Source organism: Pseudomonas sp. P4_B4 (assembly GCF_056402255.1).
This window is the reverse complement of the sequence record NZ_JBFUHS010000012.1, coordinates 113867-162354: the sequence shown is the minus strand read 5'-3', so window position 1 is coordinate 162354 and position 48488 is coordinate 113867. Positions and strand designations below refer to the sequence as shown.

Here is a 48488-nt window from a genome sequence, read left to right as displayed (position 1 = left end):
GGCTTCCATCACGATGGTGCAGGGCTCGAGATTTGCCAGGTGCTGCATGAGCGTTACCCGATTGAATTTTTTTCGGTACAGCTCGTGACCACGATCATCCTGTGCATGTAGATGAAAGGTGTGTTTTCCCAAGTCGATGGCGGCAATAGCTACTTTGTTCATGGCAACGATCTCCGATGAGCCCCCTGCGAAAGCTTAGTGGGCGATCACAGGGGGCAGCGGGGGTAGCCATTTCATTAGGGGAAAGGAGCCAGATTTTAGAGCTGGCTCCATTCTCATCAGCCTTCGAGCTTGCTTTTGAGCAGTTCGTTGACCTGTTGCGGGTTGGCCTTGCCTTTGGAGGCTTTCATGGCCTGACCGACGAAGAAGCCGAACATCTTGCCGCGCTTGGCTTCGTCTGCCGCGCGGTATTGTTCGACCTGCTCGGCGTTGGCCGCGAGCATTTCGTCCAGTACCGCCGAGATGGCGCCGGTATCGGTCACTTGCTTGAGGCCGCGCTTGTCGATGATCTCGTCCGCGCTGCCTTCGCCGTTGGCCATCGCTTCAAACACCACCTTGGCGATCTTGCCGGAGATGGTGTTGTCCTTGATGCGCAACAGCATGCCGCCCAGAAGCTCGGCGGAAACCGGCGACTCTTCAATGTCCAGGCCTTGCTTGTTGAGCAGGCTGCCCAACTCGACCATCACCCAGTTCGCCGCCAGTTTGGCGTCGCCGCCGATGCTCGCGACTTTCTCGAAGTAATCGGCTTGCTCGCGGCTGGTGGCCAGGACGCTGGCGTCATAGACCGACAGACCGAATTGCTCCTGGAAGCGCTCGCGTTTTTGCGGTGGCAATTCCGGCAGGGTGGCGCGCACGTCGTCGAGGAACGAGTTCTCGATGACCACCGGCAGCAGGTCCGGATCGGGGAAGTAACGGTAGTCGTTGGCTTCCTCTTTGCTGCGCATCGGACGGGTTTCGTCCTTGTTCGGATCGTACAGGCGGGTCTGCTGGATCACTTTGCCACCGTCTTCGATCAGCTCGATCTGACGCTGGATTTCGCTGTTGATCGCCTTCTCGATGAAGCGGAACGAGTTGACGTTCTTGATCTCGCAGCGGGTGCCGAACTCGACCTGGCCTTTCGGGCGGATCGACACGTTGCAGTCGCAACGCAGCGAACCTTCGGCCATGTTGCCGTCGCAAATCCCTAAGTAACGTACCAGCGCGTGGATCGCCTTGACGTAGGCCACGGCTTCCTTGGCGCTGCGCATGTCCGGTTCGGAAACGATTTCCAGCAGCGGTGTGCCGGCACGGTTCAGGTCGATGCCGCTGGCGCCGCTGAATTCTTCGTGCAGGCTCTTGCCGGCGTCTTCTTCCAGGTGCGCGCGGGTGATGCCGACACGTTTGACTGTGCCGTCTTCCAGGGCGATGTCCAAGTGGCCCTTGCCGACGATCGGCAATTCCATCTGGCTGATCTGGTAGCCCTTGGGCAGGTCCGGGTAGAAGTAGTTTTTACGCGCGAACACGTTGTGCTGGCCGATCTCGGCGTCAATCGCCAGACCGAACATCACCGCCATGCGCACTGCTTCCTGGTTCAGTACCGGCAGCACGCCGGGCATGCCCAGATCGATCAGGCTGGCCTGGGTGTTCGGCTCGGAACCGAACGTGGTGGAACTACCGGAAAAGATTTTCGACCGGGTGGTGAGCTGGGTGTGAATCTCCAGCCCGATCACGACTTCCCATTGCATGTGTGTCTCCTCAGAAGCCGGTTGGGGTGCGGGTGTGCCAGTCAGTGTTCAACTGGTACTGGTGCGCAACGTTGAGCAAGCGGCCTTCCTGGAAATACGGGGCGAGCAGTTGCACGCCGACCGGCAGACCGTCGACAAAACCTGCTGGCATGGACAAGCCCGGCAGACCCGCGAGGTTGGCGGTGATGGTGTAGACATCTTCCAGGTACGCAGCGACCGGGTCGCTGTTCTTGGCGCCGAGCTTCCAGGCCGGATTCGGCGTGGTTGGGCCGAGGATGATGTCGACCTCATTGAAGGCCGCCATGAAGTCGTTCTTGATCAAGCGACGAATCTTCTGCGCCTTCAGGTAATAGGCATCGTAGTAACCGGCCGACAGCGCGTAGGCACCGACCATGATCCGGCGCTGTACTTCCGGGCCGAAGCCTTCGCCACGGGAGCGCTTGTACAGGTCTTCGAGGTTTTTCGGATCTTCGCAGCGATAGCCGAAGCGCACGCCGTCGAAACGCGACAGGTTGGACGAGGCTTCCGCCGGGGCGATCACGTAGTACGCAGGAATCGCGTGCTGCATGTTCGGCAGGCTGATTTCCTTGATCACGGCGCCGAGCTTTTCCAGCTCCTTGACGCTGTTGTGGATCAGCTCGGCGATGCGCGGGTCGAGACCGGCGCTGAAGTATTCCTTCGGCACGCCGATGCGCAGGCCTTGCAGCGAACCGTTGAGGCTGGCGCTGTAGTCCGGCACGGGCTCATCGATGCTGGTGGAGTCGTTCGGATCGAAGCCTGCCATACCTTGCAACAATATTGCGCAGTCTTCGGCGGTGCGTGCCATCGGGCCGCCCTGGTCGAGGCTGGACGCGTAGGCAATCATGCCCCAGCGCGAAACACGACCGTAGGTCGGTTTCAGGCCGGTGAGGTTGGTCAGGGCCGCAGGTTGACGAATGGAACCGCCAGTGTCGGTACCAGTGGCTGCCGGCAACAGACGAGCGGCAACCGCCGCAGCAGAACCACCGGACGAACCGCCCGGAACGTGTTCCAGGTTCCACGGGTTTTTCACCGCGCCGTAGTAGCTCGACTCGTTGGCCGAACCCATGGCGAATTCGTCCATGTTGGTCTTGCCCAGGGTCACGGCCCCGGCAGCGGCCAGCTTGGCGACGACGGTGGCGTCGTACGGTGCCTTGAAGTTGTCGAGCATCTTCGAGCCGCAGCTGGTGCGAATGCCCTGGGTGCAGAACAGGTCTTTGTGGGCGATCGGCGCGCCGAGCAGGGCGCCGCTCTCACCATTGGCCCTGCGGGCGTCAGCGGCTTTCGCCTGCGTCAGCGCCAGGTCTTCGGTGAGGCTGATGAAACTGTTGAGCTGTGGATCGAGCTGGACGATGCGCGCCAGCAGGACCTTGGTCAGCTCTTCGGAGGAAAACTTTTTATCGGCGAGTCCGCGGGCGATCTCGGCCAGAGTCAATTGATGCATTGCAGGCTCTTTCCCTATTAGTCGATGACTTTCGGAACCAGGTACAGGCCGTTTTCGACCGCTGGTGCGATGGACTGGTAGGCCTCGCGATGATTGGTCTCGGTCACGACGTCTGCGCGCAGGCGCTGGTTGGCTTCCAGTGGGTGGGCCAGCGGTTCGATACCGTCGGTATTGACCGCCTGCATTTCGTCGACCAGCCCGAGAATGCTGTTGAGGGCCGAAGTGATGTGTGGAAGATCGGCATCATTGAGGCCAAGGCAGGCCAGATGAGCGATTTTTTCCACGTCGGAGCGTTCAAGCGCCATTGGGATTCTCCAGTGGAAAACAAAACGGACGGCGTCCGTGTGTTAGATTGTCGGAACACTACCGCACTTCTACGGTCATAAGGCCGCGATTGTGGGGCTTGGTGCACAGAAAAGCGGCCAATTTAACATATTGGCGCCTTGCCCAAAATCCCTGTCGTTGTTAGAGTTTGCCGCACTTTTTTACCCACGCGTTGCCTAGGGTCCCTTTCCCATGTTCAAGAAACTGCGTGGCATGTTTTCCAGCGATCTTTCCATTGACCTGGGCACTGCCAACACCCTTATTTACGTGCGCGAGCGCGGTATCGTCCTGAATGAGCCCTCCGTTGTGGCCATTCGGACACACGGTAACCAGAAAAGTGTCGTTGCTGTCGGCACCGAAGCCAAGCGCATGCTCGGCCGTACGCCGGGCAACATTGCTGCCATTCGTCCGATGAAGGATGGCGTGATCGCTGACTTCAGCGTGTGCGAAAAAATGCTGCAGTATTTTATCAACAAGGTTCACGAAAACAGCTTCCTGCAACCTAGCCCTCGTGTGTTGATCTGCGTTCCATGCAAATCCACCCAGGTTGAGCGTCGTGCAATCCGTGAATCGGCCCTTGGTGCCGGTGCCCGTGAAGTGTTCCTGATCGAAGAGCCAATGGCCGCTGCGATCGGTGCCGGCCTGCCGGTTGAAGAAGCTCGCGGTTCGATGGTCGTGGATATCGGTGGCGGTACCACCGAAATCGCGCTGATCTCCCTGAACGGTGTGGTTTACGCCGAATCCGTGCGCGTTGGCGGCGACCGCTTCGACGAAGCGATCATCACCTACGTGCGTCGCAACTACGGCAGCCTGATCGGTGAATCCACCGCCGAACGCATCAAACAGGAAATCGGTACCGCCTACCCGGGCGGTGAAGTTCGCGAAGTCGACGTTCGTGGCCGTAACCTGGCCGAAGGCGTTCCACGCGCATTCACCCTGAACTCCAACGAAGTGCTGGAAGCTCTGCAAGAGTCCCTGGCAACTATCGTTCAGGCCGTGAAAAGCGCTCTGGAGCAATCGCCTCCGGAACTGGCTTCCGACATCGCCGAGCGCGGTCTGGTACTGACCGGTGGTGGCGCCTTGCTACGTGACCTGGACAAATTGCTGGCCCAGGAAACCGGTTTGCCGGTGATCGTTGCCGAAGACCCGCTGACCTGCGTTGCTCGCGGCGGTGGCCGTGCATTGGAAATGATGGATAAACACACCATGGACCTGCTTTCCAGCGAATAAGTCGCCGGATTGCCTCTATGCTGTTGAGCGCGCAGGCGGCACTTTGCAGTGCTGCCTGTTCGCGTTTATCTTCTGTCAGTCTGCATCCAGGCCGGATTGCTGCCGTATGAATAAACAGAACATTTGCCTGGGAGGAGCGGCTTATTAAACCGCTTTTCACCAAGGGCCCTTCACTGGGCGTGCGCCTGTTGGTGCTGGTCGTGCTATCGGTCGCGCTGATGGTGGTCGATGCCCGCTTCAGTCTGCTCAAGCCTGCACGCAGCCAGATGTCGCTGGTGCTGATGGACGCCTACTGGATCACCGACCTGCCCGGACGACTGTGGGAAGGCGTTGCCAGTCAGTTTGGCAGCCGGACCGAACTCGTCGCCGAAAACGAAAAACTCAAAAGCGAAAACCTGCTGTTGCAGGGGCGCATGCAGAAGCTTGCCTCCCTGACCGAGCAGAATGTTCGGCTGCGCGAGTTGCTCAACTCGTCGGCACTGGTCAATGAAAAGGTCGAAGTGGCCGAGTTGATCGGCATGGACCCCAACCCCTTCACCCATCGCATCATCATCAACAAAGGTGAGCGTGACGGAGTGGTCCTCGGCCAGCCAGTGCTCGATGCCCGTGGCCTGATGGGCCAGGTGGTCGAGTTAATGCCCTACACCTCCCGTGTCTTGCTGCTGACCGATACCACCCACAGTATTCCGGTGCAGGTGAACCGTAACGGTTTGCGGGCGATTGCCAGCGGCACCGGTAACCCGGAACGTCTCGAGTTGCGGCATGTGGCCGATACCGCCGACATCAAGGAAGGCGACTTGCTGGTCAGCTCCGGCCTCGGCCAACGATTCCCGGCCGGTTACCCGGTGGCGACGGTCAAGGAAGTGATTCACGATTCCGGCCAGCCGTTTGCCATTGTCCGCGCCATTCCGACTGCTGCCTTGAACCGTAGCCGTTATCTGCTGCTGGTGTTCAGCGACAACCGGACTGCCGAAGAGCGCGCCAACGACGCCGCACAGGCTCAGGAAAGCCTGGACGCGCAGGGCGGTGGGCCGATCATTCCGGCGACAGTTCCGAAACTGGTCAGCCCCGTGGTCCCTGCCGCACCAGCCGCTGCACCAGTGGCTCCTGCGGCCACTGCGCCAGCCAAGACAACCACCACGCCAGCCAAGCCTGCGGCCACGCATCCTGTGGCGGCTAAACCGCCAGCGGCGCAACCCGCTGCCGCGAAGCCTGCCGCCAAACCGCCAGTCTCCGCGCCGGCCACTCCTGTGGGAAGAGAATAATGGCCGGTGTAAAAGCATCCCGAAACGGCTGGATAGTCTGGCTGACGTTTGCCGTCGGACTGCTGCTGAGCGTTTCGCCTCTGCCGCAATTCATGGAAATCCTGCGCCCGCTGTGGCTGGCCTTGTTGCTGGCATTCTGGGCGTTGAACCTGCCGCAGACCGTCGGGATGGTGACGGCGTTTTGCCTGGGGCTGGCTGAAGACGTGCTCTACGGTACCTTGCTGGGTCAGAATGCCTTGATCCTGACGCTCATCACCTATCTGGTGCTGGCGCTGCAACAACGCCTGCGGATGTTCCCGATGTGGCAGCAGAGCCTGGTGATTCTGGTGATCTTCGGCCTCGCCCAGCTTGTACAACTTTGGCTCAGCGCATTGACCGGCAATCGTCAGCCAACGCTGGCGCTGGTGCTGCCGGCACTGGTCAGTGCATTGCTCTGGCCCTGGATCAGTTTCGGTTTGCGCGGATTGCGTCGACGCTACAAAATCAATTAATTCGCTCAGGCATTAGACAGGGAGAGGTCTTGATGAAACGGTTGTACCTCGCCTCTGGCTCGCCGCGTCGGCGTGAGTTGCTCACGCAGATCGGCGTTCCGTTCTCCGCCGTCAGTGCGGATATCGATGAAACCTCTGTATCCCAAGAGTCCCCATCGGCCTATGTCGAGCGTCTGGCGCGCGGCAAGGCCGAGGCCGGGCGCGGCGGCGTCGTGTCTGACGAACCGTTCTGCGTGCTCGGCGCCGATACCGCCGTGGTGCTCGATGGAAAAATTCTCGGCAAACCGGTTGATCGAGCGGATGCGTGCGCCATGCTGATGATGTTGTCAGGGTGTGAGCATGAGGTCCTGACCGCGATTGCCGTGCTCGATGGCGAACGTTGCGAGTCCCGGGTTGTCACCAGTCGCGTGCGTTTTCGGGATATCAGTCGTGAAGAAGCCGTGGCCTACTGGGCCAGCGGTGAACCACAGGACAAGGCGGGCGGTTATGGCATTCAAGGACTGGGTGCGGTGTTTGTCGCCGGGCTCGATGGAAGTTATTCAGCGGTGGTCGGACTGCCGCTTTGCGAAACCGCGGAACTGCTCGGCCATTTCGGCATACCCTGTTGGCAACCCCGGAACGCGCTTTAAGCGTCTTCCTGAACAGATGCGGCCATAATCGTGAACATGCCTGAACGAGACCCTGCCATGAGTGAAGAGATCCTGATCAACATCACGCCGATGGAGTCGCGCGTGGCGGTGGTCGAAAACGGTGTCCTGCAAGAGGTCCATGTCGAGCGCACACAAAAGCGCGGGATTGTCGGCAACATCTATAAAGGCAAAGTCGTGCGGGTACTGCCGGGCATGCAGGCGGCATTCGTCGATATCGGCCTGGACCGTGCCGCGTTCATTCATGCGTCGGAAATTTCCCTGCGCGAAGGCCCGGCGGTCGAGAGCATCAGTGCACTGGTGCACGAGGGCCAGAGCCTGGTGGTGCAAGTGACCAAGGACCCGATCGGTTCCAAAGGCGCACGCCTGACCACCCAGCTTTCGATTCCTTCGCGTTACCTGGTGTACATGCCGCGCACCGCTCACGTCGGCATTTCCCTGAAGATCGAAGACGAAGCCGAGCGCGAACGCCTCAAGCAAGTGGTCACCGACTGCGTGGCCAAGGAAGGGATCAAGGAGGCCGGCGGTTTCATATTGCGTACGGCAGCCGAAGGCGCCGGCGCCGATGAAATCCTCATGGACATCCGCTACCTGCGCCGGCTCTGGGATCAGATCAGCGCCCAGATCAAAACCATCAGCGCGCCTAGCGTGATCTACGAAGACCTCGGTCTGGCGCTGCGCACCCTGCGTGACCTGGTGAGCCCGAAAATCGAGAAGATCCGCATCGACTCCCGGGAAACCTTCCAGAAAACCACGCAATTCGTCGCCGAGTTGATGCCCGAGATTGCCGACCGTCTGGAGCATTACCCGGGCGAGCGGCCGATTTTCGACCTGTATGGCGTCGAAGACGAAATCCAGAAGGCGCTCGAACGCAAGGTCCCCCTCAAGTCCGGCGGTTATCTGGTGGTCGACCCGGCGGAAGCCATGAGCACCATCGACGTCAACACCGGGGCGTTCGTCGGCCATCGCAACCTCGAAGAAACCATCTTCAAGACCAACCTCGAAGCCGCGACGGCCATCGCCCGTCAATTGCGCCTGCGTAACCTCGGCGGAATCATCATCATCGATTTCATCGACATGGAAGATGAGGAGCACCAACGCCAGGTGTTGCGCACACTCGAAAAGCAACTGGAGCGTGATCACGCCAAGACCAACATCATCGGTATCACCGAACTGGGCCTGGTGCAGATGACCCGCAAGCGCACCCGCGAAAGCCTTGAACAAGTGTTGTGCGAGCCATGCAACGCCTGTCAGGGACGCGGCAAGCTCAAGACCCCGGAAACCGTTTGCTACGAAATCTTCCGCGAAATCCTGCGTGAGGCTCGCGCCTATCAGGCGGAAGGCTATCGTGTATTGGCAAACCAGAAAGTGGTGGACCGCCTGCTCGACGAAGAGTCGGGCAACGTCGCCGAGCTGGAAGGGTTTATCGGGCGCACCATCCGCTTTCAGGTCGAAACCATGTATTCCCAGGAACAATACGACGTGGTGCTGCTCTGAAGCGTATCGTTTTGATTGTTCGAGAATGGCTGGCCTCAGCTTTTTGCAAATTTTTTGCCATGGGGGCCACCTGACATGGACCGTCTGACACGCATTTTGGCCGTACTGACCCGTTGGGGTCTGGGCCTGTGCGCGTTGGTTTTGGTGTTGATGGCGCTCTACGTCAGCCTGGGCCGGGAGCTGACGCCGTTAGTCGCCGAGTACCGTGCCGACATCGAAACCAAAGCCAGCGATGCCTTGGGCATGCCGTTGCAGATCGGTGAGCTGGAAGGCAACTGGAGTGGATTTGCCCCCATACTGATGGCGCACGACGTGACGGTCGGCGAGGGCGCCAATGCCTTGCACCTGGATCAGGTGCGCGCAGTGCCGGACATTTGGGCCAGCCTGCTGGCCCGTCAGGTACGCATTGCTCATCTGCAACTCAGTGGCCTGAAAATCAGCGTCAAGGAGGGCGACGACGGTCAATGGGCGCTGGAAGGTTTGCCGGTGCAACAGGATCAACCAACCGATCCGGAACAGATGCTCAATCGTATGCAGATGATCCAGCAACTGTCGGTACTCGACAGCCAGGTGACTTTGCAGCCGTTTGCACAGTCGCCGCTGACCCTGACCTACGTCGGCCTCAATCTGAAAACCGGGGAGTCGCGGCAGCGGCTCGACGCACGGCTGACGCTGCCTGACGGGCAGCCGGTGGCCATGAGTCTGCGCACCCGCATTCGAGCCAGTCAATGGAGGGATGGTGAAGCCGAGGTCTATCTAAGCCTGCCGCAAAGTGACTGGTCTAAGTGGTTGCCCGAGCGAGTGACCCAAGAGTGGAGTTTCTCTGAGATCAAAGCTGGTGGCGAGCTTTGGCTGACCTGGGGCAAAGGCTCCATGCAAAGCGCTGCGGTGCGCTTGAACGCGCCACAACTCAAGGGTGCCTATGCCGAGCGCAGGCCGGTCCAGATCAATAACCTGGCGCTCAATGGATACTTCCAGCGCAATGCCGAAGGCGTGTCAGTGACTCTCGATTCCCTGGCGATGAACCTCGGCGAGACCCGCTGGGAGACGCATCTGCAGCTCAAGCAACGCGCCGCCACTGATAAAGCCGAAGAGCTCTGGCATCTGCAAGCCGACCGGGTTGATCTCTCTCCACTTACCCCGTTGCTCAACGCCCTGGCGCCGTTGCCAGAAGGTTTTGCCACGGTCGTCGAGCGGCTCAAAGTCACGGGTGGCCTGCGTAACGTGCTGGTCGACTTCCGCCCCAATGCCACCGACGACAGCAAGTTCGGCTTTGCCGCCAACCTCGATCAGGTAGGCTTCGATGCCTATCACGGTGCGCCGGCGGCGCGGAATGTCAGCGGCAGCATCAGCGGTGACCTGGGGCAAGGCGAGTTGCGCATGGACAGCAAGGATTTCATGCTGCACCTGGACCCGATTTTCGCCAAGCCGTGGCAGTACATTCAGGCCAATGCGCGGCTGACCTGGAAACTCGATAAAGAAAGTTTCACCCTGATCGCGCCGTACCTGAAAGTGCTGGGCGAGGAAGGCAAGATTGCCGGCGACTTTCTGATTCGCCTGCATTTCGATCGCACCCAGGAAGACTACATGGACCTGCGGGTCGGCATGGTGGACGGTGACGGTCGCTACACCGCCAAGTACCTGCCGGCAGTCCTCAGCCCGGCGCTGGATGAATGGCTGCGCACGGCGATTCTCAAGGGCGCGGTGGATCAAGGCTTCTTCCAGTATCAAGGGTCGCTCAGCCATGGTGCCGCGGACGTCGATCGCAGCATCAGCCTGTTCTTCAAGGTTCACGATGCCGAACTGGCCTTCCAGCCGGGCTGGCCCCATGTCAGCAAGGTCAGCGGTGATGTGTTTGTCGAGGACAGCGGGGTGCGGATTCTGGCCAGCAAGGGCCAGTTGCTCGACACGCAGGTCAGCGATATCTACGTCAACATTCCCCATGTGCCGGCGGGGCAAAACGTTCATTTGTTCCTCGATGGCGGATTTACCGGCGGTTTGGGCGATGGCCTGAAAATCCTCCAGGAGGCGCCGATCGGCACCGGGGCAACCTTTGCCGGCTGGGAAGGCGAGGGAGACCTGCAAGGCAAGTTGAAGCTGGATATTCCGTTGGCAAAAGGCGAGGAGCCGAAGATCCTCGTCGACTTCAAGACGGCCAAGGCACGCTTGAAGCTGGCCGAACCTGTACTGGAACTGACCCAGCTCAAAGGTGATTTCCGTTTCGACAGTGCCAAAGGCCTGAGCGGGCAGAACATCAGCGCACGGGCGTTCGAAAAGCCGGTCACTGCACAGATTTTTGCCGATGGCCGCCCGGGCAAACTCAATACCCGGGTCACCGCGTCGGGCCAGGTCGAGGTCAAGAAACTGACCGACTGGCTGAAGGTGACCCAGCCTCTGCCGGTGAGCGGCGTGATCCCGTATCAACTGCAACTGACCCTGGACGGTGCAGACAGCCAATTGAGGGTCAATTCCAACCTCAAGGGCGTGGCCGTCGATTTGCCTGCACCGTTCGGCATGACCGCCGATGCCGGACGTGACACGACGTTCCGCATGACCTTGCAGGGCGACGAGCGGCGCTATTGGGTCAACTACGCGGACCTGGCGAGTTTCACGTTTGCGGCCCCGGCCAGCAATTTCGCCGACGGTCGCGGGGACTTGTTCCTCGGTGGCGGCGAGGCCGTGTTGCCTGGCACCAAAGGCCTGCGGGTAAGGGGTGTGCTGTCGGAGCTGGACGTTGGCCCGTGGAAGGATCTGGTGGATAAATACGCCGGGCAGGACCCCGGCGGCAGCGCCAAACAATTACTCAGCGGCGCGGATTTCAAGGTGGGCAAGCTCAGCGGTATCGGTACCACGCTCGATCAGGCCTCGATCCAGCTGGCACGCAAGCCTTCCGCCTGGGCGCTGCAACTCGACAGCCAGCAGATCAAGGGCAGCGCCAGCCTTCCCGATTCGAAGGCCACGCCAATCACGATCAATCTGCAAACCGTGCGCCTGCCCGCACCGGACCCGGCCGTGCTGGCCGATGAAAACTCGCCGGATCCTCTGGCGTCGGTGGACCCGACGAAAATCCCCGCGATGGACATCATCATCAATCAGCTATTCCAGGGCCCGGATCTGGTGGGGGGCTGGTCGCTGAAGATCCGTCCGACGGCCAAGGGCATCGCGTTCAACTCGCTGGACCTGGGCCTCAAGGGCATGCTGTTGGTGGGCAGCGGTGGCTGGGAAGGCGTGCCTGGCGCCAGCAACAGCTGGTACAAGGGCCGTATCAGCGGCAAGAACCTCGCCGACGTGCTCAAGGGCTGGGGGTTTGCGCCGAGCGTCACCAGCCAGGACTTTTATATGGATGTCGATGGCCGCTGGCCCGGCTCGCCGGCCTGGGTGGCGACCAAACGCTTCTCCGGTTCGCTCGATGCGACGCTCAATCAGGGCCAGTTCGTCGAGGTCGAAGGCAGTGCCCAGGCGTTGCGGGTATTTGGTTTGCTTAACTTCAACTCCATCGGCCGGCGCCTGCGCCTGGACTTCTCCGACCTGTTCGGCAAAGGTCTGAGTTATGACCGGGTCAAGGGGCTGCTGGTTGGGACCAATGGGGTGTATGTCACCCGTGAGCCGATCCGGCTGACCGGCCCGTCGAGCACCATCGAACTCGATGGCACCCTGAACATGGTGGCCGATCAGATCGATGCGAAACTGCTGGTGACCTTGCCAGTGACCAATAACTTGCCGATCGCCGCACTGATCGTCGGTGCACCCGCGGTCGGCGGGGCGCTATTCCTGATCGACAAGCTGATCGGTGACCGCGTTTCCCGTTTCGCCAGTGTGAAGTACACCGTCCAGGGGCCGTGGAAAGAACCGAAAATCACCTTCGACAAGGCTTTTTGAGATCCTTTTGAAAAGGCACTCGGCAAGCCTATGGAGTAGCATGGCCGCATACGATTCCAGGAGTGCGCCATGTCTGTAGCGGTGATTCAAATGGTCAGCCAGAGCGATGTGCCGGCCAATCTGGCCCAGGCCCGTCGCTTGCTCGAGCAAGCGGCCGCCGGTGGTGCGCAGCTCGCGGTATTGCCGGAAAACTTCGCAGCCATGGGCCGGCGCGACATTGCCGACATCGGGCGCGCCGAAGCACTGGGCGAAGGCCCGATCCTGCCCTGGTTGAAACAGACCGCACGCGACCTCAAGTTATGGATTGTGGCCGGCACATTGCCGTTGCCGCCGGTGGATCAGCCGACGGCCAAAGTGCATGCCTGTTCGTTGCTGGTCGATGACCAGGGCGAAACGGTGGCGCGCTACGACAAGCTGCACCTGTTCGATGTGGACGTGGCGGACAATCGTGGCCGTTATCGTGAATCCGATGACTATGCTTATGGCAATGGGGTGGTCGTGGCGGACACGCCCGTCGGCCGGGTCGGCCTGACGGTCTGCTATGACCTGCGCTTTCCCGAGCTGTACAGCGAATTGCGCGCGGCCGGCGCGGAACTGATTACCGCCCCTTCGGCCTTCACGGCGGTGACAGGTGCGGCGCATTGGGATGTGCTGATCCGTGCGCGAGCCATCGAGACGCAATGTTACGTGCTCGCGGCTGCCCAGGGCGGGACGCATCCGGGGCCGCGGGAAACCTTTGGCCATGCCGCCATCGTCGACCCGTGGGGGCGTGTGCTGGCGCAACAGGATCAAGGCGAGGCCGTGCTGCTGGCCGAACGCGACAGCAGCGAACAGGCGTCCATCCGGGCGCGGATGCCGGTGTCCAGTCACCGGCGCTTTTTCTCGCAGGGCGCCCAGCGACCTGCATCAGAACGACGAATTTAAGGCGTAAAGCATATGAGCGAGTTGTTGTCCTCAGTCAGTGAACACCTGCTGGCGCCCGGTGGCGTCACGATCGAGAGCCTGCAAGGCGTGCTCGGCGACCTGGCCGGGCCGGGCATCGATGCGGCCGACCTTTATTTCCAGGGGCAGATCTCCGAGTCCTGGGCGCTGGAAGACGGCATCGTCAAGGAAGGCAGCTTCAACCTTGACCAAGGTGTGGGCGTGCGCGCGCAATCGGGTGAAAAAACCGGGTTTGCCTACAGCAATGCCATCACGCTTGAAGCCCTGGGCGCGGCGGCGCGGGCCGCCCGTTCGATTTCCCGGGCCGGGCAGCATGGCACGGTACAGGCATTCACCAGTCAGGATGTCGCGCAGTTGTATGCGCCGGACAATCCCCTGGAAGTGCTGACCCGTGCCGAGAAAGTCGATTTGCTCAAGCGAATCGATGCCGCGACCCGCGCCCTCGACCCTCGCATCCAGCAAGTCACCGTGAGCATGGCCGGTGTCTGGGAGCGGATTCTGGTGGCTTCCACCGATGGCGGTCTGGCGGCGGATGTGCGCCCGCTGGTGCGTTTCAACGTCAGCGTGATCGTTGAGCAGAACGGTCGGCGTGAGCGCGGCGGCCATGGTGGTGGCGGTCGGACCGATTACCGTTACTTCCTCGGCGAAGACCGCGCCATGGGCTATGCCCGTGAAGCGTTGCGCCAGGCGCTGGTCAATCTCGAAGCCATCCCGGCACCGGCCGGTACCTTGCCGGTGGTGCTCGGTTCCGGTTGGTCGGGCGTGCTGTTGCACGAAGCCGTCGGTCATGGTCTGGAGGGCGACTTCAACCGCAAGGGCAGTTCGGCTTACAGCGGGCGCATGGGTGAGATGGTTGCGTCGAAGCTTTGCACCATTGTCGATGACGGCACCCTGGCCGGTCGCCGCGGCTCGTTGAGCGTCGACGACGAAGGCACGCCGACCGAGTGCACCACGCTGATCGAAAACGGCGTGCTCAAAGGCTACATGCAGGACAAGCTCAATGCGCGCCTGATGGGCGTGGCCCGCACCGGTAACGGTCGTCGCGAATCCTACGCGCACCTGCCGATGCCACGCATGACCAACACCTACATGCTCGCCGGTGAAAGCGATCCGGCGGAAATCATCGCCTCGGTGAAACGCGGCATCTACTGCGCCAACCTGGGTGGCGGTCAGGTGGACATCACCAGTGGCAAGTTCGTGTTCTCCACAAGCGAGGCGTACCTGATCGAGGACGGCAAGATCACTGCTCCGGTCAAAGGCGCGACCCTGATCGGCAACGGGCCGGAAGCCATGAGCAAAGTGTCGATGGTCGGTAATGATCTGGCACTGGACAGCGGCGTGGGCACGTGTGGCAAGGATGGGCAGTCGGTGCCGGTGGGTGTCGGCCAGCCAACGCTGAAGATTGATGCGATCACCGTGGGTGGCACGGGTTCGTAAGAAGTGAGGCTGCGGGTGAGCTGCGAGGCAGCTCACCCGATTCGAGAATTAACGCAGACCGCGTTGAGTCTCGTCCAGCTCACGGATGTACTTGAAGATTTTACGGCTGGAAGCAGGAGGCTTGTTTTGCGCAACCTCATGCTGGGCCTGACGGATCAGGGAACGCAATTGCTGGCGGTCCGCGTCCGGGTAGTCGACGACGAATTTTTCCAGAACGGCATCGTCGCCGGCAATCAGACGATCGCGCCAGCGCTCCAGGTTATGGAAGCGTTCGTTGTATTGGCGAGTGGAGGCATCGAGTTGATCGAGCAAAACCAGAATCGCGGCAGTGTCCTGATCGCGCATCAGTTTGCCGATGAACTGAAGGTGCCGTTTACGCGCGATGTTCGCGGTGTGCTTGGGCGCATCGGCCAGAGCCCGACGCATTCCGTCGGTCAAGGGCAGTTTTGCCAGCAAGTCAGGCTTGAGTGTTGTAAGGCGCTCGCCAAGGTCAACCAGAGCATGCAGCTCGCGTTTAACCTGGGATTTGCTTTTTTCTCCCGTATCGAGGGAGTCGTCGTAAGAATCAACCATGGTGGCCGTCCGCAAAGAAACGCCGCCATGATAACCAGTCGGGGGCCGCTTGTCCGGCCCGGTCGCTCGATGACCGTTACCGAAAGCAGAATTTGAGTGGAGAACAGCATGAGTGCAGTTGAAAGCGTCGGCCCACAAGCGTTGCCGGCACTGCAGGAACAAGTCGAGCAGATCATCGCTGAAGCCAAACGCCAGGGCGCCAGTGCCTGTGAAGTGGCAGTGTCCCTGGAGCAGGGCTTGTCGACCACGGTGCGCCAGCGTGAAGTCGAAACCGTTGAATTCAACCGCGATCAGGGTTTCGGCATCACCTTGTACGTTGGCCAGCGCAAAGGCTCCGCCAGCACCTCGGCCAGTGGACCGGAGGCGATTCGCGAAACAGTCGCCGCTGCACTGGCCATCGCCAAGCACACCTCGGAAGACGAAGCCTCGGGCCTTGCGGATGCCGCGCTGATGGCGCGGGATATTCAGGATTTCGACCTGTTCCACCAATGGGACATTACTCCGGAACAAGCCATCGAACAGGCCCTGGCCTGCGAAGCCGCGGCGTTTGCCGCCGACAGCCGGATCAAGAACGCCGACGGCACCACCCTCAGTACCCATCAAGGCTGTCGCGTTTATGGCAATAGCCACGGGTTTATCGGCGGTTACGCATCGACTCGTCACAGCTTGAGCTGCGTGATGATCGCCGAGGCCGATGGCCAGATGCAGCGCGATTACTGGTACGACGTGAACCGCCAGGGCAATCTGCTGGCCGACCCGGTCAGCATCGGCCAGCGCGCTGCGCAACGGGCGGCAAGCCGTCTGGGCGCGCGTCCGGTGCCGACTTGCGAGGTGCCGGTGCTGTTTTCCGCCGAGTTGGCTGGGGGGCTGTTCGGCAGTTTCCTGTCGGCGATTTCCGGCGGCAGCCTGTATCGCAAGTCGTCGTTCCTTGAGGGCACTCTCGGTCAGAAGCTGTTTCCGGAGTGGCTGACCATCGACGAGCGTCCGCATCTGATGCGGGCGTTGGGCAGTGCGGCGTTCGATGGCGATGGCCTGGCAACCTATGCCAAACCGTTCGTCGAAAAAGGCGAGTTGGTGTCGTACATCCTCGGCACCTACTCCGGTCGCAAGCTCGGCATGCCGAGCACCGCCAATGCCGGGGGTGTGCACAACCTGTTCGTCACCCATGGCGATGAAGACCAGGCGGCCTTGCTGCGGCGCATGGGACGCGGGCTGTTGGTTACTGAGTTGATGGGCCAGGGACTGAACATGGTCACCGGCGATTATTCCCGGGGCGCGGCGGGTTACTGGGTCGAGAATGGCGAAATTCAGTTCGCGGTTCAGGAGGTGACCATCGCTGGCAACATGCGCGACATGTTCAAACAGATTGTCGCCGTGGGTAACGATCTTGAGTTGCGTAGCAACATTCGCACAGGTTCGGTGCTGATCGAGCGGATGACGGTGGCGGGTAGCTAAGCCAGGGCCGCTGTACAAAAAGGCGCGCCACCCAATGGGGGCACGCCTTTTTTATTGGCACAAACGCGGTGTATCTGATGCATTGCGATGATAGGGGTTGGGGCCGCTTCGCGCCCCAGCGGGAGCAAGCTCCCTCGCCACAAAATTACCGGGAAAGGATTCTGTAGCGGTTACTCGCCTTCATCGAAAAAGTTGTTGATCAACGCCACCAGCGCATTCAGCGCTTCCTGTTCCTGCTCGCCTTCTGTGCTCAAGTGGATCGTGGTGCCTTTGCCGGCGGCCAGCATCATCATCGCCATGATGCTTTTGCCATCGACCATGGACTCTGGCGTACGACCGGCCCGGATCTGGCACGGGAACTGACCCGCCACCCCAACGAATTTTGCAGAAGCGCGAGCATGCAGGCCCAGCTTGTTGATGATTTCGATTTCCAGAGCAGGCATCGCGGTGTGAATCCTTTAGCTGAGGTCGCGGTGGCGTACCTGGACGTTCTTCAGGGTTTTTTGCAGCGCCTGCCCCAGACGCTCGGTCAGGTACACGGAACGGTGATGTCCGCCAGTGCAGCCAATGGCAATGGTGACGTAGGCGCGGTTGCTGGCGGCAAAACGAGGCAGCCACTTTAGCAGGTATGTGGAAATGTCCTGGAACATCTCTTCGACATCCGGCTGTGCCGCCAGATATTCGGCAACCGGTTGATCGAGCCCGGACTGCTCGCGCAATTCCGGTTTCCAGTAAGGGTTGGGCAGGCAGCGCACATCGAACACCAGGTCGGCGTCCACCGGCATGCCACGCTTGAACCCGAAGGATTCCACCAGGAACGCAGTCCCCGGCTCGGGCTGATTCAACAGACGCAGTTTGATGGCGTCGCGCAGTTGGTACAGGTTCAGGCTGGTGGTGTTGATCTTGAGATCGGCGAGGTCGGCAATCGGCCCGAGCAGGTCGCTCTCGACGCTGATGGCTTCGGCCAGCGAGCGGTTGGCGTTGGTCAGGGGGTGACGTCGGCGGGTTTCCGAGAAGCGCTTGAGCAGGGTTTCTTCGTCGGCGTCCAGGTACAGCACATCGCACTGGATGTGGCGGTTGCGGACCTCTTCGAGCAGGTCGGGGAAGCGTGACAGGTGGCTGGGCAGGTTGCGCGCGTCAATGGAAACGGCGACCAGCGGCTGTAACAGCTCGGTATGAACCAGGGCGCGTTCGGCCAGCTCCGGCAGCAGGCCGGCAGGCAGGTTGTCGATACAGTAGTAGCCGTTGTCCTCAAGAACGTTGAGGGCGGTACTTTTACCTGAGCCGGAACGGCCACTGACGATGATCAAGCGCATGATTACTGACCGTTTTGCTCGTTCAGGACAACCTGATACAGGGCTTCGTTGCTTGCAGCACTACGCAGTTTTTCACGTACTTCCTTGCGGTCGAGCATGCTGGCGATCTGTCGCAGCAGCTCAAGGTGCGCATCGGTGGCGGCTTCCGGGACCAGCAGTACGAACAGCAGGTCAACCGGCGCGCCGTCGATGGCGTCGAAATCGATAGGGGCGTCCAGGTGCATCAATGCACTGATGGGCGAAACGCAGCCCTTGAGACGGCAATGTGGAATAGCGATGCCATTGCCAAAACCGGTGGAGCCGAGTTTTTCACGGGCAATCAGTGCCTCGAAGACATCTTGCATCTCCAGGGCCGGCACTTCGCGGGCGATCAGATTGGCAATTTGTTCGAGGGCTTTCTTTTTACTGCCTCCCGGCACGTTCACCAGGGAACGGCCGGGGGTCAGGATACTTTCAAGTCGGATCATGGGTTGGGAGTGTTAACGACCGGTTGCGCCCTGGAGGAGGCTCTGGGTCTTTTCCTTATGCTTTTTGAGTTGTTTATCCAGCTTGTCGGTGAGTGCGTCGATCGCGGCGTACATATCGGTATGTTCCGCGTTGGCGACCACTTCATTCCCGGGAATATGCAGCGTGGCTTCGATTTTCTGCTTCAGTTTTTCGACGGTCATCGTGACCTGCACATTAGTGATCTTGTCGAAATGTCGCTCCAATCGTTCGAGTTTTTCGCCGATGTAGGTGCGAAGAGGTTCGGTCACTTCCAGTTGGTGTCCACTGATGTTGACTTGCATACAGCTTCTCCTTCGTTGCCAGTGCATAAAGCGGTAGATCAGATGATCTACCACTGGAACGCTGTGGCGTGGCTCTACATCAACCGCTTGCGTTCGCTCGAAGGCGCGATCCCGAGGGATTCGCGGTACTTGGCGACGGTGCGGCGAGCCACCTGAATGCCTTGTGCCTCCAGTAAACCAGCGATCTTGCTGTCACTCAACGGCTTTTTCTGATTTTCCGCGGCAACCAGTTTTTTGATGATCGCCCGGATCGCCGTGGACGAGCATTCGCCGCCTTCGGAGGTGCTTACGTGACTGGAGAAAAAGTACTTCAGTTCATAAATGCCCCGGGGGGTGTGCATGAACTTCTGGGTGGTCACCCGTGAAATCGTCGACTCATGCATGCCGACCGCTTCGGCGATGTCATGCAGGACCAGCGGCTTCATGGCTTCGTCGCCGTACTCCAGAAAGCCGCGTTGATGCTCGACAATCTGGGTGGCAACCTTCATCAGGGTTTCATTGCGGCTTTGCAGGCTCTTGATGAACCAGCGGGCTTCCTGCAACTGATTGCGCATGAAGGTGTTGTCGGCGCTGGTGTCGGCGCGGCGCACGAAACCGGCGTACTGGGCGTTGACCCGCAGCCGTGGCACCGACTCCTGATTCAGCTCCACCAGCCAGCGCTCGTTGTCCTTGCGCACGATAACGTCAGGAACGACGTACTCGGCTTCGGTGGACTCGATCTGCGAGCCCGGGCGCGGGTTGAGGCTCTGGACCAGCTCGATGACCTGGCGCAGTTCATCTTCCTTGAGCTTCATGCGACGCATCAACTGGCTGTAGTCGCGGCTGCCAAGCAGGTCGATGTAATCAGTGACCAGGCGCTTGGCCTCGGCCAGCCAAGGTGTCTTGGCTGGCAACTGACGCAATTGCAGCAGCAGGCATTCACCCAGGTTGCGGGCGCCGATGCCGGCGGGCTCGAATTGCTGGATGCGGTGCAGGACGGCTTCGATTTCGTCCAGTTCGATGTCCAGTTCCGGGTCGAAGGCTTCGAGGATTTCCTCGAGGGTTTCGTCCAGGTAGCCCTGATTGTTGATGCAGTCGATCAGGGTCACGGCGATCAGGCGATCGGTGTCGGACATCGGGGCCAGGTTCAGTTGCCACAGCAAGTGGCTCTGCAGGCTTTCGCCGGCCGAGGTGCGGGTGGTGAAGTCCCACTCGTCATCATCATTGCTGGGCAGGCTGCTGGCGCTGGTCTGGTAAACGTCCTCCCACGCGGTGTCGACGGGGAGTTCGTTGGGGATGCGCTCGTTCCAGTCACCTTCATCGAGGTTATCAACCGTCGGAGCGCTTTCCTGGTAGGAGGGCTCCTGGATTTCAGTGTTGGGCTTTTGTTCGGCGTTGTCGGCCAAGGGGTCGGAATTGTCGAAGTCGTCGCCTTCTTCCTGGCGTTCGAGCATCGGATTGGACTCCAGGGCCTCCTGGATTTCCTGTTGCAGGTCCAGGGTCGACAATTGGAGCAGGCGGATGGCCTGTTGCAGCTGCGGTGTCATCGTCAGCTGCTGGCCCATTCTCAAGACTAGCGATGGTTTCATGGCAGGGGCTTAACACCTTATTCGCCGGCGCACATGCGCCATCCACTACAGGGCGCCGGGGCGCCAATCATAAGCAAATTATATGCCCGAAACTGAAGTGTTTGCCTAGAGCGTTGTAACAATAAAAACCTGCAAAGTTTTGTTGACAGGTTGCTCCGGCTGGCTCCCGAACATCTTTGAAGCGTCGTGTTTGCCTAGAGCGCTGTAACAATAAAAAAGAGTTGATTTTTTATCGAGATAAGCGCTCGTCGACTGCTCTGGCACCTCGGTGTCTTACAGGCGGAATTCGTGGCCCAGGTACACTTCCTTCACCAGGTCGTTAGCCAGGATGGTTTCAGCGTCGCCTTCGGCGATCAGTTGGCCGTCGTTGACGATATAGGCGGTTTCACAGATATCCAGGGTTTCACGGACGTTGTGGTCGGTGATCAGCACGCCAATGCCCTTGGCCTTGAGGTGGTGAATGATTTGCTTGATGTCGCCGACCGAAATCGGGTCCACGCCGGCGAAGGGTTCGTCGAGGAGGATGAATTTCGGGTTGGTGGCCAGGGCGCGGGCGATTTCCACGCGACGGCGCTCGCCACCGGACAGGCTCATGCCGAGGTTGTCGCGGATGTGGCTGATGTGGAATTCCTGCAGCAGGCTTTCCAGCTCCTTGCGACGACCGGCCTTGTCGAGTTCCTTACGGGTCTCGAGGATGGCCATGATGTTGTCGGCCACCGACAGTTTGCGGAAGATCGATGCTTCTTGCGGCAGGTAGCCGATACCGGCCTTTGCGCGGCCATGCATCGGCTGGTGGCTGACGTCCAGGTCATCGATCAGGACGCGGCCCTGCTCGGCCTGTACCAGGCCGACGATCATGTAGAAGCAGGTGGTCTTGCCGGCGCCGTTCGGGCCAAGCAGACCGACAATCTGACCGCTGTCGATGGACAGGCTGACGTCGCGCACGACCTGGCGGCTCTTGTAGCTCTTGGCCAGATGCTGAGCTTTCAGAGTTGCCATTACTGGGCCTTTTGCTCGTCGGTTTTCTTTTTCGGCTGGATCACCATGTCGATGCGCGGACGCGCCTCGGTGATCTTGCTGCCCGTGGCGCGACCGGCGCTGGCGAGCTTCTTGACCGTGTCGTAGACGATTTTTTCGCCCTGGGTGACGTTGTTGTCCTTGTCGACAACTTTGGCCTTGTCGATCAGTACGACGCGGTTTTGCGCGGCGTGATACTGGATCGTTACGCCCCAGCCCTGAACAGGCTTGGTATCGCCAGCTGTTTGCAATTGCTCGAAGTACGCCAGGTTGCCCACCGAGGTCACTACGTCGATGTCGCCGGTCGGGGTGCGGGTGATGGTAACGGTGTTGCCTGTCACCTTCATCGAGCCTTGGGTGATGATCACGTCACCCTTATAGGTAGCAATACCTTGCTTGTCGTCCAGTTGGGCATCGTCGGCCTGAATGCGGATAGGCTGCTGTTGATCTTCCGGCAGAGCCCAGGCGCTCACGCTTCCCAGTGCTGCGCCCAGACTGAGCAAAATCGGGAGGGTTTTAACGAGCCTCATACTGTCCTCTTACGTTCGATAGCAGGTGTATCCTGCTTTCTTTCAAATACGCCTTCATTCCCTTGCCAGTCGATACACCGCCAGCGCCGTCGATTCTAACGTCTTGCTCTGTCTGCGCATATTGCTGCTGCGGGAACACGGTCATGCGGGTGCTGGTGATCAGGGTTTTACGGTTTTTCTCGTCGAAGCGCGTGATGCGCACGTCATCGATCAGTTCGACCTGTGTGCCATCAGGGTTGACCTCGCCGTGCAAGCTCTGGACGTGCCACGGGAATTCAGTGCCGCGGAACACATTCAGGTCGGGGTTGGTCAGCAATGTCACCTCGGTCGCTTTCAGGTGCTCGACCTTGTCGGACACCAGATCATATTGCAGCTTGCCGTCCGGCAGGTACTGCACGCTGTGGGCGTTGATGGCGTAATAGTCGATCATGCTTTCATCGACCGGCGTTACCGGCTTGTCGAGGAAGCGTTCCGGGCTGATGTTCCAGTAGCCAACCGCGGCGAATATCGCCGCGATGCAACTGTACATCAGGGTGTTGCGAAACTTTTTGCTCAGCATAGTGGGCTCACAGGTACGCCGCATTGGCCGCATCGAGGCGGTCCTGGGCGCGCAGGATCAATTCGCAGAATTCGCGAGCGGCACCTTCGCCGCCACGGGCGAGGGTGATGCCGTGAGCGTGTTCACGCACGAAACTGGCAGCATTGGCCACCGCCATGCCCAGGCCGACGCGGCGAATCACCGGCAGGTCCGGCAGGTCATCGCCGAGGTAGGCCACCTGTTCATAGCTCAGGTTGAGTTGGGCCAGCAGTTCGTCGAGTACCACCAGTTTATCCTCGCGACCCTGATAGAGATGCGGGATGCCGAGGTTTTTGGCTCGTCGCTCGACCACCGGAGTCTTGCGGCCACTGATGATGGCGGTCTGCACGCCGGCGGCCATCAGCATCTTGATGCCCTGGCCGTCGAGTGTGTTGAACGTCTTGAATTCGCTGCCGTCTTCGAGGAAGTACAGGCGCCCGTCGGTCAACACGCCGTCGACATCGAACACAGCCAGCTTGATCTGTTTGCCGCGTTGCAGCAGGTCTGCACTCATTACATTACTCCCGCGCGAAGCAAGTCGTGCATGTTCAAGGCGCCGACCGGGCGGTCTTCACGGTCGACCACGACCAGCGCGTTGATTTTATGATCTTCCATGATTTTCAGCGCTTCGGCGGCGAGCATTTCGGCGCGGGCAGTCTTGCCGTGTGCAGTCATGACCTGGTCGATGGTAGCGCTATGGATGTCGATGCTACGGTCCAGCGTGCGACGCAAGTCACCGTCGGTAAAGATCCCGGCCAGCTTTCCATCGGCTTCCAGGACCACGGTCATGCCCAGGCCTTTGCGGGTCATTTCCATTAGTGCGTCCTTCAGCAGGGTGCCGCGCTGTACTTGCGGCAACTCTTGCCCAGCGTGCATGACATTTTCCACTTTCAGCAGCAGGCGTCGGCCCAGGGCGCCGCCGGGATGGGAAAAGGCGAAGTCTTCGGCGGTAAAGCCACGGGCTTCCAGCAGCGCGACGGCCAGGGCGTCGCCCATCACCAGGGCGGCGGTGGTCGACGAGGTGGGTGCCAGGTTCAACGGGCAGGCTTCGTGTTCGACGTGAACATTCAGGTTGACCTCGGCGGCCTTGGCCAGCGCGGAGTCAGGATTGCCGGTCACGCTGATCAACTGAATGCCCAGGCGCTTGATCAGAGGCAGCAGGGTCACGATTTCATTGGTGGAACCGGAATTCGAGAGCGCCAGAATGATGTCGTCGCGGGTAATCATGCCCATGTCACCGTGGCTGGCTTCAGCCGGGTGCACAAAAAATGCCGTGGTGCCGGTGCTGGCCAGGGTCGCGGCAATCTTGTTGCCGATGTGCCCCGACTTGCCCATGCCGACCACGACCACGCGGCCTTTGCTGGCCAGAATCATCTCGCAAGCGCGTACGAAATCTGCGTCGATGTGGGGTAGCAGGCCTTGCACGGCTTCTACCTCGAGGCGGATGGTGCGTTGTGCTGATTGAATCAGGTCGCTGGATTGGCTCATGTCAGAAATCGTATAGCCTGATGAAAAGGCGGCGATTATAGCGGTTATGATCGAATCCCTCACGCTAGTTCGTCGCGCATTGTCATCCGTGTTGCCGGAAACCTTCTAAACGGGGCTTTCAACCTGTCATGCAGTTGAACATGACTCGGCTTTGGCCTTGGGCGTGCAGCCTTTGCAGTGATATAGTTCGCCGCCAGTTCGGCCTGCCCGAGGAGGTATGTGCTTTCGTCAGAAAGCCAGGCGTCCGAGTGAGAGGTTGCATCGCAAGGAGTTTAGATGAGTGCCGATAACGCCTACGCGGTCGAGCTGAAGGGACTGTCCTTCAAGCGCGGTGCGCGCAGCATTTTCAATAATGTCGATATCCGTATCCCGCGCGGCAAGGTCACCGGCATCATGGGGCCTTCCGGGTGTGGCAAGACCACGCTTTTGCGTCTGATGGGCGCCCAGCTGCGGCCCACCAAGGGCGAAGTCTGGGTCAACGGTCAGAACCTGCCAAAACTGTCGCGCAGCGACCTGTTCGATGCGCGCAAGCATATGGGTGTGCTGTTTCAGAGCGGCGCACTGTTTACCGACCTCGATGTCTTCGAGAACGTCGCTTTTCCGCTGCGGGTTCACACGCAGCTGCCGGACGAAATGATCCGCGACATCGTCCTGCTGAAGCTGCAGGCCGTGGGCTTGCGCGGTGCTATCGAACTGATGCCCGACGAGCTTTCCGGCGGCATGAAGCGCCGTGTTGCGCTGGCCCGAGCGATCGCGCTCGATCCACAGATCCTCATGTACGACGAGCCCTTTGTCGGCCAGGACCCCATCGCAATGGGCGTTCTGGTGCGCCTGATTCGTTTGCTCAACGATGCGCTGGGCATCACCAGCATCGTGGTATCCCACGACCTGGCCGAGACCGCGAGCATTGCCGATTATATTTATGTGGTGGGCGATGGTCAGGTATTGGGGCAGGGCACGCCGGACGAGTTGATGAACTCGAATGAACCGCGCATTCGTCAGTTCATGACCGGTGAACCCGACGGCCCGGTTCCGTACCACTTTCCAGCGACGGATTACCGCGCAGATCTTCTGGGGAAGCGCTGATGCGCAGAATTTCATTAGTAGAACGCGTTCGCCGCTTCGGCCAGGCCGGCATCGATGTGTTGGCGGTGTTCGGGCGTTCGAGCTTGTTCCTGTTCCATGCCTTGCTTGGCCGGGGCGGAATCGGTGGCGGTTTCGGGCTGCTGGTCAAGCAGTTGCATTCGGTGGGCGTGATGTCCCTGGTGATCATCGTGGTCTCCGGGGTATTCATCGGCATGGTGCTGGCGCTGCAGGGCTTCAACATTCTTTCCAGCTATGGTTCAGAGCAGGCTGTCGGGCAGATGGTGGCGCTGACGCTGCTGCGTGAACTGGGGCCGGTGGTGACCGCCTTGCTGTTCGCCGGGCGCGCAGGTTCGGCGTTGACCGCCGAAATTGGCAACATGAAGTCCACCGAGCAGTTGTCCAGCCTGGAAATGATCGGGGTCGACCCGCTCAAGTACATCATCGCGCCACGCTTGTGGGCCGGTTTCATTTCCCTGCCGGTGCTGGCGATGATTTTCAGCGTCGTGGGTATCTGGGGCGGCTCGTGGGTAGCTGTCGACTGGCTGGGGGTCTATGAAGGCTCCTACTGGTCGAACATGCAGAACAGCGTGACGTTCACTGACGATGTGCTCAACGGGATCATCAAAAGTATCGTCTTTGCCTTTGTCGTGACCTGGATCGCCGTATTCCAAGGCTATGACTGCGAACCCACTTCCGAGGGGATCAGTCGTGCCACTACCAAGACCGTTGTGTATGCCTCGTTGGCAGTACTCGGCCTGGACTTTATTCTGACCGCCTTGATGTTTGGAGATTTCTGATGCAAAACCGCACCCTGGAAATCGGTGTCGGCCTTTTCTTGCTGGCTGGCATCCTGGCTTTGCTTTTGTTGGCGTTGCGGGTCAGTGGCCTGTCCCCGACTCCGAGCACCGACACGTATAAACTTTACGCCTACTTCGACAATATCGCCGGTTTGACGGTCAGAGCAAAGGTGACCATGGCCGGTGTGACCATCGGCAAGGTCACGGCCATCGATCTGGATCGCGACAGTTTCACCGGCCGGGTGACCATGCAGCTGGAAAAACGCATCGATAATCTGCCGGCGGACTCTACTGCATCTATCCTGACCGCTGGACTGTTGGGCGAGAAGTACATCGGTATCAGCGTGGGCGGGGAAGACACCCTGCTCAAGGATGGTGGAACCATCCATGACACGCAGTCATCGCTGGTGCTCGAAGACCTGATCGGTAAATTCCTGCTCAATACCGTTAGCAAAGAAGCTAAATGAGGAACTGTTAAATGATCTCTATCTTGCGACGTGGCCTTTTGGTATTGCTCGCGGCGCTGCCGCTGCTAGCCAACGCCGTGGCAGCCCCTTCGGCGCACGATCTGGTACAGGACACCACTAATCGGATGCTGGCCGATCTGGCGGCCAATAAAGAAAAGTACAAGCAGGATCCGAAAGACTTTTATGCGGCGCTGAACACCATCGTCGGGCCGGTTGTGGATGCCGAGGGTATTTCCAAGAGCATCATGACGGTCAAATACTCGAAGAAAGCATCCCCGGCGCAGATGAAGACCTTCGAAGAAAACTTCAAGAAGGGTCTGTTCCAGTTCTATGGCAATGCCTTGCTGGAGTACAACAACCAGGGCATCACCGTTGATCCGGCCAAAGACGAGTCGGGCGACCGTACCAGCGTTGGCATGACCGTCAAGGGCAGCAGCGGCGCGATCTATCCAGTGTCCTACACGCTGGAAAAGATCAACGGCGAGTGGAAACTGCGTAACGTCATCATCAACGGCATCAACATCGGCAAGCTGTTCCGCGATCAGTTCGCCGATGCGATGCAGCGCAATGGCAACGACCTGGACAAGACCATCAATGGTTGGGCCGGGGAAGTCGCCAAGGCCAAGGAAGCCACCGACAAGAAACCAGGGCAGTCAACCCAATGAGTGAGTCGGCAGTCCAGATGGACGAAGCGGGCGAGCTGCGACTCAGTGGCGTGCTGGATTACCGCACCGGCCCTGGCCTGCGTGAGCAGGGCAAGGCACTGATCAAGGCCAGCAAGGCTGCGGCGCTGGTGGTCGATTGCTCGGCGGTGACCAAGTCCAGCAGTGTCGGTTTGTCGTTGCTGCTGTGCTTCATCCGCGATGCGCAGGCGGCCGGCAAGGCCCTGAGCATCCGTGGGATGCCGGATGACATGCGTGAAATCGCTCAGGTCAGCGAGATGACCGAGCTGTTGGCGCATCCCTAACCCACATCTATAAAGAAGCCCCCCGTCCGAGTCCTGCTTGGCGGGGTTCGCAGGCGCGGGGCTTTTTTGTATGATGTCCGACCCGCGCGCACAGGGCGCCGATTGAGGTTGAGCATGCAGGCCAACGAAGTTAAGAGCTTTCTTGAAGGAAAGCTGCCCGGAACGAAAGTAGAAGTCGAGGGCGAAGGCTGCAATTTCCAGCTGAACGTGATTAGCGATGAACTGGCGGCATTGAGCCCGGTCAAGCGTCAGCAGCAGGTCTATGCCCATTTGAACCCGTGGATCGTCGATGGCAGCATCCATGCGGTCACTATGAAATTTTTCAGCCGCGCGGCCTGGGCCGAGCGCACCTGAGCCCAAGGGCGTCGAGATTCTTATGGATAAATTGATTATTACCGGTGGCGTTCGTCTTGATGGCGAAATCCGCATCTCCGGGGCAAAGAACTCTGCCCTGCCGATCCTGGCTGCCACCTTGCTGTGCGATGGCCCGGTGACCGTGGCCAACCTGCCGCACCTGCACGACATCACCACCATGATCGAGCTGTTCGGCCGCATGGGAATTGAGCCGGTGATCGACGAGAAACTCTCCGTCGAAATCGACCCGCGCACCATCAAGACCCTGGTCGCACCGTACGAACTGGTTAAAACCATGCGTGCGTCGATTCTGGTACTGGGCCCGATGGTTGCCCGTTTCGGTGAAGCCGAAGTCGCCTTGCCTGGCGGTTGCGCCATCGGTTCGCGTCCGGTTGACCTGCACATCCGTGGCCTGGAAGCCATGGGCGCAGTCATCGACGTCGAAGGCGGCTACATCAAGGCCAAGGCGCCTGAAGGCGGCCTGCGCGGTGCGCACTTCTTCTTCGATACCGTCAGTGTGACCGGTACCGAAAACATCATGATGGCCGCAGCGCTGGCCAAAGGCCGCAGCGTCCTGGCTAACGCCGCGCGCGAGCCTGAAGTGGTCGACCTGGCGAACTTCCTGAACGCCATGGGTGCCAAGGTTTCCGGCGCCGGCACCGACACCATCACCATCGACGGCGTCGAGCGTCTGCACACCACCACTTACAAGGTGATGCCGGACCGTATCGAAACCGGTACCTACCTGGTTGCCGCTGCCGTGACCGGCGGCCGCGTGAAGGTCAAGGACACCGATCCGACCATCCTCGAAGCCGTTCTGGAAAAACTCCGTGAGTCCGGTGCCGAAATCACCTGCGGTGAAGACTGGATCGAGCTGAACATGCACGGTAAGCGGCCGAAAGCCGTCAACGTGCGGACCGCTCCGTACCCGGCGTTCCCGACCGACATGCAGGCCCAGTTCATCTCCCTCAACGCCATTGCCGAAGGCACCGGTGCTGTGATCGAGACGATCTTCGAAAACCGCTTCATGCACGTCTACGAGCTGCACCGCATGGGCGCCAAGATCCAGGTCGAAGGCAACACTGCCATCGTCACCGGCACCGAAAAACTCAAGGGCGCGCCAGTGATGGCGACCGACCTGCGTGCTTCGGCCAGCCTGGTGATCTCGGCCCTGATCGCCGACGGCGACACCCTGATCGATCGCATCTACCACATAGACCGTGGCTACGAGTGCATCGAAGAAAAACTGCAGATGCTGGGCGCCAAGATCCGTCGCGTTCCGGGCTAGTACCTGCTGCATGGGCATAAGGACGTGCCCGTTGATTTGTTGAAGTCGAGCCGTTTTCGGCTCGATGTGTGTCCGGCGCCATTTGCGACCGGGCATGAGTACCTTGATAAGGACTGACGTTTCCCATGTTGACCATCGCACTGTCCAAGGGCCGCATCCTTGACGACACCCTGCCGCTTCTGGCTGAAGCGGGCATCGTGCCGACCGAGAATCCGGACAAGAGCCGCAAGCTGATCATTCCCACGACCCAGGAAGATGTACGCCTGCTGATCGTGCGTGCCACCGATGTGCCGACCTACGTCGAACATGGTGCTGCCGACCTCGGTGTCGCCGGTAAAGATGTGCTGATGGAATATGGCGGCCAGGGTCTGTACGAGCCACTGGACCTGCAAATTGCCCAGTGCAAGTTGATGACGGCCGGCAAGGTCGGTGCGGTCGAGCCCAAGGGTCGTCTGCGCATCGCCACCAAGTTCGTCAACGTTGCCAAGCGTTATTACGCTGAACAGGGTCGTCAGGTCGACATCATCAAGCTGTACGGCTCGATGGAGCTGGCACCGCTGATCGGCCTTGCCGACAAGATCATCGACGTGGTCGACACCGGTAACACGCTGCGGGCCAACGGCCTGGAGCCACAGGATTTCATTGCTGCCATCAGCTCCCGGCTGATCGTCAACAAAGCTTCGATGAAGATGCAGCACGCCCGTATCCAGGCGTTGATTGACACCCTGCGCAAGGCAGTGGAGTCTCGACACCGCGGCTGATTCACCTGCGCGACGTTAAGTCGCGCCCGTCTATCCGCCTCATAGCCAGAATTCTCAGGTGCCCAAGCGGAAACGACTGCTAAGTTAGGGCGCCTGAGTTTTTGCCATTCCTATGAGGTTCTCGCTATGACCGCACCGACTGCAATTCGCCGACTCAACGCTGCTGACCCGGATTTCGCGCATCATCTGGATCATCTGCTGAGCTGGGAAAGTGTGTCTGACGACTCGGTCAATCAGCGGGTGCTGGACATCATCAAGGCCGTGCGTGAGCGTGGTGACGCGGCACTGGTGGACTTTACCCGCCAGTTCGACGGCCTGGATGTGAAATCCATGGCCGACCTGATCCTGCCGCGCGAGCGTCTGGAGCTGGCGCTCACCCGCATCTCCGTGCCTCAGCGTGAAGCCCTGGAAGTTGCCGCCGCTCGTGTGCGCAGCTACCACGAAAAACAGAAGCAGGATTCCTGGAGCTACACCGAGGCCGACGGCACGGTGCTGGGCCAGAAAGTCACGCCGCTGGACCGCGCCGGTCTGTACGTGCCAGGCGGCAAGGCGTCGTACCCGTCGTCGGTGTTGATGAACGCGATTCCGGCCAAGGTCGCCGGCGTCACCGAAGTGGTCATGGTCGTGCCAACCCCGCGCGGTGAAATCAACGAGCTGGTGCTGGCCGCTGCCTGCATCGCCGGTGTCGACCGCGTGTTCACCATCGGTGGCGCTCAAGCCGTTGCCGCATTGGCTTACGGCACCGAAAGCGTGCCGAAGGTCGACAAGGTCGTCGGTCCGGGCAACATCTATGTCGCCACCGCCAAGCGCCACGTGTTTGGCCAGGTCGGTATCGACATGATCGCCGGTCCCTCCGAGATCCTCGTGGTGTGCGACGGCCAGACCGATCCGGACTGGATCGCCATGGACCTGTTCTCCCAGGCCGAGCACGACGAAGATGCCCAGGCGATTCTGGTCAGCCCCGACGCCGAGTTCCTCGACAAGGTCGCCGCTAGCATCGCCAAGCTGATGCCGACCATGGAGCGCGCCGCGATCATCGAAACCTCGATCAATGGCCGTGGTGCACTGATCAAGGTGCGCGACATGGAGCAAGCCATCGAAGTGGCTAACCGTATCGCGCCGGAGCACCTCGAATTGTCCGTTGCCGATCCACAAGCCTGGCTGCCGCAAATCCGCCACGCCGGCGCGATCTTCATGGGCCGTCACACCTCCGAAGCCCTCGGCGACTACTGTGCAGGTCCCAACCACGTGTTGCCGACTTCCGGCACCGCCCGTTTCTCCTCTCCGCTGGGTGTGTACGACTTCCAGAAACGTTCGTCGATCATTTTCTGTTCCGAGCAGGGCGCTTCCGAGTTGGGCAAAACCGCTTCCGTGCTGGCCCGAGGCGAGTCGCTGACCGCCCATGCCCGCAGCGCCGAATACCGCATCGTTGACGACAAGCAGGTGAAATGAACATGAGTAAATTCTGGAGCCCGTTCGTCAAAAATCTGGTGCCTTACGTGCCGGGCGAACAGCCGAAACTGGCGAAACTGGTGAAGCTCAACACCAACGAAAACCCGTACGGCCCATCGCCAAAAGCCCTCGCGGCGATGCAAACCGAACTCAATGACAACCTGCGTCTGTACCCGGACCCGAACAGCGACCTGCTCAAGCAAGCCGTTGCCAGGTACTACGGCGTGCAAGGCAATCAGGTGTTCCTCGGCAACGGTTCCGATGAAGTGCTGGCGCACATCTTCCACGGTTTGTTGCAACACGATCAGCCGCTGCTGTTCCCGGACATCAGCTATAGCTTCTACCCGGTCTACTGCGGGTTGTACGGCATCAAGTTCGACGCGGTGCCGCTGGACGAGCAGTTCCAGATCAACCCGGCGGACTACGCCAGGCCGAACGGCGGGATCATCTTCCCCAACCCGAACGCCCCGACCGGCTGCCTGTTGGCGCTGGAGGCGGTGGAGCAGATTCTCAAGGCCAGCCCGGATTCCGTGGTGGTGGTCGACGAGGCCTACATCGATTTTGGCGGCGAGACGGCAATCTCCCTGGTGGACCGCTATCCGAACCTGCTGGTGACCCAGACCCTGTCCAAGTCCCGTTCCCTGGCCGGTCTGCGGGTGGGTCTGGCGGTCGGCCATCCGGACCTGATCGAGGCGCTGGAGCGGATCAAGAACAGCTTCAACTCCTATCCGCTGGATCGCATGGCGAATGTCGGCGCTGCCGCCGCGTTCGAGGATCGCGAGTATTTCGACAAGACCTGCCGGTTGGTGATCGAGCATCGCGAGAAGGTCGTTGCACAGCTAAAGGAGAAGGGTTTTGAAGTGCTGCCATCGGCGGCGAACTTCATTTTCGCCCGTCACCCCCGGCACGATGCGGCGGGGCTTGCGGCGAAGTTGCGCGAGCAAGGCGTGATCGTCCGGCACTTCAAGCAGGAGCGGATTGCCCAATTCCTGCGGATCTCCATCGGCACGCCTGAGCAGAATCAGGCGCTGATCGACGGCCTCGGCGACCTGTAAACCACCGCTGACCCCTGTAGGAGCAAGCTCGCTCCTACAGGGGCTTGTCTCAGCGGCTTACTCTTCTTCTTTCTCTTTGACCGGTGCCGGCGGCGGACGCAATCCGACTTCCGCCGTCAGCTTGAGCTCCTTGCCGTTGCGCATCACCTGGATCGCGACTTTGTCGGTCGGCTTGATCCGCGCCACCTGATTCATCGAGCGACGGCCATCACCGGCCGGTTCGCCATCGATGGCAAGAATCACATCACCCAGTTGCAGGCCGGCCTTCTGTGCCGGACCATCGCGGAAAATCCCCGCCACGACAATGCCAGGGCGCCCGGACAAGCCGAACGACTCGGCCAGTTCCTGGGTCAGCGGCTGCACTTCGATACCCAGCCAGCCACGAATCACCTGGCCGTGCTCGATGATCGACTTCATTACTTCCATGGCCAGCTTCACCGGGATCGCGAAACCAATACCCTGGGAGCCCCCGGACTTGGAAAAAATAGCAGTGTTGATGCCGGTCAGGTTGCCGATGGCATCCACCAGCGCACCGCCTGAGTTGCCCGGGTTGATCGCCGCATCGGTCTGGATGAAGTCTTCGTAGTTGTTCAGGCCCAGTTGGTTGCGCCCGGTGGCGCTGATGATGCCCATGGTTACGGTCTGGCCGACGCCGAACGGGTTGCCGATGGCCAGCGCGACGTCGCCGATGCGGATGTTGTCGGAGCGCCCCACGGTGATCGACGGCAGGTTTTTCAGGTCGATTTTCAGCACCGCGAGGTCAGTCTCCGGGTCGCTGCCGATCACCCGTGCCAGGGTTTCCCGGCCGTCCTTGAGCGCCACCACGATCTGGTCGGCGCCGCTGGTCACGTGGTTGTTGGTCAGGATGTAGCCTTCCGGGCTCATGATCACGCCGGAACCGAGGCTCGACTCCATGCGTTTCTGCTTGGGCGAGTTATCGCCGAAGAAGCGACGGAACTGCGGATCTTCGAACAACGGATGGTTGGGTTTGTTGATGACTTTGGTGGTGTACAGGTTCACCACCGACGGCGCCGCGGTGGATACCGCTTCGGCATAAGACACCGGGCCCTGCTGCATGCTGGTGGTTTGCGGCGCTTGTTGCAGATTCACGTCGAGGCTCGGGAGCCCGACCCACTGTGGGTAACGCTGGATAATCAAAAGAGCGACAAGCACGCCGGCCAACAGCGGCCAGCCGGAAAAACGCAGCGCCTTGAGCATTAAGCACTTCCTGAGAGAGTTGCAGGCGGTATGAGACCGCTCATAATGACGCGCATTATACGAGGCCGCACGCGCCTCTGAACGGGATATTTAGGAGTCTTTCATGGCCGTCGCCCTGAGCACCCTGGTCGAAGAAGCCGACCGTTACCTCAACAGCGCCAAAATCGCCGATTACTGCCCCAATGGCTTGCAAGTCGAGGGGCGGCCGCAAGTGATGCGCATTGTCAGTGGCGTCACCGCCAGCCAGGCCTTGCTCGATGCGGCCGTGGAGGCCAACGCCGACCTGGTGCTGGTGCATCACGGCTACTTCTGGAAAGGCGAGAACCCGTGCATCACCGGCATGAAACAGCGCCGTCTGAAGACCCTGCTCAAGCACGATATCAGCCTGTTGTCCTATCATCTGCCGCTGGACCTGCACCCGGACGTCGGCAATAACGTGCAGCTCGCGCGGCAGCTCGACATCACCGTCGAAGGTCCGCTGGACCCGGACAACCTGAAGATTGTCGGCCTGGTCGGCTCGCTGAACGAGCCGATGATGCCCCGGGATTTCGCCCGCCGCGTCCAGGAAGTGATGGGGCGTGAGCCGCTGTTGATCGAAGGCAGCGCCATGGTCCGCCGTGTCGGCTGGTGCACCGGTGGTGGCCAGGGTTACATCGATCAGGCCATTCTGGCCGGCGTCGATCTGTACCTCAGTGGCGAGGCTTCCGAGCAAACTTTCCACAGTGCCCGGGAAAACGACATCAGCTTCATTGCCGCCGGTCATCATGCCACCGAGCGCTACGGCGTTCAGACGCTGGGGGATTATCTGGCGCGGCGCTTTGCGCTGGAGCACATCTTCATCGATTGCCCGAATCCGATCTGATGCGGTGAACACCGCGATTCAACTGTAGGAGCGAGCCTGCTCGCGAAAGCGATGTATCAGTCGACATCTATGTCAAAGGTAAGTCAGTCATCGCGAGCAGGCTCGCTCCCACAGGGATCCAAGAGCCCAAACAGGCAGGCATATTCATATGCTCTTTCGATCTAGTTGGCGTCCTGATTAGAAGAGGTCGCTGTGCTAGGATTCCCCGCTCGAACACGGCCCGCTGGCCGTCCATAAGATCGTTTTCGTGAGTAGCCATGGTCGACAAACTGACGCATCTGAAACAGCTGGAGGCGGAAAGCATCCACATCATCCGCGAGGTCGCCGCCGAGTTCGATAACCCGGTGATGCTGTACTCCGTCGGTAAAGACTCCGCCGTGATGCTGCACCTTGCGCGCAAGGCATTCTTCCCGGGCAAACTGCCGTTCCCTGTGATGCACGTCGACACCCAGTGGAAGTTCAAGGAAATGTACGCGTTCCGCGACCGCATGGTCGAAGAACTGGGCCTTGACCTGCTGGTGCACGTGAATCCCGAGGGTGTTGCGCAGGGTATCAACCCGCTGACCCATGGCAGTGCCAAGCACACCGACATCATGAAAACCGAAGGCCTCAAGCAGGCCCTCGACAAGTACGGTTTCGATGCCGCTTTCGGTGGTGCCCGTCGCGACGAAGAGAAGTCCCGTGCCAAAGAGCGCGTGTATTCCTTCCGCGACACCAAGCACCGCTGGGACCCGAAAAACCAGCGTCCCGAGTTGTGGAACGTCTACAACGGCAAGGTCAACAAGGGCGAGTCGATCCGCGTTTTCCCGTTGTCGAACTGGACCGAACTGGACATCTGGCAGTACATCTACCTTGAAGGCATCCCGATTGTGCCGCTGTATTTCGCCGCCGAGCGCGACGTCATCGAGATGAATGGCACCTGGATCATGATCGACGACGAACGCCTGCTCAATCACCTGAGCGATGAAGACAAGGCGCGCATCGTCAAGAAGAAGGTCCGTTTCCGTACGCTGGGCGACTACCCGTTGACCGGTGCGGTCGAGTCCGAGGCCACCAGCCTGACCGACATCATTCAGGAAATGCTCCTGACGCGAACTTCCGAACGCCAGGGCCGGGTCATCGATCACGATGGCGCAGGCTCGATGGAAGAAAAGAAACGTCAGGGTTATTTCTAAGGGGCTGTCATGTCGCACGTATCTGATTTGATCAGCGAGGACATCCTCGCCTACCTGGGCCAGCACGAACGCAAGGAAATGCTGCGCTTTCTGACCTGTGGCAACGTCGACGACGGCAAGAGCACCCTGATCGGGCGCCTGCTGCACGACTCCAAGATGATCTACGAAGATCATCTGGAAGCCATCACCCGCGACTCGAAAAAAGTCGGCACCACTGGCGATGACATCGACCTGGCATTGCTGGTCGACGGCCTGCAGGCCGAGCGCGAGCAAGGCATCACCATTGATGTTGCCTACCGGTATTTCTCCACCGCAAAACGCAAATTCATCATCGCCGATACTCCCGGCCATGAGCAGTACACCCGCAACATGGCCACCGGTGCATCCACCTGTGACCTGGCGATCATCCTGGTCGACGCCCGTTACGGCGTGCAAACCCAGACCCGTCGCCACAGCTTCATTGCCTCGTTGCTGGGCATCAAGCACATCGTTGTCGCCATCAACAAGATGGACCTCAACGGCTTCGACGAAAACGTGTTCGAGTCGATCAAGGCCGATTACCTGAAGTTCGCCGAAGGCATCGCGTTCAAGCCGACCACCATGGCGTTCGTACCGATGTCGGCGCTCAAGGGCGACAACGTAGTGAACAAGTCCGAGCGCTCGCCGTGGTACACCGGCCAGTCGCTGATGGAAATCCTCGAAACCGTCGAAATCGCCAGCGACCGCAACTACACCGACCTGCGTTTCCCGGTGCAGTACGTCAACCGTCCGAACCTGAACTTCCGTGGTTTCGCCGGCACCCTGGCCAGTGGCGTCGTGCACAAGGGCGACGAAGTCGTGGTGCTGCCGTCGGGCAAGAGCAGTCGCGTGAAATCCATCGTCACCTTCGAAGGTGAGCTGGAGCATGCAGGTCCGGGTCAAGCGGTGACGCTGACCATGGAAGACGAGATCGATATCTCCCGCGGCGACTTGCTGGTGCATGCCGACAACCAGCCGCAAGTGACTGACGGCTTCGATGCCATGCTGGTGTGGATGGCCGAAGAGCCGATGCTGCCGGGCAAGAAATACGACATCAAGCGCGCTACGACGTACGTGCCGGGTTCGATCACCAGCATTGTCAACCGCGTTGACGTGAACACCCTGGAAGAAGGCCCTGCCAGTGCCTTGCAGCTGAACGAGATCGGTCGGGTCAAGATCAGCCTCGATGCAGCCATCGCGCTGGACGGTTACGCGAGCAACCGCACCACCGGTTCGTTCATCGTCATCGATCGTTTGACCAATGGCACCGTCGCCGCCGGCATGATCATCGCTCAACCAGTGGCGCACGGCAGTAGCACGCATCACGGCAAACTCGCGCACGTCGCCACCGAAGAACGCGCCCAGCGCTTCGGCCAGCAACCGGCCACCGTGTTGTTCAGCGGCTTGTCCGGCGCGGGCAAAAGCACGCTGGCCTACGCGGTTGAACGCAAGCTGTTCGACCTGGGCCGTGCAGTGTTCGTGCTCGATGGCCAGAGCCTGCGTCACGACCTGAACAAAGGTCTGCCACAGGATCGCGCCGGGCGTACCGAGAACTGGCGTCGTGCGGCGCACGTTGCGCGTCAGTTCAACGAAGCTGGTCTGCTGACCCTCGCTGCCTTCGTTGCCCCGAGTGCCGAAGGTCGTGAACAGGCTCGTGAGCTGATCGGAAAAGAGCGTCTGCTGACGGTCTACGTCCAGGCTTCGCCGACGGTTTGCGCGGAGCGTGATCCGCAAGGTTTGTACGCGGCGGCCGGGGATAACATCCCGGGCGAGTCGTTCCCGTACGACGTGCCGCTGGATGCCGACCTGGTGATCGACACCCAGTCCGTGTCGCTGGAAGACGGCGTCAAGCAAGTGCTGGGTCTGCTGCGTGAGCGTGGTGCGATCTAAGCCTTAGCCGTAAATGAAAAACCCGCCGATGAGTGATCATCGGCGGGTTTTTTTGTATTTGGTAATCAGTCAAAACAAACACCAAACCTGTGCGAGCTTGCTCGCGATAGCGGCGGATCAGTCGACATCAATATTGAATGTCAGCCAGCAATCGCGAGCAGGCTCGCTCCCACAGGGGATTAGTGTTTTCCTGGATACTCGCGATGCATCTGCGCAAGCAGAGCATCCTTGTCCTGCCACAACTGATTGATCCAGCCCTGAAACTGCAGGCGGTATTCACCGTCCTGGTCATAGTTCTTGCCAATGAACTGCGGCGGAATCTTCAGCTCTTCAAAGTGCACCACCACGTCCGCAACGTTCCCGCACAGCAAGTCCCAGAAACCCGGGCGCCCGGCAGGGTAGTGGATGGTCACGTTGACCAGGGATTCAAGCTGCTCGCCCATCGCATCCAGCACAAAGGCAATGCCGCCGGCCTTGGGCTTGAGCAGGTACTTGAAGGGTGACTGCTGTTGCTTGTGTTTGCCCTCGGTGAAGCGTGTGCCTTCGACGAAGTTGAAAATGCCCACCGGGTTGTCGCGGAATTTCGCACAGGTCTTGCGGGTGGTTTCCAGGTCCTTGCCTTTCTTTTCCGGGTGCTTCTCCAGATAGGCCTTGGAGTAGCGCTTCATGAACGGAAAGCCCAGCGCCCACCAGGCCAGACCGATCACCGGGACCCAGATCAGCTCCTGCTTGAGAAAGAACTTCAGCGGTTGAATGCGCCGGTTGAGCACGTATTGCAGCACCAGGATGTCGACCCAGCTCTGGTGGTTGCTGGTGATCAGGTACGAGTGCTGATAGTCGAGGCCTTGCAGGCCGCTGATGTGCCAGCGTGTGCGGCGCACCAGGTTCATCCAGCCTTTGTTGAGGCTGATCCAGGCTTCGTGGGTATGGTTCATCAGCCAGCCCGCGAGGCGCTGGGTGAGGGCGAACGGCAATACCTTGACGAGCGCCACGCAGAACAGGAACGAGCAGAGCAAAATCGTGTTCAGCACCAACAGCAGCGAGGCGATCACGCCCCGCAGCGGGGCGGGTAGGAAGTCCAGCATTTACACATCCATAGGTCGGTTGGCGGCTTGGATCGCAGTCAAGGCGATGGTGTAGACAATGTCATCGACCTGCGCGCCGCGCGGCAAATCGTTCACCGGTTTGCGCAAGCCTTGCAGCATTGGCCCGAGGCTGACGCAGTCGGCGCTGCGCTGTACGGCTTTGTGCGTGGTATTGCCGGTGTTGAGGTCGGGGAATACGTACACCGTGGCACGACCGGCCACCTGACTGTTCGGCGCCAGTTGCCGGGCCACGCTTTCGTTGGCGGCGGCGTCGTACTGCAGGGGGCCGTCGATCAGCAGCGAGTGCTGTTGTTCGTGGGCGAGCAGAGTCGCCTCGCGGACCTTCTCGACTTCTTCGCCGCTGGCCGACTCGCCGCTGGAGTAGCTGATCATCGCCACCCGTGGCGTGATGCCGAAGGCGGCGGCCGAGTCAGCGCTTTGCAGGGCGATCTCGGCCAGTTCGCTGGCGCTTGGGTGCGGGTTCATCACGCAGTCGCCGTAGACCAGCACCTCTTCCGGAAACAGCATAAAGAACACCGACGACACCAGGGTGCAGCCCGGCGCGGTTTTAATCAGCTGAAGGGCCGGGCGGATGGTGTTGGCAGTGGTGTTGATCACGCCCGAGACGAGGCCGTCGACTTCATCCAGAGCCAGCATCATGGTGCCGATCACCACGGTGTCTTCCAGTTGTTGCTCGGCCATCGGCGCATTGAGGCTTTTGCTTTTGCGCAGCGCGACCATCGGCTCGACGTAACGCTCACGGATCAAGTCCGGGTCGATGATTTCCAGGCCTGGTGGCAACTCGATACCCTGGGCGCGTGCGACGGCCTGCACGTCCTCGGGCTTGGCCAGCAATACACAGCGAGCGATGCCGCGGGCCTGGCAGATCGCGGCGGCCTGCACGGTCAGCGGCTCGCTGCCTTCGGGCAATACGATGCGCTTGTTGGCCGCCTGGGCGCGCTGGATCAATTGATAGCGGAACACCGCTGGCGACAAACGCATCTCGCGCGGTGTACCGCAGCGCTGATGCAACCAGTTGGCATCGAGGTGGCTGGCGATGAAATCGGTGATGATTTCAGCGCGCTCGCGGTCGTCGATGGGGATTTCCTTGTTCAGGCCATTGAGTAGGTTGGCGGTGTCGTAGGAGCCAGTACTCACCGACAGCACCGGTAACCCGGCCTGCAGGGCGCCGCGGCACAGGTCCATGATGCGTGGGTCGGGCAGGGTGTCGCTGGTCAGCAGCAGACCGGCCAGCGGCACGCCGTTCAATGCCGCGAGGCTGACGGCGAGGATGATGTCGTCGCGGTCGCCGGGGGTCACCACCAGCACGCCGGGCTTGAGCAACTCCACGGTGTTGCGCATGGTGCGGGCGCAAATGATGATCTTGGTCATGCGCCGGGTTTCGTAATCACCGGCGTTGAGCACTTGCGCGCCCATCAGGTCGGCGACGTCGCGGGTGCGCGGGGCGTTCAGTTCCGGCTGGAACGGAATGCAGCCGAGCAAGCGGAAATCGCCGCTGCGCAGCAACGGCGAATGCTCCTTCAGGCGCGTGGCGAAAGCCTCCATGCTTTCGTCGGTCTTGACCTTGTTGAGGATCACGCCGAGGACTTTCGGGTCTTTCGGACCGCCGAACAATTGCGCCTGCAACTCGACGCGGCCGGAGAGTTCGGTCAGCACTTCGTTTTCCGGCGCCGAGACCAGGATCACCTCGGCGTCGAGGCTCTTGGCCAGGTGCAGGTTGACCCGCGCGGCGTAACTGGCGCTGCGGGTCGGCACCATGCCTTCGACGATCAGCACGTCCTTGCCGATGGCCGCCTGCTGATAAAGGGCGATGATTTCTTCGAGCAATTCATCGAGCTGGCCGTCGCCGAGCATGCGCTCGACATGGGCCAGGCCCAGTGGCTGAGGTGGTTTCAAGCCGTGGGTACGCGCCACCAGTTCGGTGGAACGTTCCGGGCCCGTGTCGCCCGGATGCGGCTGGGCAATCGGTTTGAAAAAACCGACCTTGAGGCCGGCGCGCTCAAGGGTGCGCACCAGCCCGAGGCTGATGGAGGTCAGACCTACACCAAAATCGGTGGGCGCGATAAAAAAAGTTTGCATGCGGATTCTCTGAAGGAGCATGGCAATGGTGTCAGCTTATATTTGGCCGACTACCGAAATTCAGTCGCCAAGGTTATCGCTAACCGAGCCTTGTGCGCACCAACCGCAGGCAAAGGGTTGGCCTATTTTTTCCTGGCGCTGCACAGGGTCCATGACCCAGGCGCGGGATTGCCAGGGTGGCTGGTGCCGCAGGTGTTGGGTGTGGCCGCAGGAAAGCTCGGCCACCCAGTGTCCGTCCTCGTCCTGATGGAAGCCTGTGACCGTCGAATCCCGTCTGTCCGGGTTGTGTTCGCTTTCGGACGATTGCTTCGCTAAACTTGGCCTTTCAATCTTCTTATGCAAAAGGTCTCGCCCCATGCTGATCGCCGCCAATAAGGCTGTCTCCATCGACTATACCCTGACTAACGACGCTGGTGAGGTCATCGACAGCTCCGCCGGCGGCGCGCCGCTGGTCTACCTGCAAGGCGCAGGCAACATCATCCCGGGCCTGGAAAAGGCTCTGGAAGGCAAGACTGTCGGCGACGAGCTGACCGTAGCCGTTGAACCGGAAGACGCTTACGGCGAGTACGCTGCCGAACTGGTCAGCACCCTGAGCCGCAGCATGTTCGAAGGCGTCGACGAGCTGGAAGTGGGCATGCAGTTCCACGCTTCCGCTCCGGACGGGCAGATGCAGATCGTGACCATCCGTGATCTGGACGGCGACGACGTGACCGTCGACGGCAATCACCCGTTGGCTGGTCAACGCCTGAATTTCCAGGTCAAGATCATCGACATCCGTGACGCCAGCCAGGAAGAAATCGCTCATGGCCACGTCCATGGCGAAGGTGGCCATCACCACTGATTTCTGCGCTAAGCTCAGATAACTGGAGAGGCGCCCTGTGGGCGCCTTTTTAGTCTGCGGCTGTCCCTGACGACACCGCCAAGTGGCTGTTTCGAGAAGAACACGGGAATCTGGAGTACGCCATGAGTGCTTTTCACGACCTTAAATTGACAGCCCTGGATGGACAGGAGCTACCTCTGGCGCCTTTCAAGGGCCAAGTCGTACTGGTGGTCAACGTCGCCTCCAAATGCGGCTTGACCCCGCAGTACGCGGCGCTGGAAAACCTTTACCAGCTATACAAGGGCAAAGGCTTCAGCGTGCTGGGCTTGCCGTGCAACCAGTTTGCCGGGCAGGAACCGGGGACCGAACAAGAGATCAAGGATTTCTGCAGCCTCAACTATGGCGTGACCTTTCCGTTGTCCAGCAAGCTGGAAGTCAACGGGCATGAACGTCATCAGTTGTACCGCTTGCTGGCGGGCGAGGGCGCGGAATTTCCCGGCGACATCACCTGGAACTTCGAGAAGTTCCTGCTGGGCAAGGACGGCCGTGTACTGGCTCGGTTCTCGCCACGTACGGCGCCGGATGATCCGACCATCGTTCACGCGATTGAAAAAGCGCTGAGCTGAACCACAAAAATCGCAGCCATCGAGCTGCGATTTTTTATGCCTGCCTTTTGACCCTTAATCATTCTGATCAATAGTGCTATCGCGCTGACGGTACTGCGCATATTATCGCCGTCATATTAATTGTGCCTGTCGATAACGTTTTCGTGGAGCGTCCCATGCCCGTCAAAGCCCTGTTCAAACCGTTCCACCTCGGCACCCTCGAACTGCCGACCCGCGTCGTCATGGCGCCGATGACCCGCTCCTTTTCCCCGGGCGGCGTGCCTAACTCCAAAGTGATCGAATACTACCGTCGTCGCGCCGCTGCGGGCGTCGGCCTGATCATTACCGAAGGCACCACCGTCGGTCACAAGGCGTCCAATGGCTATCCGAACGTTCCGCATTTCTATGGTGAAGCAGCCCTGTCCGGCTGGAGGATAGTCGTCGATGCCGTTCACGCCGAAGGCGGCAAGATCGTTCCGCAGCTGTGGCACGTGGGCAGCGTGCGCCGTATCGGCACCGAGCCGGACGCCAGCGTGCCAGGTTATGGCCCGTCGGAAAAAGTGAAGGAAGGTCAGGTCGTGGTGCACGGCATGACCAGACAAGACATCCAGGATGTAATCGCTGCGTTTGCCCAAGCCGCCAAGGATGCCCAGAGCATCGGCATGGACGGCGTGGAAATCCACGGTGCCCACGGTTACCTGATTGACCAGTTCTTCTGGGAAGGCAGCAACCAGCGTACCGACGAATACGGCGGCAGCCTGGCTAACCGTTCGCGCTTCGCCATTGAATTGATTCAGGCCGTGCGTGCCGCGGTCGGTGAAGGTTTCCCGATCATCTTCCGTTTCTCCCAGTGGAAGCAGCAGGACTACACAGCGCGTCTGGTGCAAACCCCGGAAGCCTTGGGCGAGTTCCTCAAGCCGTTGGCGGATGCGGGTGTGGATATTTTCCACTGTTCGACCCGCCGCTTCTGGGAGCCTGAGTTCGACGGTTCCGAGCTGAACCTGGCCGGCTGGACCCGCCAACTCACCGGCAAGCCAACCATCACCGTGGGCAGCGTCGGCCTGGACGGCGAGTTCCTGCAGTTCATGGTCAACACCGACAAGGTCGCGCAACCGGCCAGCCTGGAAAAACTGCTGGAACGCCTGAACAACGATGAGTTCGACCTGGTGGCGGTCGGTCGCGCGTTGCTGGTGGACCCGGACTGGGCACAGAAAGTGCGCGACGGCCGTGAGGAAGACATTCTGCCGTTCAGCCGCGAAGCGTTGATGACGCTGGTTTAAGCGACGACCGGGAAGGCCTCATCGCGAGCAGGCTCGCTCCCACAGGGGATTTGTGTAAGACACAGAACCAATGTGCGAGCCTGCTCGCGAAAACTGACTCAAGAGCACTGCAAAATCAGGGAACAATCGGTGCATTCGGCACCACCATCTCCCCGGCACACGCCCCGCGCAACTGTCCCTCGAACTGTTCGATAATCGTCGCCCAACCCTGGCGACTGGCATGCTGGCGCGCATTGAGGCGCACATTGCGCAAGGCTTCCCTTTCCTCCAGCAGCCATGCCGCTGCATCGCAGAACGCCTCTTCATCTCCCGGCATTGCCAGTACGCCGTTGTAGCCATGACGAATATGCTGGGCCGCCGCTGCCTGGTCGTAGGCGACCACGCCAAGCCCCGAAGCGAGTGCTTCAAGCACCACATTGCCGAAGGTTTCGGTCAGGCTCGGAAACAGAAACACGTCCCCCGAGGCGTAGTGACAGGCCAGGGCTTCACCCCGTTGCGTGCCGCAGAAAATCGCCTTGGGCATTTCGTTTTCCAGTTCCTGGCGCTGTGGGCCATCGCCGACCACGATCAGTTTCAGCGTGCGCTGTGGATAACTCGCCTTGAGGGTATTGAAGGTGCGTTTGAGCAGGCCGAGGTTTTTCTCCGGAGCCAGGCGACCGACATGAATGACGGCGATGTCTTCCTCAGTCAGTCCCCATTGCTCGCGCAGCGCATTTAACCGTTTGGCCGGGTGAAACAATTCGCTGTCGACCCCACGGGACAGCAACGCCAGTCGCTCGAACTGACGTCGCTCCAGTTCCAGGCGCTGGCTGACGCTGGGCACCAGGGTCATGGTCGAGCGGTTGTGGAACCAGCGCAGGTAGTGGGTCAGCAGGCGCGTGAGCAAACCAAACCCGTACTGGTTGGAATACTGCTGGAAATTGGTGTGGAAACCGCTGACCACTGAAATCCCCAGTCGCCTTGCCGCGCGCAACGCTGACAAACCTAGCGGACCCTCGGTGGCGATGTAGAGCACATCCGGGCGGTGACGCGTCCAGCGCCGCAGCAGCTTGTGCATCGACGACTGGCCCCATTGCAAACCGGGGTAACCCGGAAGCGGCCAGCCCCGGCACAACAGCAACTCATCATCGCTGCTCAATTGCTGGTCGCAGCCCTGACGCGGCCGGACCAGCTCCACTTGATGCCCGCGCGCGCGCAAACCGTCGCACAAGCGGCCCAGGGTATTGGCCACGCCGTTGATTTCCGGTGGGAAGGTTTCGGTGATCAGGGTGATATGCAGAGCTGTCGTCATGACCCCAGTGTCGGCTGGGGCCATGTCGACGCTATGACGTTCGGATGATGGATTTGTGAAACGGTTGATTCTGAGCGAGTTGGTGCGCTCCAGCGCAACATAAGAAACTCTTAGGGCCAATTCTGGGTGCCTGGAAAATGCCGTCAATAAAATATTGCATTTATAGAAGAGTGGTGATTTTATTGTGCTACCACTGGTTGTATAACCAGTTATGTGCCAATATTTAAGAGAGGATTTGAATGCAGATATTTATGGATCTGGTCACGAACGCGAATTTGCAAGCCTGGATTTGGGGACCTTTGATGGGGGTTCTGTGTGGCGTGCTGTTCGCTGGCATCACCAACCCCCCGACTGTGAATGCCCCGATTACGGTGATCCAGACAAAGCGAACCTACATTACTAATGTCACCACAAAAGGAGGCACTTCGGCGGCTCCCGCTAGGGATGGGATATTGCCGATCTTTTTTGTTCTGGCAATCGGCCTCATGTTTTTGGTCTGGAAATACGCGATCTATGTTGAGCTGATCCATTACTATTTGTGGGTGCTTCTTTCCACATTGCTGGCATTCAGTATCACGACTGCGTTGGTCTCATTGATCAAAGGTCAATTTACCTCGGGCAGTTGGGCGGTTTACATTGCTGCGCCGATTTTCATTCTTGCAGGATGTGGTGGATTGATTGGTTTGGCCAAGTCATCCTTTGATCCGGATCTTACGGCTTTGGCGTCCAACCACACCTTCCGTGAATTTTATATGGACAGTTTGTCGGATTATGGCCGGTCACTAATGATGAGCCAGGTGTTCGGCATGTGCGTGACTTTACTGGTGATGGTGTTTACCGGCGTGGCGCTGCTCCACTATCTGGCACTTATGAACCAGCGTAGTTATGGACCGCTACATGGTTTTTGGTTGTTCCTAACCAGGATCACCATTTTTTTCTCTGGAAAGTCCTGGTTGTTTGTCATGGCGTGCGGGTTGTTGTTGGCCTATCTGTTGATCGAACCGGCATCTATTCCACTTTGGGTGACCCCGAAGTAACTGCTGGCGCAGGACGTTTTGTCGGCATCGCTGTAATCAAAACGAGGCATTGGACCGATGCCTCGTTTCGTCTGTGCCCTTCAGTCGTAGCGCGTCACGAGGTTTTCGACACCACGTTCACGCACCCAGAACAGCGTCGCGCCAGCCACGGCGGCCGGCATCATCAGGATGTTGACCACCGGGATCAGCAGCACCAGGTACACGCTGCCGCCGAAGCTCATGCTCTGCCAGCGCTTCTGCCGCAGCCAGGCGAGCATTTCGTTCCAGCCCAGCTTGTGGTTGTCCGCCGGGTAGTCGATGTACTGGATCGCCATCATCCACACCCCGAACAATAGCCACAGCGGCGCTGCGATGATGTTCACCACCGGGATGAACGAGAGGATGAACAACCCGACTGCCCTGGGCAGGAAGTAGCCGAGCTTGCGCATTTCCCGGGCCAGGGTGCGCGGGATCATGGCGATCAGCTCGCCCCAGCTGAAGGCCGGGAAGTCATCGGTGCCGCGTACCACCACTTCGACTTTCTCCGCGAGGAAGCCGTTGAACGGCGCGGCAATGACGTTGGCGAGCATGGTGAAGGTGAAGAACACCATCAGCACGACGAGGACCACGAACAGCGGCCAGAGGATGTAGCTGAGAAAACTCAGCCAGTCAGGCAGGGACGGCATCAAGGTGTCGACCCAAAGGCTGAACTGATGGCCGGCCAGGTAGATCAATCCGACGAACAGCACCAGGTTTATTGCCAGCGGTAACAGCACAAACAAACGCAGGCTGGGGCTCAGCACCAGCTTGAGGCCTTCGCGCAGGTATTGCGGGCCGGACAGAACAGGGGCAGGCATAAGAGGCTCCGGGCAGAGGGAAAACGCGCCGACCTTACCGGCTTTGCTTCACAGGCGAAAGCGCGACAGCGGTATCGACATTCACTGTAACAAAGACGTCGATATCGTCGGCCAGATGGCATAGAGACCACCTATGAGCTGGATTGTTAAACCGTATTTCCTTAATCTTCGCCCCCTCGATACGCTGCACTCAATCTTTTTACAGGACGGTCGGGTTCAAGCCTTCCCCAAGTGCTTTCAACCGTTCTTTTTTATTCCAGCCGGCAATCCGGCGTTCCGCGCCAGGTGTTCCGGGCCGGTCAACAGGAGCAGGTCATGTCTGAAGTCCGTCATTCGCGAGTGATTATTCTCGGTTCCGGCCCTGCCGGTTACAGCGCCGCGGTCTATGCCGCCCGTGCCAACCTCAAGCCACTGCTGATCACCGGCATGCAGGCCGGCGGTCAACTGACCACCACCACCGAAGTCGACAACTGGCCGGGCGACGTCCACGGCCTGACCGGCCCGGCGCTGATGGAGCGGATGCGCGAGCACGCCGAGCGCTTTGAAACCGAGATCGTGTTCGATCACATCAATGCTGTCGACTTCGCTGCCAAGCCGTACACCCTGATCGGCGACAGCGCGACTTACACCTGCGATGCCCTGATCATCGCCACCGGCGCCAGCGCTCGTTACCTGGGCCTGCCGTCCGAAGAAACGTTCATGGGCAAAGGCGTTTCGGCCTGCGCGACCTGCGACGGTTTCTTCTACCGCAACAAGCCGGTTGCCGTGGTCGGCGGCGGCAACACCGCTGTTGAAGAAGCCCTGTACCTGGCCAACATCGCCAGCAAGGTGACCTTGATCCACCGTCGCGAGACTTTCCGCGCTGAGAAGATCCTGATCGACAAGCTGAATGCCCGTGTTGCCGAAGGCAAGATCGAGCTGAAGCTGAACGCGACCCTGGACGAAGTGCTGGGCGACAACATGGGCGTGACCGGTGCCCGCCTGAAGAACAACGACGGCAGCTTCGACGAAGTGAAAGTCGACGGCGTGTTCATCGCCATCGGCCACACTCCGAACACTTCGTTGTTCGAAGGCCAGTTGACCCTGAAGGACGGCTACCTGGTTGTGCAGGGCGGCCGTGACGGCAACGCCACTGCGACCAACCTCGAAGGTATTTTCGCCGCCGGTGACGTGGCTGACCACGTGTACCGTCAGGCCATCACCTCCGCTGGCGCCGGTTGCATGGCGGCACTGGATGCCGAGCGTTACCTCGACGATCTGCAGAACGCTTGATTCTGCTTTCGTTGAAATGAAAAAACCGGCTTCGGCCGGTTTTTTTGTGCCTTCGAAAAATGCGATGCCCTTGTAGGAGCGAGCCTGCTCGCGATTGCGGTGATTCAGTCGACATCAATGTTGAATGAAAAATCGCCATCGTCGGAACGCCGCCCGGAGCAGGCTCGCTCCTACAGGGATTGTGCGTTCAAATCAGTTTTGCCAGGCACGCCTCAAGAATATCCAACCCTTCCTCCAGCACCGCAGCCTCAATGGTCAACGGCGCCAGCAGACGGATGATATGACGAGATTTGCCACTGGGCATCAGCAGCAGACCCGCATCCCGCGCCAGGACCAGCAGTTGGGTCAATTGAGCCGGTGCGGGCGAGCCATCGGCGTTGATCAGCTCGATACCACGCATGGCACCGACACCGGTCAGGCGTCCCAGGTACGGCGTCAGGTTGTTCGCACGCCAGGTTGCATGGCGGCCGACAATCGCTTCTTCCTGTTGGGTGCCCCAGGCATGCAGGTTGGTATCGGTCATTTCGTCCAGGGTTGCCAGTGCCGCTGCGCAGGCGATGGG

48 protein-coding genes and 1 pseudogene (1 of these 49 cut by a window edge) are annotated in these 48488 nt (G+C 59.9%); 27 read left to right on the top strand and 22 right to left on the bottom strand.

The window, feature by feature from the left end:
* The 4 genes and pseudogenes from AC1DVE_RS15250 to gatC form a co-directional block, all read right to left on the bottom strand.
* A pseudogene (locus AC1DVE_RS15250) lies at nt 1–162 on the bottom strand (IS110 family transposase); the annotation flags it as partial.
* A gap of 116 nt (nt 163–278) precedes the next feature.
* Complete coding sequence (gatB, locus tag AC1DVE_RS15245) at nt 279–1724, bottom strand: Asp-tRNA(Asn)/Glu-tRNA(Gln) amidotransferase subunit GatB (RefSeq protein WP_223455572.1); 1446 nt, start codon at nt 1722–1724, stop codon at nt 279–281.
* A 10-nt stretch (nt 1725–1734) separates the two neighbouring features.
* The gene (gatA, locus tag AC1DVE_RS15240; protein ID WP_046040025.1) at nt 1735–3186 is read right to left on the bottom strand and encodes an Asp-tRNA(Asn)/Glu-tRNA(Gln) amidotransferase subunit GatA; all 1452 of its coding nucleotides are present in this window, start codon (nt 3184–3186) and stop codon (nt 1735–1737) included.
* 17 nt (nt 3187–3203) lie between these two features.
* The gene (gatC, locus tag AC1DVE_RS15235; protein WP_046040026.1) at nt 3204–3491 is read right to left on the bottom strand and encodes an Asp-tRNA(Asn)/Glu-tRNA(Gln) amidotransferase subunit GatC; all 288 of its coding nucleotides are present in this window, start codon (nt 3489–3491) and stop codon (nt 3204–3206) included.
* Nucleotides 3492–3702: 211 nt separating this feature from the next.
* Here gatC and mreB point away from each other — a divergent pair, with 211 nt between their 5' ends.
* The 8 genes from mreB to tldD all read left to right on the top strand — a co-directional run bounded on the left by mreB (nt 3703) and on the right by tldD (nt 14898).
* A complete protein-coding gene (gene mreB, locus AC1DVE_RS15230) occupies nt 3703–4740 on the top strand; it encodes a rod shape-determining protein MreB (RefSeq protein ID WP_002555108.1) in 1038 nt (345 codons plus the stop codon).
* Between the two features lie 143 nt (nt 4741–4883).
* Nucleotides 4884–6005, top strand: a complete 1122-nt coding sequence (gene mreC / locus AC1DVE_RS15225; protein ID WP_223543404.1) for a rod shape-determining protein MreC — start codon at nt 4884–4886, stop codon at nt 6003–6005.
* A complete protein-coding gene (mreD, locus tag AC1DVE_RS15220) occupies nt 6005–6496 on the top strand; it encodes a rod shape-determining protein MreD (RefSeq protein WP_103394147.1) in 492 nt (163 codons plus the stop codon). Before mreC ends, mreD begins: the two co-directional genes overlap by 1 nt.
* A gap of 32 nt (nt 6497–6528) precedes the next feature.
* Nucleotides 6529–7125, top strand: a complete 597-nt coding sequence (locus AC1DVE_RS15215; RefSeq protein WP_223455573.1) for a Maf family protein — start codon at nt 6529–6531, stop codon at nt 7123–7125.
* Nucleotides 7126–7182: 57 nt separating this feature from the next.
* Nucleotides 7183–8640: a ribonuclease G gene (rng, locus tag AC1DVE_RS15210; RefSeq protein ID WP_007970246.1), complete on the top strand. Its 1458-nt coding sequence runs from the start codon at nt 7183–7185 to the stop codon at nt 8638–8640.
* Nucleotides 8641–8715: 75 nt separating this feature from the next.
* The gene (locus AC1DVE_RS15205; RefSeq protein ID WP_223455574.1) at nt 8716–12519 is read left to right on the top strand and encodes a YhdP family protein; all 3804 of its coding nucleotides are present in this window, start codon (nt 8716–8718) and stop codon (nt 12517–12519) included.
* A 69-nt stretch (nt 12520–12588) separates the two neighbouring features.
* Nucleotides 12589–13443, top strand: coding sequence for a carbon-nitrogen hydrolase family protein (locus tag AC1DVE_RS15200; protein ID WP_223455575.1), 855 nt, complete (start codon nt 12589–12591; stop codon nt 13441–13443).
* Nucleotides 13444–13455: 12 nt separating this feature from the next.
* Nucleotides 13456–14898, top strand: a complete 1443-nt coding sequence (tldD, locus tag AC1DVE_RS15195) for a metalloprotease TldD (RefSeq protein WP_223455576.1) — start codon at nt 13456–13458, stop codon at nt 14896–14898.
* A gap of 48 nt (nt 14899–14946) precedes the next feature.
* Here tldD and yjgA read toward each other — a convergent pair whose 3' ends face one another.
* Nucleotides 14947–15471 carry a ribosome biogenesis factor YjgA gene (gene yjgA, locus AC1DVE_RS15190; RefSeq protein WP_056728351.1) on the bottom strand — a complete coding sequence of 175 codons (525 nt, stop codon included), beginning with the start codon at nt 15469–15471 and terminating at the stop codon, nt 14947–14949.
* Between the two features lie 108 nt (nt 15472–15579).
* Between yjgA and pmbA the strand changes: the two genes are divergently transcribed.
* A complete protein-coding gene (gene pmbA / locus AC1DVE_RS15185; RefSeq protein ID WP_150727438.1) occupies nt 15580–16926 on the top strand; it encodes a metalloprotease PmbA in 1347 nt (448 codons plus the stop codon).
* 170 nt (nt 16927–17096) lie between these two features.
* Here the strand turns inward: pmbA and AC1DVE_RS15180 are convergent, their stop codons facing one another.
* From AC1DVE_RS15180 to AC1DVE_RS15135, 10 genes are all read right to left on the bottom strand, one after another.
* Nucleotides 17097–17369: an HPr family phosphocarrier protein gene (locus tag AC1DVE_RS15180; protein WP_046040042.1), complete on the bottom strand. Its 273-nt coding sequence runs from the start codon at nt 17367–17369 to the stop codon at nt 17097–17099.
* Between the two features lie 15 nt (nt 17370–17384).
* Nucleotides 17385–18242 carry an RNase adapter RapZ gene (rapZ, locus tag AC1DVE_RS15175; RefSeq protein ID WP_223455577.1) on the bottom strand — a complete coding sequence of 286 codons (858 nt, stop codon included), beginning with the start codon at nt 18240–18242 and terminating at the stop codon, nt 17385–17387.
* A 2-nt stretch (nt 18243–18244) separates the two neighbouring features.
* Nucleotides 18245–18709, bottom strand: coding sequence for a PTS IIA-like nitrogen regulatory protein PtsN (ptsN, locus tag AC1DVE_RS15170; RefSeq protein WP_223455578.1), 465 nt, complete (start codon nt 18707–18709; stop codon nt 18245–18247).
* A gap of 12 nt (nt 18710–18721) precedes the next feature.
* The gene (gene hpf / locus AC1DVE_RS15165; protein ID WP_007941242.1) at nt 18722–19030 is read right to left on the bottom strand and encodes a ribosome hibernation-promoting factor, HPF/YfiA family; all 309 of its coding nucleotides are present in this window, start codon (nt 19028–19030) and stop codon (nt 18722–18724) included.
* Nucleotides 19031–19104: 74 nt separating this feature from the next.
* Nucleotides 19105–20598, bottom strand: a complete 1494-nt coding sequence (locus tag AC1DVE_RS15160; protein ID WP_223455579.1) for an RNA polymerase factor sigma-54 — start codon at nt 20596–20598, stop codon at nt 19105–19107.
* Between the two features lie 273 nt (nt 20599–20871).
* Nucleotides 20872–21597: an LPS export ABC transporter ATP-binding protein gene (gene lptB / locus AC1DVE_RS15155; protein WP_223455580.1), complete on the bottom strand. Its 726-nt coding sequence runs from the start codon at nt 21595–21597 to the stop codon at nt 20872–20874.
* Nucleotides 21597–22145, bottom strand: a complete 549-nt coding sequence (gene lptA, locus AC1DVE_RS15150) for a lipopolysaccharide transport periplasmic protein LptA (protein WP_223455581.1) — start codon at nt 22143–22145, stop codon at nt 21597–21599. Before lptA ends, lptB begins: the two co-directional genes overlap by 1 nt.
* Entirely contained in the window at nt 22132–22704 is a 573-nt protein-coding gene (gene lptC / locus AC1DVE_RS15145) for an LPS export ABC transporter periplasmic protein LptC (RefSeq protein ID WP_223455582.1), read from the bottom strand. The genes lptA and lptC overlap by 14 nt, the downstream gene beginning before the upstream one ends.
* Nucleotides 22705–22711: 7 nt before the next feature.
* Nucleotides 22712–23236, bottom strand: a complete 525-nt coding sequence (locus AC1DVE_RS15140; RefSeq protein ID WP_008018712.1) for a KdsC family phosphatase — start codon at nt 23234–23236, stop codon at nt 22712–22714.
* Nucleotides 23236–24210 (bottom strand): KpsF/GutQ family sugar-phosphate isomerase, encoded by a 975-nt coding sequence (locus AC1DVE_RS15135; protein ID WP_223455583.1) that lies wholly within the window; start codon nt 24208–24210, stop codon nt 23236–23238. The genes AC1DVE_RS15140 and AC1DVE_RS15135 overlap by 1 nt, the downstream gene beginning before the upstream one ends.
* A gap of 276 nt (nt 24211–24486) precedes the next feature.
* Here AC1DVE_RS15135 and AC1DVE_RS15130 point away from each other — a divergent pair, with 276 nt between their 5' ends.
* The 10 genes from AC1DVE_RS15130 to hisC all read left to right on the top strand — a co-directional run bounded on the left by AC1DVE_RS15130 (nt 24487) and on the right by hisC (nt 32437).
* Nucleotides 24487–25296 carry an ATP-binding cassette domain-containing protein gene (locus tag AC1DVE_RS15130; protein WP_223455584.1) on the top strand — a complete coding sequence of 270 codons (810 nt, stop codon included), beginning with the start codon at nt 24487–24489 and terminating at the stop codon, nt 25294–25296.
* Nucleotides 25296–26093: a lipid asymmetry maintenance ABC transporter permease subunit MlaE gene (gene mlaE / locus AC1DVE_RS15125; RefSeq protein WP_223455585.1), complete on the top strand. Its 798-nt coding sequence runs from the start codon at nt 25296–25298 to the stop codon at nt 26091–26093. Before AC1DVE_RS15130 ends, mlaE begins: the two co-directional genes overlap by 1 nt.
* Entirely contained in the window at nt 26093–26560 is a 468-nt protein-coding gene (gene mlaD / locus AC1DVE_RS15120) for an outer membrane lipid asymmetry maintenance protein MlaD (protein WP_007970271.1), read from the top strand. Before mlaE ends, mlaD begins: the two co-directional genes overlap by 1 nt.
* A gap of 11 nt (nt 26561–26571) precedes the next feature.
* Nucleotides 26572–27225: an MlaC/ttg2D family ABC transporter substrate-binding protein gene (locus tag AC1DVE_RS15115; protein WP_223455586.1), complete on the top strand. Its 654-nt coding sequence runs from the start codon at nt 26572–26574 to the stop codon at nt 27223–27225.
* Nucleotides 27222–27527, top strand: a complete 306-nt coding sequence (locus tag AC1DVE_RS15110; protein WP_223455587.1) for an STAS domain-containing protein — start codon at nt 27222–27224, stop codon at nt 27525–27527. The genes AC1DVE_RS15115 and AC1DVE_RS15110 overlap by 4 nt, the downstream gene beginning before the upstream one ends.
* 114 nt (nt 27528–27641) lie before the next feature.
* The gene (locus tag AC1DVE_RS15105) at nt 27642–27881 is read left to right on the top strand and encodes a BolA family protein (protein ID WP_223455588.1); all 240 of its coding nucleotides are present in this window, start codon (nt 27642–27644) and stop codon (nt 27879–27881) included.
* 22 nt (nt 27882–27903) lie between these two features.
* Entirely contained in the window at nt 27904–29169 is a 1266-nt protein-coding gene (gene murA / locus AC1DVE_RS15100; protein ID WP_223455589.1) for a UDP-N-acetylglucosamine 1-carboxyvinyltransferase, read from the top strand.
* A 125-nt stretch (nt 29170–29294) separates the two neighbouring features.
* Nucleotides 29295–29930 carry an ATP phosphoribosyltransferase gene (gene hisG / locus AC1DVE_RS15095; RefSeq protein ID WP_008018703.1) on the top strand — a complete coding sequence of 212 codons (636 nt, stop codon included), beginning with the start codon at nt 29295–29297 and terminating at the stop codon, nt 29928–29930.
* 126 nt (nt 29931–30056) lie between these two features.
* Nucleotides 30057–31382: a histidinol dehydrogenase gene (gene hisD, locus AC1DVE_RS15090; RefSeq protein WP_150758019.1), complete on the top strand. Its 1326-nt coding sequence runs from the start codon at nt 30057–30059 to the stop codon at nt 31380–31382.
* Between the two features lie 2 nt (nt 31383–31384).
* Nucleotides 31385–32437 (top strand): histidinol-phosphate transaminase, encoded by a 1053-nt coding sequence (hisC, locus tag AC1DVE_RS15085; protein ID WP_223455590.1) that lies wholly within the window; start codon nt 31385–31387, stop codon nt 32435–32437.
* A 57-nt stretch (nt 32438–32494) separates the two neighbouring features.
* Here hisC and algW read toward each other — a convergent pair whose 3' ends face one another.
* Nucleotides 32495–33655, bottom strand: coding sequence for a Do family serine endopeptidase AlgW (gene algW / locus AC1DVE_RS15080; protein WP_223455591.1), 1161 nt, complete (start codon nt 33653–33655; stop codon nt 32495–32497).
* A gap of 103 nt (nt 33656–33758) precedes the next feature.
* Between algW and AC1DVE_RS15075 the strand changes: the two genes are divergently transcribed.
* From AC1DVE_RS15075 to cysN, 3 genes are all read left to right on the top strand, one after another.
* A complete protein-coding gene (locus tag AC1DVE_RS15075; RefSeq protein WP_223455592.1) occupies nt 33759–34517 on the top strand; it encodes a Nif3-like dinuclear metal center hexameric protein in 759 nt (252 codons plus the stop codon).
* 257 nt (nt 34518–34774) lie between these two features.
* The gene (gene cysD, locus AC1DVE_RS15070; RefSeq protein WP_008008639.1) at nt 34775–35692 is read left to right on the top strand and encodes a sulfate adenylyltransferase subunit CysD; all 918 of its coding nucleotides are present in this window, start codon (nt 34775–34777) and stop codon (nt 35690–35692) included.
* Between the two features lie 9 nt (nt 35693–35701).
* Entirely contained in the window at nt 35702–37600 is a 1899-nt protein-coding gene (cysN, locus tag AC1DVE_RS15065; RefSeq protein ID WP_223532684.1) for a sulfate adenylyltransferase subunit CysN, read from the top strand.
* A gap of 179 nt (nt 37601–37779) precedes the next feature.
* On the opposite strand, the gene AC1DVE_RS15060 is transcribed toward cysN, so the two are convergent.
* The 3 genes from AC1DVE_RS15060 to AC1DVE_RS15050 are packed head-to-tail and all read right to left on the bottom strand — an operon-like array spanning nt 37780 to nt 41172.
* On the bottom strand, nt 37780–38685 hold the full coding sequence (locus tag AC1DVE_RS15060) for an acyltransferase (RefSeq protein ID WP_223543391.1): 906 nt from the start codon (nt 38683–38685) through the stop codon (nt 37780–37782).
* Nucleotides 38686–40785 carry a phosphate acetyltransferase gene (gene pta / locus AC1DVE_RS15055; RefSeq protein WP_477776352.1) on the bottom strand — a complete coding sequence of 700 codons (2100 nt, stop codon included), beginning with the start codon at nt 40783–40785 and terminating at the stop codon, nt 38686–38688.
* A gap of 60 nt (nt 40786–40845) precedes the next feature.
* Nucleotides 40846–41172, bottom strand: coding sequence for a DUF3565 domain-containing protein (locus AC1DVE_RS15050; RefSeq protein WP_477776353.1), 327 nt, complete (start codon nt 41170–41172; stop codon nt 40846–40848).
* Between AC1DVE_RS15050 and AC1DVE_RS15045 the strand changes: the two genes are divergently transcribed.
* From AC1DVE_RS15045 to AC1DVE_RS15035, 3 genes are all read left to right on the top strand, one after another.
* Entirely contained in the window at nt 41141–41626 is a 486-nt protein-coding gene (locus tag AC1DVE_RS15045; RefSeq protein ID WP_008150718.1) for an FKBP-type peptidyl-prolyl cis-trans isomerase, read from the top strand. The genes AC1DVE_RS15050 and AC1DVE_RS15045 overlap by 32 nt on opposite strands.
* 122 nt (nt 41627–41748) lie before the next feature.
* Nucleotides 41749–42231 (top strand): glutathione peroxidase, encoded by a 483-nt coding sequence (locus AC1DVE_RS15040; protein WP_477784012.1) that lies wholly within the window; start codon nt 41749–41751, stop codon nt 42229–42231.
* Between the two features lie 155 nt (nt 42232–42386).
* On the top strand, nt 42387–43490 hold the full coding sequence (locus tag AC1DVE_RS15035) for an NADH:flavin oxidoreductase (RefSeq protein ID WP_223455598.1): 1104 nt from the start codon (nt 42387–42389) through the stop codon (nt 43488–43490).
* Between the two features lie 115 nt (nt 43491–43605).
* On the opposite strand, the gene AC1DVE_RS15030 is transcribed toward AC1DVE_RS15035, so the two are convergent.
* Nucleotides 43606–44805: a glycosyltransferase family 4 protein gene (locus AC1DVE_RS15030; protein ID WP_223455599.1), complete on the bottom strand. Its 1200-nt coding sequence runs from the start codon at nt 44803–44805 to the stop codon at nt 43606–43608.
* Nucleotides 44806–45020: 215 nt separating this feature from the next.
* Between AC1DVE_RS15030 and AC1DVE_RS15025 the strand changes: the two genes are divergently transcribed.
* Nucleotides 45021–45818 carry a hypothetical protein gene (locus AC1DVE_RS15025; protein ID WP_223455600.1) on the top strand — a complete coding sequence of 266 codons (798 nt, stop codon included), beginning with the start codon at nt 45021–45023 and terminating at the stop codon, nt 45816–45818.
* 80 nt (nt 45819–45898) lie between these two features.
* Here the strand turns inward: AC1DVE_RS15025 and cysZ are convergent, their stop codons facing one another.
* On the bottom strand, nt 45899–46654 hold the full coding sequence (gene cysZ, locus AC1DVE_RS15020) for a sulfate transporter CysZ (RefSeq protein WP_223455601.1): 756 nt from the start codon (nt 46652–46654) through the stop codon (nt 45899–45901).
* A gap of 315 nt (nt 46655–46969) precedes the next feature.
* On the opposite strand from cysZ, the gene trxB reads away from it, so the two are divergent.
* The gene (gene trxB / locus AC1DVE_RS15015) at nt 46970–47926 is read left to right on the top strand and encodes a thioredoxin-disulfide reductase (RefSeq protein ID WP_223455602.1); all 957 of its coding nucleotides are present in this window, start codon (nt 46970–46972) and stop codon (nt 47924–47926) included.
* Nucleotides 47927–48113: 187 nt separating this feature from the next.
* On the opposite strand, the gene AC1DVE_RS15010 is transcribed toward trxB, so the two are convergent.
* Nucleotides 48114–48488, bottom strand: partial view of a 2-aminoadipate transaminase gene (locus tag AC1DVE_RS15010; RefSeq protein ID WP_223534443.1) — the final stretch only. The gene runs 876 nt beyond the window's last position; 375 of the gene's 1251 nt are visible here — the last part of the coding sequence; its start codon lies beyond the right edge, outside the window; its stop codon occupies nt 48114–48116.

Bases quoted from the DNA above. Each gene is read 5' to 3' on its own strand.
- gatB (WP_223455572.1), bottom strand. From the start codon at position 1,724: ATGCAATGGGAAGTCGTGATCGGGCTGGAGATTCACACCCAGCTCACC.
- gatA (WP_046040025.1), bottom strand. From the start codon at position 3,186: ATGCATCAATTGACTCTGGCCGAGATCGCCCGCGGACTCGCCGATAAA.
- gatC (WP_046040026.1), bottom strand. From the start codon at position 3,491: ATGGCGCTTGAACGCTCCGACGTGGAAAAAATCGCTCATCTGGCCTGC.
- mreB (WP_002555108.1), top strand. From the start codon at position 3,703: ATGTTCAAGAAACTGCGTGGCATGTTTTCCAGCGATCTTTCCATTGAC.
- mreD (WP_103394147.1), top strand. From the start codon at position 6,005: ATGGCCGGTGTAAAAGCATCCCGAAACGGCTGGATAGTCTGGCTGACG.
- AC1DVE_RS15215 (WP_223455573.1), top strand. From the start codon at position 6,529: ATGAAACGGTTGTACCTCGCCTCTGGCTCGCCGCGTCGGCGTGAGTTG.
- rng (WP_007970246.1), top strand. From the start codon at position 7,183: ATGAGTGAAGAGATCCTGATCAACATCACGCCGATGGAGTCGCGCGTG.
- AC1DVE_RS15205 (WP_223455574.1), top strand. From the start codon at position 8,716: ATGGACCGTCTGACACGCATTTTGGCCGTACTGACCCGTTGGGGTCTG.
- AC1DVE_RS15200 (WP_223455575.1), top strand. From the start codon at position 12,589: ATGTCTGTAGCGGTGATTCAAATGGTCAGCCAGAGCGATGTGCCGGCC.
- tldD (WP_223455576.1), top strand. From the start codon at position 13,456: ATGAGCGAGTTGTTGTCCTCAGTCAGTGAACACCTGCTGGCGCCCGGT.
- yjgA (WP_056728351.1), bottom strand. From the start codon at position 15,471: ATGGTTGATTCTTACGACGACTCCCTCGATACGGGAGAAAAAAGCAAA.
- pmbA (WP_150727438.1), top strand. From the start codon at position 15,580: ATGAGTGCAGTTGAAAGCGTCGGCCCACAAGCGTTGCCGGCACTGCAG.
- AC1DVE_RS15180 (WP_046040042.1), bottom strand. From the start codon at position 17,369: ATGCCTGCTCTGGAAATCGAAATCATCAACAAGCTGGGCCTGCATGCT.
- rapZ (WP_223455577.1), bottom strand. From the start codon at position 18,242: ATGCGCTTGATCATCGTCAGTGGCCGTTCCGGCTCAGGTAAAAGTACC.
- ptsN (WP_223455578.1), bottom strand. From the start codon at position 18,709: ATGATCCGACTTGAAAGTATCCTGACCCCCGGCCGTTCCCTGGTGAAC.
- hpf (WP_007941242.1), bottom strand. From the start codon at position 19,030: ATGCAAGTCAACATCAGTGGACACCAACTGGAAGTGACCGAACCTCTT.
- AC1DVE_RS15160 (WP_223455579.1), bottom strand. From the start codon at position 20,598: ATGAAACCATCGCTAGTCTTGAGAATGGGCCAGCAGCTGACGATGACA.
- lptB (WP_223455580.1), bottom strand. From the start codon at position 21,597: ATGGCAACTCTGAAAGCTCAGCATCTGGCCAAGAGCTACAAGAGCCGC.
- lptA (WP_223455581.1), bottom strand. From the start codon at position 22,145: ATGAGGCTCGTTAAAACCCTCCCGATTTTGCTCAGTCTGGGCGCAGCA.
- lptC (WP_223455582.1), bottom strand. From the start codon at position 22,704: ATGCTGAGCAAAAAGTTTCGCAACACCCTGATGTACAGTTGCATCGCG.
- AC1DVE_RS15140 (WP_008018712.1), bottom strand. From the start codon at position 23,236: ATGAGTGCAGACCTGCTGCAACGCGGCAAACAGATCAAGCTGGCTGTG.
- AC1DVE_RS15135 (WP_223455583.1), bottom strand. From the start codon at position 24,210: ATGAGCCAATCCAGCGACCTGATTCAATCAGCACAACGCACCATCCGC.
- AC1DVE_RS15130 (WP_223455584.1), top strand. From the start codon at position 24,487: ATGAGTGCCGATAACGCCTACGCGGTCGAGCTGAAGGGACTGTCCTTC.
- mlaE (WP_223455585.1), top strand. From the start codon at position 25,296: ATGCGCAGAATTTCATTAGTAGAACGCGTTCGCCGCTTCGGCCAGGCC.
- mlaD (WP_007970271.1), top strand. From the start codon at position 26,093: ATGCAAAACCGCACCCTGGAAATCGGTGTCGGCCTTTTCTTGCTGGCT.
- AC1DVE_RS15115 (WP_223455586.1), top strand. From the start codon at position 26,572: ATGATCTCTATCTTGCGACGTGGCCTTTTGGTATTGCTCGCGGCGCTG.
- AC1DVE_RS15110 (WP_223455587.1), top strand. From the start codon at position 27,222: ATGAGTGAGTCGGCAGTCCAGATGGACGAAGCGGGCGAGCTGCGACTC.
- AC1DVE_RS15105 (WP_223455588.1), top strand. From the start codon at position 27,642: ATGCAGGCCAACGAAGTTAAGAGCTTTCTTGAAGGAAAGCTGCCCGGA.
- murA (WP_223455589.1), top strand. From the start codon at position 27,904: ATGGATAAATTGATTATTACCGGTGGCGTTCGTCTTGATGGCGAAATC.
- hisG (WP_008018703.1), top strand. From the start codon at position 29,295: ATGTTGACCATCGCACTGTCCAAGGGCCGCATCCTTGACGACACCCTG.
- hisD (WP_150758019.1), top strand. From the start codon at position 30,057: ATGACCGCACCGACTGCAATTCGCCGACTCAACGCTGCTGACCCGGAT.
- hisC (WP_223455590.1), top strand. From the start codon at position 31,385: ATGAGTAAATTCTGGAGCCCGTTCGTCAAAAATCTGGTGCCTTACGTG.
- algW (WP_223455591.1), bottom strand. From the start codon at position 33,655: ATGCTCAAGGCGCTGCGTTTTTCCGGCTGGCCGCTGTTGGCCGGCGTG.
- AC1DVE_RS15075 (WP_223455592.1), top strand. From the start codon at position 33,759: ATGGCCGTCGCCCTGAGCACCCTGGTCGAAGAAGCCGACCGTTACCTC.
- cysD (WP_008008639.1), top strand. From the start codon at position 34,775: ATGGTCGACAAACTGACGCATCTGAAACAGCTGGAGGCGGAAAGCATC.
- cysN (WP_223532684.1), top strand. From the start codon at position 35,702: ATGTCGCACGTATCTGATTTGATCAGCGAGGACATCCTCGCCTACCTG.
- AC1DVE_RS15060 (WP_223543391.1), bottom strand. From the start codon at position 38,685: ATGCTGGACTTCCTACCCGCCCCGCTGCGGGGCGTGATCGCCTCGCTG.
- pta (WP_477776352.1), bottom strand. From the start codon at position 40,785: ATGCAAACTTTTTTTATCGCGCCCACCGATTTTGGTGTAGGTCTGACC.
- AC1DVE_RS15045 (WP_008150718.1), top strand. From the start codon at position 41,141: ATGCTGATCGCCGCCAATAAGGCTGTCTCCATCGACTATACCCTGACT.
- AC1DVE_RS15050 (WP_477776353.1), bottom strand. From the start codon at position 41,172: ATGGAGACAGCCTTATTGGCGGCGATCAGCATGGGGCGAGACCTTTTG.
- AC1DVE_RS15040 (WP_477784012.1), top strand. From the start codon at position 41,749: ATGAGTGCTTTTCACGACCTTAAATTGACAGCCCTGGATGGACAGGAG.
- AC1DVE_RS15035 (WP_223455598.1), top strand. From the start codon at position 42,387: ATGCCCGTCAAAGCCCTGTTCAAACCGTTCCACCTCGGCACCCTCGAA.
- AC1DVE_RS15030 (WP_223455599.1), bottom strand. From the start codon at position 44,805: ATGGCCCCAGCCGACACTGGGGTCATGACGACAGCTCTGCATATCACC.
- AC1DVE_RS15025 (WP_223455600.1), top strand. From the start codon at position 45,021: ATGCAGATATTTATGGATCTGGTCACGAACGCGAATTTGCAAGCCTGG.
- cysZ (WP_223455601.1), bottom strand. From the start codon at position 46,654: ATGCCTGCCCCTGTTCTGTCCGGCCCGCAATACCTGCGCGAAGGCCTC.
- trxB (WP_223455602.1), top strand. From the start codon at position 46,970: ATGTCTGAAGTCCGTCATTCGCGAGTGATTATTCTCGGTTCCGGCCCT.